The following is a 50,437-nucleotide window of genomic DNA, read 5'->3' on the forward strand; positions in this document are numbered from 1 at the left end:
CTCGATCGGCTGCCAATCAATCACCTGATCCAACTTCAATAGTGGGAAGCGGTCGATGTGTTTGGCAATCATGGCTTGTGCGGTTTGCCGGAAGAAGGTGCTCATGGAAAATCCCCTAAATGTCTTGGTGGGAATTTAGGGGATTTTGGGGAATTTTGCAAAGGTCTCATTCTATAGTGGATTAACTTTAAACCAGTACGGCGTTGCCTCGCCTTGCCGTACTATCTGTACTGTCTGCGGCTTCGTCGCCTTGTCCTGATTTAAAGTTAATCCACTATAAATTTGTGAAAACCATCCCATCCAAAACAAACCGGCCTGCCTGCAAAACAAAGCTTGTTTTACAGGCAGACCGGTTATTTACCGCGTCAATTAAGCAGCAATTTTTTCGCATTCTTTGATGCAGGCAAGGCAAGACTCATAACATTGTTTGCATTCTGCGTGGTGGCTTGCGTGTTGTTTGCACGCTGCGGCACATTGTTTGCACGCTTCGACGCAGACTTTTGCCAAAGAAGGGGTCAGCGGAGAGTTTTGGGCGGCAAGGTTTTGCAGCGCGCCGCACAAAGCCAGCATTTGGTTGACGCCTGTTGCGCAGTCTTTCATAGAAGTATCGCCTTGGCTCAGCAGTCGGATGCAGTGTGCCAAGCAGATTTGACCTGCTTCAACGCAGTGGACAGCCGCTTTTCTGGCTGCTTCATAGGTTTTGGACGCAGCAGCAGGAGCAGCGTGGGAATGGCCTTTATGGCTATGATTTCCGTGAGCGCGGGCGAATGAGGTGGCGGCTGCCAAAGAAACGGCTGTACCACCCAAGAATTGACGACGGTTCATACTGTATTTCCTTATATAATCATTGATATGCAGTTAAACATAACGAATCGCCAAAATCGAAGACAGTGGCTTTCTGCGCATCATTGATGTCGTCTGAAATCAGCCGCTTATTCGGGTTTTGAGCGATTACACTACACTTACCGGCGCAATCGTATCATTCAGCCGTTCGGCAGACAATAGGTCGAAAGTTGATAAATAATCAATGAAGTTATTTTATTTCTTGTGTTGTTTACGCAGCTGGAGGTCGGCTTTATTCAAATTTGCTCTGGCAAATCATTAAACTTCATTATTTTGCGAAAGTCTGGTTTATCTGATTTTGAAGCGGTGGAAATCAAGCAGTAAAAGGGGTAAACGAAGATTTAATATTGGCTCCAGAGGCAGCTTTTTATATAAATTTATGATTGCGGCACTTTAAAATGCTTTGAACGCTACCACTTATCCCTAAACGGCGACGTAGGCATATTTTTATGCCCAAGCCAATAATTTGCTGATAGAATCAGAATTCTTTTTGTTTCCACACACTTTTTTCAGGAGCAAACGCCATGCGAAACGACGTTTACGACTATCCTCTTGCAGGACAAGTTTCCCAAAACATTGTCTTGCAAAAAACTTACCGCCTGCTGGGTTTGTCTTTCATTCCCGCTATTGCCGGCGCATTCGCCAGCAGCGCTTTGAACCTAAACCTGTACGCTATGTTCGGCGCACGCTGGATGGGTTTTGTAGCTGTATTGGCATTCTTCTACGGTATGATTTTCCTTATCGAGAAAAACCGTTACAGCAATACAGGCGTTGTCTTGTTGATGATTTTTACCTTCGGCATGGGCGTGTTGATCAGCCCGCTGCTGCAATATGCGCTTGCTATTCGTAATGGTACTCAAATCGTAGGTGTAGCCGCAGCCATGACCGCCGGTGTATTCTTTACGATGGCAGCGATGGCACGCCGCACAACGATGAACATGAACTCGCTCGGTCGATTCTTGGCAATCGGCGGTGTGGTTCTGATGGTTGCTGTGGTTGCTAACTTCATGCTGCAAATTCCGGCGCTGAGCCTGGCTATTTCCGGCGCGTTCGTTGTGTTCAGTTCGCTGGTCATTATGTGGCAGGTGCGTACCGTGATTGACGGTGGCGAAGACAGCCATATCAGCGCGGCTCTGACTATTTTCATCTCTATTTACAATATTTTCAGCAGCCTGTTGCGCATCTTGTTGGCATTCACCAACGACGATTAATGGCTTGGGTTCTGATATCGAGGTCGTCTGAAATCTGAAAAGGTTTCAGACGACCTTTTTTATAGTGGATTAACTTTAAACCAGTACGGCGTTGCCTCGCCTTGCCGTACTATCTGTACTGTCTGCGGCTTCGTCGCCTTGTCCTGATTTAAAGTTAATCCACTATATATGCTTAGGTTTTTGTGTGGATTCGTTTTGAATCAGGTGGGGATAATGCGGCGGGTGGTTAGGGCGTATGGGTATAAAGCTGATTTGCTTGGTGACGGGTGGGGGCATTCAACATTGCTGAGAGGCAAACTTGATGGGCTGTATTTGAGAAAGTCAAAGGTTGTGCTGGAGCCTTGGTGTTTTAGAAAAGAGTATCCATCAAACTTGTGCGACGTAATGTTGTATTGGTTGAAGTTAGCTTGTTGAAGGCGCATCATCGAGTTTTGCTCTGGTAAAAAAAACGCGGTTTCTGTTGATGAGAAGCGTTTCATCATAAACGGTGTCGTTTTCAGACGACCTTTTCAGGACTTTTGTGACCAAGATACCAAGATAAAAAAACGTCGTCTGAAATTTTCAGACGACGTTGTGTTGCTGGCAATCTATCAATATTTATTGATGTTGCTGTGGATATTGTATTGGTTGTGTTCCGTATCGTGGGAATCTTGCGGCTCGTTGCGGACGTGCGGTTTGTCGTCAGACATATTGTCCAGGTCGCGGCCGGGTTCGGATACGGTGTCGCCGATGTTGATGCTGGTCAGGTTTTCCAAAATGATGGCGGACGAGAGATGTTCGCCGGTGCGGTATACCATGGCCAATGCGGTTTCTTCGGCAGGGATGGAAACATATTTAACGATGTTCTTACGGCCTTTTTTGCCTTCTTCCAAATCGACTTTCACTTGGCGGTCGCGTTTGTAAATGCTCAAGACCGTGCCTTTGTCCAAGCCGTCGGCGGAACCTTTGTTCAGGGTAACGGTTTGGAATTGTCCGGCTTCGTGTACGCCGTCGAGGATGGAGATGACTTTACCGTCGATGTGTTGCGTCGGCGCGTGCGGCATGATTTGGAAAGGCTCGGTTTCGCCGTCCATTTTCAGCAGGAAATCGCCTTTGCGGATTTCGGAAACGGCTTCTTCCACAATCATAGGCTGCGCGGTTTGGGTCGGCACTTTCGCCAGCGGGTGCAGGCGGGTGTAGTATTCGCCGTCTTTCAGGTATTTGCGGTCTTCGTCGGAAGCGGAGTCCAGCGCGCTGTTGGTGTAGGGCAGGGTGCTGACGATGCCGCTGAAGACGACTTCTTGTCCGAGGTATTTGCGGGTATCGGGATCGGTCAGGTCTTTGACGGCGCGGTAAACCAGATAGCGGCCGGGTTCGGTAACTCCGTAGGCGTACACGCGTTCGCCTTTGCTGTACATGATGCGGTTGTCAGGGCCGTCGATCAGGCGCGGTGCGTCTTGGGTCTTCATTTGGTCGATGAACTGCGGATGTTGCATGAACATGCGGTAGAAGTTCACGTTGACGGTTTGGATGCCGTAGCCTGAAGAGGTTTCGCGGACGCGCGGGCTGAGTTTGATGACCGGAATGCCGTCATTGCCTGCGGAGCCGTTTTCGAAGCCCAGTTGCGGGCGGCCGTTGACGTAGCGCAAAACCAACACCTGCCCCGGATAAATCAGATGCGGATTGCGGATTTCGCCGCGGTTTGCGCCCCAAAGGCGGTTCCACTGCCACGGGCTGTACAGATATTTGCCGGAGATGCCCCAGAGTGTGTCGCCGTTTTTCACGACGTAGCGTTGCGGCGCATCGGGGCGCACTTTTAATGAAGCTGCTTGAGCGTGGGCGGAAATTGCCATGCCCGCGACACAAAGCAGGGTTATAATACGTTGTTGCATAACCGTTCCCCTTGAAATTGATTCGGTTTGTCTTTAAATGATAAACGGAGAAAATGAAATGGCCGGGAGTTTGCAAAAACCGCCGTCCCCCTTTAAAAAACGTCAATAGGCGTTTCGTGCGCATTGAACAGAAATTCATTGACGCATATTTTATCATTGAATGTTAGTGTCATCACGGGAATTGTGAAGACACGCGCAAAATTTGTATGAAAACACACACAATCTGCTGCCGGACGCGTTTGAATGCGCGTCCCAAGTATTGAAAAACGAAGAGAAAATTATGGCTTTACTGAATATCCTGCAATATCCCGACGAGCGTCTGCACACCGTGGCGAAGCCTGTCGAGCAAGTCGATGAGCGCATCCAAAAGCTGGTTGCCGATATGTTTGAAACCATGTACGAAGCGCGCGGCATCGGGCTGGCAGCGACGCAGGTCGATGTGCATGAGCGCGTCGTCGTAATGGATTTGACCGAAGACCGCAGCGAGCCGCGCGTGTTCATCAACCCCGTCATTGTTGAGAAAGACGGCGAAACCACTTATGAAGAAGGCTGCCTGTCTGTGCCGGGCATTTACGACACCGTTACCCGCGCCGAGCGCGTCAAGGTCGAGGCTTTGAACGAAAAAGGCGAGAAATTCACGCTGGAGGCGGACGGGCTGTTGGCGATTTGCGTGCAGCACGAGTTGGATCACCTGATGGGCATCGTTTTTGTCGAACGCCTGTCGCAGCTTAAGCAGGGTCGGATTAAGACCAAACTGAAAAAACGTCAGAAACACACCATCTAAAAAGCCGAATGATACGGTCGAACAGGTCGTCTGAAAGAGGAAAACGGCAGCAAGCCGTTGTTTTTCAAACTTTCAGACGACCTGTCGCAATGTTTGCCGTTGCGCTATATAGGTTATCTGAAACCCATTTCCAAGGAGTTTCCCATGAAAGTCATCTTTGCCGGTACGCCCGATTTTGCCGCTGCCGCCTTAAAAGCCATTGCCGCCGCCGGTTTTGAAATCCCGCTGGTGTTGACCCAGCCCGACCGCCCCAAAGGGCGCGGGATGCAGCTTGCTCCGTCTCCTGTGAAGCAGGCCGCGTTGGAATTGGGTTTGCGCGTGGCGCAGCCTGAAAAACTGCGCAACAACGCCGAAGCCCTGCAAATGCTCAAAGAGGTCGAGGCCGACGTAATGGTCGTTGCCGCCTACGGACTGATTCTGCCGCAAGACGTGTTAGATACGCCGAAACACGGCTGCCTCAACATCCACGCCTCGCTGCTGCCCCGTTGGCGTGGTGCGGCGCCGATTCAGCGCGCGATTGAAGCGGGCGATGCCGAGACGGGCGTGTGCATCATGCAGATGGACATCGGTTTGGACACCGGCGATGTGGTCAGCGAACACCGTTACGCCATTCAACCGACTGATACCGCCAACGAAGTACACGACGCGCTGATGAATCTCGGTGCGGAAGCGATTGTTGCTGATTTGCAACAATTAAAGGCGGAGGGTCGTCTGAAAAGCGTCAAACAGCCCGAAGAAGGTGTGACTTATGCACAAAAATTAAGCAAAGAAGAAGCGCGTGTCGATTGGAACGAAAGCGCGGCAGTGATTGAACGCAAAATCCGCGCCTTCAACCCCGTTCCCGCTGCGTGGGTCGAGTATCAGGGCAAACCGATGAAAATCTGGCGGGCGGAAGTAGTAGCGCAACAAGGCAGGGCGGGCGAAGTGTTGTCTTGCTCGGCTGACGGCTTGGTTGTCGCCTGTGGCGAGAATGCGCTGAAGATTACCGAATTGCAGCCTTCGGGCAGCAAACGGATGCCGATTGCGGCGTTTGCGGCAGGGCATAAGATTGAGGTTGGGACGGTTTTGTAGAAGCCGTTTGCAGACTGATTAATTTTCAGACGACCTTTCTTCGGATAGCTCAGAGGTCGTCTGAAAATATCGGCAGGGAAACGTTTGGTTTTGTTGAACTGACGACAAGATTCCCCACGTTTAGGAGCAGATCATGGCAGTGTTTGAAGTAGTCGAAGGCGATATTACGAAACTTGAAGTCGATGCCATCGTGAACGCCGCCAATTCCTCGTTGTTGGGCGGCGGCGGAGTGGACGGCGCGATTCACCGCGCGGCGGGGCGGGAATTGCTGGAAGAGTGCAGGCAGTTGAACGGCTGCCGCACGGGCGAAGCGAAAATCACCCAAGGCTATCGGCTGCCGGCGAAATTTGTGATTCACACCGTCGGGCCGGTTTGGTTCGGCGGACATCGCAGCGAAGCGGTCAAGCTGGCGGAAGCGTATCAAAATTCCCTACTGTTGGCGCAAGAACACGGCATCCGCAGTATCGCCTTCCCCTGTATCAGCACGGGCGTGTACCGTTTCCCCGCCGACTTGGCTGCCGAGACCGCTTTGACGATTTTGAAAAAAAACTTGCCGCAGTGTCCGTCTGTCGAAAAAATCGTTTTCTGTTGCTATTCGCCGCAGGATGCCGAACGCTATCGGACATTGTTGGAACGGGACGGAGAGGTCGTCTGAAAGTCCCGAATCAGGCAAAACGGCAGATAAAATGTTTTCAGACGACCTTAGGCAAGCTTGGGGTCGTCTGAAAACAGAAAAGCCGGACAGGCAGTCCGGCTTCCTATAAGAATCCATTAACCAAGAATCCATTAATCGTCGCAGTGGTTGTCGGTGTCCACTTTGATGACGCGGCCGCTTTGTGAGGAAACGTCCACATCGTATTCGGTGCAGCCTCTGCGGATTTCGATTTCCCAGCGTCCGTCGCTGTGGTCGATGTCGGTAACGCGGCCGCCGCCGACGCGTTTCTTGGCGATTTTGACGGCTTGCGCTTGGGAGATGGCGCGGGAATGTTTGTGCGGTGCCGCTGCGGCGGTCAGACTGCCGGAAACGAGTGCGGCGGAAACGGCAAGCAGGGAAAGGAAGCGTAAATTCATGATGAATCCTTATGTGTGTTGAAAAGAACGGACTATATGGATATTGTCATGAGCGGGCAATCGGATTAACACAATTTGAATCTTGCCCCGAACACCGCCCGAACCGCTTGTGCGGCGTTTACATTTTTAACGAACAAATCGAACCGAAGCAGTCATTTAAGGAATTGAATTTATGAGTATGTCCCTCGCCCAAAAACTCGCCGCCGACAGCATTGCGGCGGTCGCCGAAGGGCGCAACCTTCAGGATGTGTTGGCGCAAATCCGCGCAGCGCATCCCGAGCTGACGGCGCAGGAAAAAGGCGCGTTGCAGGATATTGCCTACGGCTGCCAGCGTTATTTGGGCAGTTTGAAACATATGCTCGCGCAGATGCTGAAAAAGCCGATTGACAATCCGCAGCTCGAAAGCCTGCTTTTGGCGGCGATGTACCAACTGCATTACACGCGCAACGCGCCTCATGCGGTGGTCAACGAGGCAGTCGAGAGCATTGCGAAAATCGGGCGCGGGCAGTTCCGCTCGTTTGCCAACGCGATTTTGCGGCGTTTTTTGCGCGAGCGTCAGAAGCTGGAGGCTTCGTGCAAAAAAGACGATGTGGCGAAACACAACCTGCCGCTGTGGTGGGTGGCATACCTGAAAAACCATTATCCGAAACACTGGCACAACATCACCACCGCGCTGCAATCGCATCCGCCGATGACGCTGCGGGTCAACCGCCGCCACGGCAATGCCGAATCGTATTTGGAAAAGCTGGCGGCAGAAGGTATTGCGGCTAAGGCGTTGGACGAATATGCGGTTACGCTGGACGAGGCGGTTCCCGTCAGCCGACTGCCCAGTTTTGCCGAAGGGCTGGTGTCGGTGCAGGATTTCGGCGCGCAGCAGGCGGCGTATCTGTTAAACCCTAAAGACGGCGAACGGATTTTGGATGCGTGCGCCGCGCCGGGGGGAAAGACGGGGCATATGTTGGAACTGGCGGATTGTCATGTGACCGCTTTAGATATAGACGAGGGTCGTCTGAAAAGAGTGAAGGACAATATTGACCGTTTGGGGTTTCAGACGACCGCTCTGACTTGCGCCGATGCGCAGGACTTGGCGGCGTGGTATGATGGAAAGCCTTTCGACGCCATCCTTGCCGACGTGCCGTGTACCGCTTCGGGTGTGGCGCGGCGCAATCCCGACGTAAAATGGCTGCGCCGTCCGACCGATGCCACCAAAACCGCCCGTCAGCAGGAGGCATTGCTGGACGCGCTTTGGCAAACCCTGACGAAAAACGGCAGAATGCTGCTTGCCACCTGCTCGGTGTTTGTCGAAGAAAACGACGTTCAGTTGCAAAAATTCCTCAACCGCCACGCCGATGCCGAGCTGATCGAATCGCGTGTGCTTTTACCGAACAAACATCAAGATGGCTTTTATTACGCGCTTATCAAAAAGCAGTAAACGGCTGTTTGGAACGCTGTTGCTCGCCCTGTCGCTGAATGCGGCGGCGGAGGGCATCAGCGTGACCCGCTCCGAGGCGAAGCTGACCGAAACCGGACAGCTTTCCGTCAGCAGCCGTTTCCGCACCGATTTGCCCGACCAGCTCAAACAGGCGCTCCGGCAGGGCGTGCCGTTGAATTTCACTTTGAGCTGGCAGCTTTCTGCGCCTTCCATGCCGTCTTACCGCTTCAAGTTTGACCAGTTGCTCAACAGCGACAACACCATCCACTACAAACTTTCCTTCCATCCGCTGACCAACCGCTACCGCATAACCGTCGGCACGTTTTCCACCGAATACGACACGCTTGAGACCGCCTTGCGCGGCGTAGGGGCGGTCGCCAACTGGAAAGTGCTGTCCAAAGGTGCGTTAAGCGGCGTTGCAGCGAAAGACACGCAAGCCGAAATCCGCCTGCTGCTTTCAACAGCAAAGCTGCCCAAACCCTTCCAAATCAACGCATTGACTTCTAAAAACTGGCACTTGGATTCCGGCTGGAAGTCTCTGACCATCTCTCAGGAGTAAACCATGCGCCGCTTTCTCCTGATTGCCGTGTTGGCGGCGGTGGGACTGCTCTACGGACTGACCATAGCAACGGGCAGTACCAGCCCGCTGGCGGAATATTTCTGGTGGATTATTGCCCTGTGTGCGCTGCTGATGCTGGTGTTGGCATCGGTTTTGACGCGCTACGTCCTGCTCCTCATGCGCGACAAAAGCAAGGGCGTGTTCGGCTCGCAGATTGCGCGGCGGCTGTCGGGGATGTTTACGCTGGTGGCGGTATTGCCGGGCGTGTTCCTGTTCGGCATTTCCGCGCAGTTCATCAACGGCACGATTAATTCGTGGTTCGGCAACGATACCCACGAAGCCCTCGAACGCAGCCTGAACTTGAGTAAATCCGCGCTGAATCTGGCGGTGGACAACGCTGTTAGCAACGCCACGCCGGTGCAAATCGACCTGATCAGCACCGCGTCTGTGGACGGCGATTTGGGCAAGGCGCTGAAAAATGCCGCCAAATCGGGCGGCTTTACCCAGCTTTCGCTCTACGACGTCAAAACCCGTAAAACCGAGAAAAGTGTCAATCCGCTGAAACTAAACCAGCCCGAACTCGACAAAGAAGGATGGGATACTCTGGAGCAGACCGGCTCGATACGCAGTTTGGAAAACATAGAAAATGTCTTGTACGCGCAAGGCTGGATGCTCATCGGCGCGCACAACGGACGCGATTACGCCTTGTTTTTCCGCCAGCCCATCCCGCAGGATGTGGCGCAGGACGCTACGCTGATTGAAGCGGCGCGGGCGAAATACGCCGAATTGAGTTACACCAAACAAGGCCTGCAAACCTTCTTCTTGGCGACTTTGCTGGTTGCCGCGCTGTTGGCGATTTTCCTTGCCTTGGTGATGGCTCTGTATTTCGCCCGCCGCTTCGTCGAGCCGGTGTTGTCGTTGGCAGAAGGTGCAAGGGCGGTGGCACAGGGCGATTTCAGCCAGAAACGCCCCGTGTTCCGCAACGACGAATTCGGCAGGTTGACCCAGTTGTTCAACCACATGACCGAACAGCTTGCCATCGCCAAAGAAGCCGACGAACACAACCGCCTGCGCGAAGAAGCGGCGCGCCACTATCTCGAATGCGTGTTGGAAAGTTTGACCACGGGCGTGATTACTTTGGATGCCGAAGGTCGTCTGAAAACTTTCAACAAAGCCGCCGAACGGATTTTGGGCATTGAATTGGTGCCGCTGTGGGGCAGCAACTGGCATGACTGGCGCGGACAATCGCCGCAGCAGACCCTGCTTGCCGAAGTGTTTGCCGCGATTGAAGAAACCGCCAATGCCGCCAAACCCGTCCAAGTCGAATACGCCGCCCCCGACGATGCACGCATTCTCTTGGGTAAAGCCACCATCCTGCCCGACGACAACGACAACGGCGTGGTGATGGTGATTGACGATATTACCGTCCTTATCCGCGCGCAGAAAGAAGCCGCATGGGGCGAAGTGGCGAAGCGGTTGGCACACGAAATCCGCAATCCGCTCACGCCTATCCAACTTTCCGCCGAGAGATTGGCATGGAAATTGCATGACAAATTGGACGAACAACACGCCCAAATACTCAGCCGTTCGACCGACACCATCGTCAAGCAGGTGGCGGCATTGAAAGAAATGGTCGAAGCCTTCCGCAATTACGCCCGCGCCCCGTCGCTGAATTTTGAAAAACACGATTTGAACCGCTTGGTTGAAGAAGTGTTGCTGCTGTACGAAGGCGGGGCGTGCCGCTTCGTTTCGGACTTGTCCGATAAGCCGCAGCCGATTTCCGCCGATACCACCGCCATGCGGCAGGTATTGCACAATATCTTTAAAAACGCGGCGGAAGCGGCGGAAGAGGCGGAAGCCCCTCAAGTGAATGTCAGCGTCGGCGAAGATAACGACGGACAGGTTTTACTGACCGTGTGTAACAACGGCAAAGGTTTCAGCAAGGAAATGCTGCATAATGCCTTCGAGCCGTATGTAACCGACAAACCGACAGGTACGGGACTGGGATTGCCCGTTGTGAAGAAAATCATCGAAGAGCACGGCGGCCGCATCAGCCTGAGCAATCAGAACGAAGGCGGCGCGTGTGTGAAAATAGCCTTACCCCGATTGGTAGAAACTTATGCGTAGCAGTGATATTTTAATTGTAGATGACGAAGTAGGTATCCGCGACTTGCTCTCGGAAATCCTCCAAGACGAAGGTTATTCCGTGGCTTTGGCGGAGAACGCCGAAGAGGCGCGCCAACTGCGCCACCAGACCCGTCCCGCCATGGTGTTGTTGGACATCTGGATGCCCGACTGCGACGGGATTACCCTGCTCAAAGAGTGGGCGAAAAATGGGCAGCTCAACATGCCCGTGGTGATGATGAGCGGACACGCCAGCATCGATACCGCCGTCGAAGCCACCAAAATCGGCGCGCTCGATTTTCTGGAAAAACCGATTGCCCTGCAAAAGCTGCTCTCTACCGTCGACCGCGCCCTCAAACACGGCGAAATGCAGATGGCGGCGGGCTTGTCCTTCGACAAACTCGGCAACAGCCCCGCCATTCAGGAATTCAAACAGCAGCTTGAGCCTGCCGTGAAAAAAAGCGGCCCCGTGCTGCTCAGCGGCGAAACCGGTTCGCCGTTTGAAATCGTTGCCCGCTATTTCCACAAAAGCGGCACGCCTTGGGTCGGACTCAGCCGCGTCGAACTCATTGCCGACGCGCCTTTAGAGCTGCTGCAAAAAGCATCGGGCGGCACGCTCTATCTCGGTGATGCAGCGCAGTACAGCAAAAACATCCAAAACGGCATCAGTTTCATCCTCGGTAAGGCAGACCGTTACAACGTACGCGTTATCGTCGCCGGCAGCCACGCCGCCGATGAAAGCCCGGCTGATGCCATCGCCGATGCCAAGTTGTCCGAACTGCTTTCCGGCAATGTTATCAGCATCCCACCTTTGCGCAGCCAATCCGAAGACATCGCTTTCTTGGTTAACCAAGTCATGACCGAATTGGCGGACAGCGAAAAAATCCAGCCCGTCAAATTCAGCAACGGCTCGTTGACCGTCCTCTGCCAATACAATTGGCCGGGCAATTTCGACCAGCTCCGCAGCGTCGTGAAAAACCTGATGCTGGAGGCGGACGGACAGGAAGTCCACGAGCAGGCGGTCGTTGCCGCATTGGGACAAAAACGGGCAACGGTCGCCACCGAAATCGTCGGCGGTTTCAACTTCAATATGCCTTTGCGCGAACTGCGTGAAGAGCTGGAACGCCGCTATTTCGAATACCACATCGCCCAAGAAGGGCAAAACATGAGCCGCGTCGCCCAAAAAGTCGGCTTGGAGCGTACGCACCTCTACCGTAAACTCAAACAATTAGGCATCAGCGTTTCCCGCCGCAGCGCAGCGGAAAAAGCAGAAGAGTAGGGCGGTAGTAGGACAAAAGGTCGTCTGAAAGCATACGGTACGCCGCGGTATGTTTTCAGACGACCTTGTTTGCCATTAATTTATTCGTTTTTGCTGTATCCAACCCACTGATGCAAATTCGGTTCATTTATAGTGGATTAAATTTAAATCAGGACAAGGCGACGAAACCGCAAACAGTACAAATAGTACGGCAAGGCGAGGCAACGCCGTACTGGTTTAAATTTAATCCATTATATTGAATGCGCCATTTCCGTGCAGGGTGAGAAGGAATCACGGCTGCGTGCGACAATCATTTGAATAACAGATATTTCTACCGTATCGTGTAGAATATAAAAATATTACAAAAGTTACTAACGGGCTGCCGGCTGTTTGGCAGCATCCGCATGACGGTGAGCAGACACGAAACCGGAATCAGATGCGGGAACGCTGTATCGGCTTAAAGCTTGCCGGCTTTATCTTTAAATACTGACATTTATTTGTTTTCAGACGACCTCCCGAACAAAGGTCGTCTGAAAACAACAAGGGGACACAATTGATGACGGAAAACGACCGCCTTGCCTGGCTGCAACTGGCGTTTATGCCTTATGTCGGCGCGGAGGGCTTCTTGCTCCTGCTGCAACGTTTCGGCAGCGCGAAAGCCGCGCTGGACGCTCCGGCGGAGCAAATCGCCGCGGTGGTGCGCCACAAGCAGGCAGTCGAATCTTGGCGCAACGCTGAAAAACAGGCGTTGGCGCAAAAGGCTGCGGAAGCGGCGTTGCAATGGGAAACGCAGGACGGCTGCCGTTTGTTGCTGCTGCAAGATGAGGATTTTCCTGAAATGCTGACGCAGGGCATTACCGCGCCGCCGGTTTTGTTTTTGCGCGGCAACGTGCAACTGCTGCACAAACCTTCCGCCGCCATTGTCGGCAGCCGCCATGCCACGCCGCAGGCGATGCGGATTGCCAAAGATTTTGGCAGGGCGTTGAGCGAAAAGGATATTCCCGTCGTGTCGGGCATGGCTTCGGGTATCGACACCGCCGCCCATCAAGGCGCGTTGCAGGCGGGCGGCGGCACCATCGCCGTCTGGGGAACGGGCATAGACCGCATTTACCCGCCCTCCAATAAAAACCTTGCCTATGAAATCGCCGAAAAAGGGTTGATCGTCAGCGAGTTTCCTTTGGATACGCGGCCTTTTGCGGGCAACTTCCCGCGCCGAAACCGCCTGATCGCCGCGTTGTCGCAGGTTACCCTGGTGGTTGAAGCCGCGTTGGAATCCGGTTCGCTGATTACCGCCAAGCTGGCGGCGGAGATGGGGCGGGAGGTGATGGCGGTGCCCGGTTCGATAGACAATCCGCACAGCAAAGGCTGCCACAAGCTGATTAAAGACGGCGCGAAATTGGTGGAATGTTTGGACGACATCCTTCACGAATGTCCGGGGCTATTGCAAAATGCGGCAGTTCCATCATATTCTATAAATAAGGTAAACAAAAAAACGGAAAAACGCACTGCCGTCGGAGAGACGTCGTCTGAACCTGTTTTGCCGTTTTCAGACGACCTTGATGTCCGAAAACAGCCGGCCCCAGCCAATACGGTTGCCGCGCCGACAGCGGAAGACGAACTGCTGAACGCCATGGGTTACGACCCCGTGCATCCCGATATATTGGCGCAGCAAACCGCATGGGCGGCGGCAGACGTTTACGCCCGACTGCTGGAATACGAACTCGACGGCATCGTCGCCGCCTTGCCGGGCGGACGCTATCAGCGCATAAAAGCATAATCGATTCATTCATTAAGGAACCAGCATGACAGAAGTCATCGCCTATCTCATCGAACACTTCCAAGATTTTGACAACTGCCCGCCGCCGGAGGATTTGGGCCGCCTGTTGGAAGATGCAGGTTTTGACGTAACGGAAATCGGCAATACACTGATGATGATGGAAGTGTTGTTCAACACGTCCGAATTTGCCGCTGCGCCGTTCGACAGCCATGCCCTGCGCGTGTATTGCAACGAGGAAGTGGAAAACCTGCCGCAGGAAGTCATGGGGCTGATGCAGTATCTGGTTGCCGAACGCGCCATCACTTACGAGCAGCGCGAAATCGTCATCCACGCCCTGATGCACATCCCGCCCGAAGAAATCACGCTCGATACGGCGAAAGTGCTGGTGTTGCTCTTATTGTGGGCGCACAAAAGCGAATTGCCCGTCTTAATCGGCGACGACCTGATGGGCGCGCTCAACGGCAAAGCGACCATGCATTAAACCTTTTCAGACGACCTTTTGACGCAGCTTGTTCAGAAAGGTCGTCTGAAACGCATCATCCAATACATTAAAAGAGAACAAACAATGGCGAAAAACCTCTTAATCGTCGAATCACCGTCCAAAGCCAAAACCCTGAAAAAATATCTTGGCGGCGATTTCGAAATTCTGGCCTCCTACGGCCACGTCCGCGACCTCGTCCCCAAAAATGGTGCCGTCGATCCCGAACACGACTTCGCCATGAAATACGAGCTGATCAAACGCAACGCCAAACACGTCGATGCGATTGTTGCCGGAGCCAAAGAAGCCGAAAACATCTACCTCGCAACCGACCCGGATAGGGAAGGCGAAGCGATTTCCTGGCATCTTTTTGAAATCCTCAAATCCAAACGCGGCCTGAAAAACATCAAGCCGCAACGTGTCGTGTTCCACGAAATCACCAAAAACGCAGTCCTCGACGCCGTCGCCAACCCGCGCGAAATCGAAATGGACTTGGTCGATGCGCAACAAGCCCGCCGCGCGCTGGACTATCTGGTCGGTTTCAACCTCTCGCCGTTGTTGTGGAAAAAAATCCGCCGCGGTTTGAGCGCAGGCCGTGTGCAAAGCCCCGCCCTGCGCCTGATTTGCGAACGCGAAAACGAAATCCGCGCGTTTGAAGCGCAGGAATATTGGACAGTGCATCTCGACAGCCACAAAGGCCGCAGCAAGTTCACCGCCAAACTCGCCCAATACAACGGCGCGAAACTCGAACAATTCGACCTGCCGAACGAAGCCGCGCAAGCCGACGTGTTGAAAGAACTCGAAGGCAAAGAGGCGGTCGTTACCGCCATCGAAAAGAAAAAGCGCAGCCGCAATCCAGCCGCGCCGTTCACCACATCCACCATGCAGCAGGACGCCGTGCGCAAACTCGGCTTCACAACCGACCGCACCATGCGTACCGCCCAGCAGCTTTACGAAGGTATAGACGTAGGGCAAGGCGCCATCGGTCTGATTACCTATATGCGTACCGACAGCGTGAATTTGGCAGATGAAGCATTAACCGAAATCCGCCATTACATCGAAAACAAAATCGGCAAAGAATATCTGCCGAGTGCTGCCAAACAATACAAAACCAAATCCAAAAACGCCCAAGAAGCGCACGAAGCGATCCGTCCGACTTCCGTGTACCGCACGCCCGAAAGCGTCAACCCCTTCCTGAGCGCAGACCAGTTCAAACTCTATCAAATGATTTGGCAACGCACCGTCGCCTGTCAGATGACGCCCGCCAAATTTGACCAAACCACCGTCGATATTACCGTCGGCAAAGGCGTATTCCGCGTAACCGGACAAGTGCAAACCTTCGCAGGCTTCCTCAGCGTTTACGAAGAAAGCAGCGACGATGAAGAAGGCGAAGACAGCAAAAAACTGCCCGAAATGAGCGAAGGCGACAAACTACCCGTGGACAAACTCTACGGCGAACAACACTTCACCACCCCGCCGCCGCGCTACAACGAAGCCACGCTGGTTAAAGCCCTTGAAGAATACGGCATCGGCCGCCCCTCGACCTACGCCAGCATCATCTCCACGCTCAAAGACCGCGAATACGTTACCCTTGAGCAAAAACGCTTCATGCCCACCGACACAGGCGACATCGTTAACAAATTCCTGACCGAACACTTCGCCCAATACGTCGACTACCACTTCACCGCCAAACTCGAAGACCAGCTCGACGAAATCGCCGACGGCAAACGCCGCTGGATTCCCGTGATGGACAAATTCTGGAAACCGTTCATCAAACAAGTGGAAGAAAAAGAAGGCATCGAACGCGCCAAATTCACCACGCAGGAACTCGATGAAACCTGCCCGAAATGCGGCGAACACAAACTGCAAATCAAGTTCGGCAAAATGGGCCGCTTCGTCGCCTGCGCCGGCTATCCCGAGTGCAGTTACACGCGCAACGTCAATGAAACCGCCGAAGAAGCCGCCGAGCGCATCGCCAAAGCCGAAGCCGAGCAAGCCGAACTCGACGGGCGCGAGTGCCCCAAATGCGGCGGACGGCTGGTGTACAAATACAGCCGCACCGGCAGCAAATTTATCGGCTGCGCCAACTACCCCAAATGCAAACACGTCGAGCCGTTGGAAAAACCGAAAGATACCGGCGTCCAATGCCCGCAATGCAAAAAAGGCAACCTCGTCGAGCGCAAATCCCGCTACGGCAAACTGTTTTACAGTTGCAGCACCTATCCCGACTGCAACTACGCCACTTGGAATCCGCCCGTAGCCGAAACCTGTCCAAAATGCGCATGGCCGGTTTTGACCATCAAAACCACCAAACGCTGGGGCGTCGAAAAAGTCTGCCCGCAAAAAGAATGCGGCTGGAAAGAACAGATTGAACCGCCTGCACCGAAAGAGTGATGAAGGTAGGTTGGTTTAGAAGAAAAAAGGTCGTCTGAAAAATTTTCAGACGACCTTTTCAGTCTTATTAAGAAAGGACTCAACGTCTCGCAAAAACCAATGTAGCAAGAAAGAACAAACTGACAATCAAAGCAACGGTTTTGCCAATCAAAGGCAGACAAAAGACGAACCAAATTAGACCGCGCCCCAAGTTCGGTATCAATCCTAAGTGGCGGTAATATTCATCAAAAAAATGAGCGTGGGCGGTGAAGGCAATCACACCACTGATATAAACACCCAAAATAATTTTCCAAAGCGGCATTGTCAGCCATCCATATTTTCATTAAGTATTATGGCAAATAGACTGAAAAAGCGGTGGGAAAGTTCTAATGGCAAACGTAAGCGACCTTTTTATTTGAGAAAATATTTTATAATTTATAAAATTTTGTAAGTTTACCATCATAAAAAATAAATTTTTGCGATGGTCGATTTGTTTTCATGCTGCCTTAAATGAAAAAACGCTGCGGTATAATGGCTGCTTTGTCATTCTTTAAAGGTCGTCTGAAACTGTAAGACGATTCGTTTTCCCAATCATGAACAAACACAGCAAACATTCAAATCAAGTCCGCATCATCGGCGGACAATGCAGGGGAAGGAAACTGGTTTTTGCAGATGCGGACGGTCTGCGTCCGACACCTGATAGTGTCCGCGAAAAACTTTTCAATTGGCTCGGTCAGGATTTGACCGGTATGAACGTGTTGGACCTGTTTGCAGGAAGCGGTGCGCTAGGATTTGAAGCCGCGTCCCGTAACGCGAAAAGGGTAGTGCTGGCAGACAATAACCGTAAAACTGCCGATATGCTGTGGCAAAACGCCAGAGTATTGGGTTTGGATAAGCTAGAAATCCTCAATACCGATGGCCTTGCGTATTTGCAGAGGTCGTCTGAAAAGTTTGATGTGGTCTTTTTGGATCCGCCATTTGCGTGGCAGGGCTGGGAAAATTTGTTTGCTTCTTTGAAAAATAGCTTGAAAAACGGGGCAATGGTCTATATTGAAGCAGGGGAGCTGCCCGATTTTCCCGAGTGGTTGGAGCCTTATCGCGAAGGGCGGGCGGGTAAGAGTGGTTTTGTGCTCTTGCAGTTTGTCCAAGTGGCTGAATAGTAAGAGATTTGAGAATCATTACCAGGGTGTAAACATTCGCCTAAACAGATTGTTTTTGACGCGTTTGTGCTATAATCCGCGCCCAATCGGTTTTGATAATTTAAATGAAAAAGGAAAAGAAATGTCGCTCTTTATTACAGATGAGTGCATTAACTGTGACGTTTGCGAGCCGGAGTGCCCCAATGACGCCATCTCGCAAGGTGAAGAAATCTACGAAATTAATCCTAATTTGTGTACGCAATGTGTAGGCCACTACGATGAGCCGCAATGTCAACAGGTATGTCCGGTGGACTGCATCCTGATTGATGAAGAGCATCCGGAAACGCACGAAGAGCTGATGGCAAAATACGAAAAAATCATTCAGTTCAAATAAATTCTTTTTTAAAGCAATAAATTGAGTGATTTTTAAAAAACAAAATTAAAAAAGAGCTTGACGAAAATCTGAGGCACGAATAAACTTGCGTTCTCTTTTGGTGGGATTCCCGAGCGGTCAAAGGGGGCAGACTGTAAATCTGTTGCGAGAGCTTCGAAGGTTCGAATCCTTCTCCCACCACCAAATTCCAATGTGTTGGAGCATTGATGCAGTAAGTCTGCGGGTGTAGCTCAATGGTAGAGCAGAAGCCTTCCAAGCTTACGGTGAGGGTTCGATTCCCTTCACCCGCTCCAATAGTCTATTGGCCCATGTAGCTCAGGGGTAGAGCACTCCCTTGGTAAGGGAGAGGCCGGCAGTTCAAATCTGCCCATGGGCACCAAATACCATTTTCTCAGTATTTTAAAGATAGGAAATTTGCCATGGCAAAGGAAAAATTTGAACGTAGCAAACCGCACGTAAACGTTGGCACCATCGGTCACGTTGACCATGGTAAAACCACCCTGACTGCTGCTTTGACTACTATTTTGGCTAAAAAATTCGGTGGTGCTGCAAAAGCTTACGACCAAATCGACAACGCTCCCGAAGAAAAAGCCCGCGGTATTACCATTAATACCTCACACGTAGAATACGAAACCGAAACCCGCCACTACGCACACGTAGACTGCCCGGGACACGCCGACTACGTTAAAAACATGATTACCGGTGCCGCACAAATGGACGGCGCAATCTTGGTATGTTCCGCTGCCGACGGTCCTATGCCGCAAACCCGCGAACACATCCTGTTGGCCCGCCAAGTAGGCGTACCTTACATCATCGTGTTCATGAATAAATGCGACATGGTTGACGATGCCGAACTGCTGGAACTGGTTGAAATGGAAATCCGTGACTTGCTGTCAAGCTACGACTTCCCAGGCGACGACTGCCCGATCGTACAAGGTTCTGCACTGAAAGCCTTGGAAGGCGACGCCGCTTACGAAGAAAAAATCTTCGAACTGGCTGCCGCATTGGACAGCTACATCCCGACTCCAGAGCGTGCCGTGGACAAACCGTTCCTGTTGCCTATCGAAGACGTATTCTCCATCTCCGGTCGCGGTACAGTAGTAACCGGCCGTGTAGAGCGCGGTGTCATCCACGTTGGTGACGAGATCGAAATCGTAGGTCTGAAAGAAACCCAAAAAACCACTTGTACCGGTGTTGAAATGTTCCGCAAACTGCTGGACGAAGGTCAAGCCGGTGACAACGTAGGCGTATTGCTGCGCGGTACCAAACGTGAAGAAGTGGAACGCGGTCAAGTATTGGCTAAACCGGGTACCATCACTCCGCACACCAAATTCAAAGCAGAAGTGTACGTATTGAGCAAAGAAGAGGGTGGTCGTCATACTCCGTTCTTCGCCAACTACCGTCCTCAATTCTACTTCCGTACTACCGACGTAACCGGCGCGGTTACTTTGGAAGAAGGTGTAGAAATGGTTATGCCTGGTGAGAACGTAGCCATCACTGTAGAACTGATTGCACCTATCGCTATGGAAGAAGGTCTGCGCTTTGCGATTCGCGAAGGTGGCCGTACCGTAGGTGCAGGTGTGGTTTCTTCTATCATCGCTTAAGTTTAGAGGCCAATAGCTCAATTGGTAGAGTATCGGTCTCCAAAACCGAGGGTTGGGGGTTCGAGACCCTCTTGGCCTGCCAAATAAAAAATTAACCGGCCCTGTGCCGGTTAATTTTTTTGCATTTCTTTTTTAGTAATCAATTTAAACCATTGCATGAGTGAGATAGTGCGACTTTGATGCTGTGGTGAGTGAGTAAAGATGACTGAACATACATCTGAACATAAAGCAGAAAAGTCGGGTCAGCTTGTAACATCCGGCAATCATTCTACGCCGCCTAAGCGAGAAGGGCTGCTTTCCTATTTTAAAAACTCATGGTCTGAGTTTAAAAAAGTTGTTTGGCCTACGCGGGATGATGCAGTTAAGATGACGATCTTCGTCGTTATATTTGTAGCAATCTTGGCGGTATTTATTTACGCGACAGACAGTGCTATTTCTTGGCTGTTTTTTGATGTGTTGTTGAAGAGGGGGTAAAAATGTCAAAACGTTGGTATGTTGTGCAGGCTTATTCCGGCTTTGAGAAAAATGTCCAGAAGACCCTAAAAGAGCGTATCGCTCGCGAAGGCATGGAAGGTTATTTCGGTCAGATTCTTGTTCCGGTTGAAGAAGTGGTCGATATTAAAAATGGTCGCAAAACCATTAGCGAGCGTAAGTTCTATCCTGGCTATGTTTTGGTCGAAATGGAAATGACCGATGATTCATGGCATTTGGTGAAAAGTACCCCTCGAGTTTCAGGTTTTATTGGTGGTACGGCAAATAAGCCTACTCCGATTTCTCAAAGAGAGGCTGATGCAATCTTGCAACAGGTTCGTTCTGGGGTTGAGAAGCCTAAACCTAAAGTTGAATTTGAAGTGGGGCAGCAAGTTCGTGTAAACGAAGGACCTTTTGCTGACTTCAACGGTATTGTAGATGAAGTGAATTATGAGCGTAATAAATTGAGGGTTTCAGTTCAGATTTTTGGTCGTGAAACCCCGGTTGAGCTGGAGTTTGGTCAAGTAGAAAAGATTTAAGTTTTTAAATCCCTTGAAAAAAAATCTCTAAGTAAATATAATACTAAATTCTTTTTTGGGAAGCGGAAATGGTTCCGCGCTATACCCGTTTTTAGGAGTCCTATAAGTGGCAAAGAAAATTATCGGCTACATCAAACTGCAAATTCCTGCAGGTAAAGCCAATCCATCTCCCCCAGTTGGTCCTGCTTTGGGTCAACGTGGTTTGAATATTATGGAATTCTGTAAGGCATTTAATGCTGCAACTCAAGGCATGGAGCCTGGTTTGCCGATTCCAGTTGTAATTACTGCATTTGCGGATAAGTCATTCACTTTTGTGATGAAAACTCCTCCGGCCTCTATTCTGTTGAAAAAAGCCGCCGGTTTGCAAAAAGGTAGTTCTAATCCTCTGACAAACAAAGTGGGTAAATTGACCCGTGCTCAGTTGGAAGAAATTGCCAAAACTAAAGAACCTGATTTGACTGCTGCTGATTTGGATGCCGCTGTTCGCACTATTGCTGGTTCTGCTCGCTCAATGGGTTTAGATGTGGAGGGTGTTGTATAATGGCTAAAGTATCTAAACGCTTGAAAGCTTTGCGCTCTTCTATTGAAGCCAATAAATTATATGCAATTGATGAAGCAATTGCTTTGGTAAAAAAAGCAGCGACTGCTAAATTTGACGAGTCTGTTGACGTATCTTTCAACTTGGGTGTTGATCCGCGTAAATCTGACCAAGTTATCCGTGGTTCAGTTGTTCTGCCTAAAGGTACTGGTAAAACAACCCGCGTGGCAGTATTTACTCAAGGTGCAAATGCTGAAGCAGCTAGAGAAGCTGGTGCTGATGTTGTCGGCTTTGAAGATTTGGCTGCTGAAATCAAAGCAGGTAATCTGAACTTTGACGTCGTTATTGCTTCTCCTGATGCAATGCGCATCGTTGGTCAGTTGGGTACTATCTTGGGTCCGCGTGGTTTGATGCCGAACCCTAAAGTGGGTACTGTTACTCCTAATGTGGCTGAAGCAGTTAAAAATGCAAAAGCAGGTCAAGTGCAATATCGTACAGATAAAGCTGGTATCGTTCATGCAACTATCGGTCGTGCTTCATTTGCTGAGGCTGATTTGAAAGAGAACTTTGATGCGTTGCTGGACGCTATCGTTAAAGCCAAGCCCGCTGCTGCTAAAGGTCAGTACCTGAAAAAAGTTGCTGTATCCAGCACTATGGGTTTAGGTGTTCGCGTTGATACATCAAGCGTGAATAACTAATCTAAGAAATTTTCAAGCAACTCTATTTTTGAGTTGCTTGAATTTGGGCTACTTAGAATTAAGTAGATGTCCAAGACCGTAGGGATCGCAAGATTTAATCGTAACTGCCCTACGCAGACGGTAGTCCTGAAACACATTGCAAGATTGCTTGTAAGATGTCTTTTTAGGTTACCGCGCTGGTGGGATATCATTCCGATATCCTGTTTATAAACAGTGGGAGGTAGACCTTGAGTCTCAATATTGAAACCAAGAAAGTAGCCGTAGAGGAAATCAGCGCAGCAATTGCTAACGCTCAAACTCTCGTGGTTGCTGAATATCGCGGTATCAGTGTTTCCAGTATGACTGAGCTTCGCGCTAATGCGCGTAAAGAAGGCGTTTACTTGCGCGTTCTGAAAAACACATTGGCTCGTCGTGCAGTAGAGGGTACTTCATTCGCAGCTTTGGCTGATCAAATGGTTGGTCCATTGGTTTATGCTGCTTCTGAAGATGCTGTTGCTGCTGCTAAAGTGCTGCACCAATTCGCGAAAAAAGATGACAAGATTGTAGTTAAAGCCGGTTCTTACAATGGTGAAGTAATGAATGCTGCTCAGGTTGCTGAGTTGGCTTCTATTCCGAGCCGCGAAGAGCTGTTGTCCAAACTGTTGTTCGTTATGCAAGCTCCTGTATCAGGCTTTGCGCGCGGTTTGGCTGCTTTGGCAGAGAAAAAAGCAGGCGAAGAAGCCGCTTAATCAATTTTGTTTCTGTTAATCAATTATTTTTAATACAATATTTGGAGTATAAATAGCATGGCTATTACTAAAGAAGACATTTTGGAAGCAGTTGGTTCTTTGACCGTAATGGAATTGAACGACTTGGTTAAAGCTTTTGAAGAAAAATTCGGCGTTTCCGCTGCTGCTGTTGCAGTTGCAGGTCCTGCTGGTGCTGGTGCTGCTGCCGCTGAAGAAAAAACTGAATTTGACGTAGTATTGGCTTCTGCCGGTGACCAAAAAGTTGGCGTGATTAAAGTAGTCCGCGCAATTACCGGTCTGGGTCTGAAAGAAGCTAAAGACATCGTTGATGGTGCACCTAAAACTCTTAAAGAAGGTGTTTCTAAAGCTGAAGCTGAAGACATCCAAAAACAATTGGAAGAAGCCGGCGCTAAAGTCGAAATCAAATAATTTGATGCTTCCTGTGAAGGCTGGCAGTTTTCTGCCAGCCTTATTTTGCTTGTTGTTATTAGGTTAATCGGTTATTTACATTTATTTGCAATTTATTCGCAAGTTAAGTTTAAATAAATGTAAATAACACACAAACAATTGGCGTTATTTCAGACGACCTCTTTCTTTAAAATTGCTTTTCGGAGTGTATATGAACTATTCGTTTACCGAGAAAAAACGTATCCGTAAGAGTTTTGCAAAACGAGAGAACGTATTGGACGTTCCCTTTTTGTTGGCAACACAAATTGATTCTTATGCGAAATTTCTGCAATTAGAAAATGCTTTTGATCAGCGTACTGACGATGGTCTGCAGGCTGCATTTAATTCTATTTTCCCTATCGTAAGCCACAATGGTTATGCGCGTTTGGAGTTTGTGCATTACACGTTGGGTGAGCCTTTGTTCGATATTCCTGAATGTCAATTGCGCGGAATCACTTATGCAGCCCCCCTGCGCGCGCGTATCCGACTGGTTATTTTAGACAAGGAAGCGTCTAAACCGACAGTCAAAGAAGTTCGTGAAAATGAAGTATACATGGGCGAAATCCCATTGATGACTCCAAGCGGTTCGTTTGTCATTAACGGTACCGAACGTGTAATTGTTTCTCAGTTGCACCGTTCTCCCGGTGTGTTCTTTGAGCATGACCGTGGTAAAACCCATTCCTCCGGTAAATTGTTGTTCTCTGCCCGAATCATTCCTTACCGTGGTTCGTGGTTGGATTTCGAATTTGACCCGAAAGATTTGCTGTATTTCCGCATCGACCGTCGCCGTAAAATGCCGGTTACGATTTTGTTGAAGGCTTTGGGCTACAACAATGAGCAGATCTTGGATATTTTCTACGATAAAGAAACGTTCTATCTGTCTGAAAATGGTGCTCAAACCGATTTGGTTGTAGGTCGTCTGAAAGGTGAAACTGCCAAAGTTGATATCTTGGATAAAGAAGGCAACGTATTGGTTGCTAAAGGTAAACGCATTACCGCAAAAAATATCCGTGATATTAGCAATGCGGGATTAACCCGTTTGGATGTGGAGCCGGAAAGCTTGATTGGCAAAGCTTTGGCCGCGGATTTGATTGATCCTGAAACGGGTGAAGTATTGGCTGTGGCCAATGATGAAATCACTGAAGAGTTGTTGGCAAAATTTGATATCCATGGTGTAAAACAGCTTACTACGCTTTACATTAATGAATTGGATCAGGGTGGCTATATTTCCAATACTCTGCGCACTGATGAGACTGCTGATCAGCAAGCAGCGCGTGTTGCGATTTACCGCATGATGCGCCCGGGCGAGCCGCCTACCGAGGAAGCTGTCGAGCAATTGTTTAACCGCTTGTTCTTCAGTGAGGACAGCTACGATTTGTCTCGCGTAGGCCGTATGAAATTCAATACGCGTACTTATGAACAAAAATTGTCTGAAGCACAACAGCAGTCTTGGTATGGCCGTTTGTTGAATGAAACTTTTGCAGGCGCTGCCGAAAAAGGCGGTTATGTTCTGAGCGTCGAAGATATTGTTGCCTCAATTGCTACTTTGGTTGAATTGCGTAACGGTCATGGCGAAGTGGACGATATTGACCACTTGGGCAACCGTCGTGTGCGTTCGGTAGGTGAGTTGACTGAAAACCAATTCCGCAGTGGTTTGGCTCGCGTGGAACGTGCTGTAAAAGAACGCCTGAATCAAGCGGAATCAGAAAACTTAATGCCGCATGATTTGATTAATGCGAAACCTGTTTCTGCTGCCATCAAAGAATTCTTCGGCTCAAGCCAATTGAGTCAGTTTATGGATCAGACCAACCCCTTGTCTGAAGTAACTCATAAACGCCGTGTATCTGCGTTGGGCCCGGGTGGTTTGACCCGTGAACGTGCGGGTTTCGAGGTGCGAGACGTGCATCCGACCCACTATGGCCGCGTATGTCCGATTGAAACGCCTGAAGGTCCGAACATCGGTTTGATTAACTCATTGTCCGTTTATGCGCGTACCAATGATTATGGTTTCTTGGAAACTCCTTACCGCCGCGTTATCGACGGCAAAGTAACCGAGGAAATCGATTACTTGTCTGCCATTGAAGAAGGCCGCTATGTGATTGCACAGGCGAATGCTGATTTGGACAAAGATGGTAATTTGATTGGTGACTTGGTCACTTGTCGTGAAAAAGGTGAAACCATTATGGCAACGCCTGACCGTGTGCAATATATGGACGTGGCAACCGGTCAAGTGGTATCCGTAGCGGCATCCCTGATTCCGTTCTTGGAACACGATGATGCGAACCGTGCATTGATGGGTGCCAACATGCAACGTCAGGCCGTACCGTGCCTGCGTCCTGAAAAACCGATGGTTGGTACCGGTATCGAGCGTTCTGTTGCCGTTGACTCTGCTACCGCAATCGTTGCCCGTCGCGGCGGTGTGGTTGAGTATGTTGATGCCAACCGTGTTGTGATTCGTGTTCATGACGATGAAGCGACTGCCGGTGAAGTGGGTGTCGATATTTACAACTTGGTTAAATTCACCCGTTCTAACCAGTCTACCAATATCAACCAACGTCCTGCCGTTAAAGCCGGCGACGTTTTGCAACGCGGCGATTTGATTGCTGACGGCGCATCCACCGATTTGGGCGAATTGGCTCTGGGTCAAAACATGACCATCGCCTTCATGCCGTGGAACGGTTATAACTATGAAGACTCGATTCTGATTTCCGAAAAAGTGGCTGCGGACGACCGCTATACTTCGATTCACATTGAGGAATTGAATGTCGTTGCCCGCGATACCAAGCTGGGTGCAGAAGATATCACCCGCGATATTCCGAACTTGTCCGAGCGTATGCAAAACCGTTTGGACGAATCCGGTATCGTTTATATTGGTGCGGAAGTGGAAGCAGGCGATGTGTTGGTAGGTAAAGTAACGCCTAAAGGCGAAACCCAACTCACTCCTGAAGAGAAACTGCTGCGCGCCATCTTTGGCGAAAAAGCATCCGACGTAAAAGACACCTCGTTGCGTATGCCTACTGGCATGAGCGGTACGGTTATCGACGTTCAAGTCTTTACTCGCGAAGGTATCCAACGCGACAAACGTGCTCAATCCATTATTGATTCCGAGCTGAAACGTTACCGTCAAGACTTGGGCGACCAGTTGCGTATTTTTGATAACGATGCATTCGACCGTATTGAGCGCATGATCGTCGGTCAAAAAGCCAACGGCGGTCCAATGAAGCTGGCTAAAGGCAGTGAAATCACTACCGAATATCTGGCGGGTTTGCCTAGCAAACACGATTGGTTCGATATCCGTTTGGCTGATGAAGATTTGGCCAAACAATTAGAACTGATTAAATTGAGTCTGCAACAAAAACGCGAAGAAGCGGACGAGTTGTACGAAATCAAGAAGAAAAAACTGACTCAAGGCGACGAATTGCAGCCTGGCGTACAAAAAATGGTGAAAGTCTTTATCGCCATCAAACGCCGTCTGCAAGCCGGTGACAAAATGGCGGGCCGCCACGGTAACAAAGGTGTGGTATCGCGCATTCTGCCTGTAGAAGACATGCCTTATATGGCGGACGGTCGTCCTGTGGACATCGTATTGAACCCGTTGGGCGTACCTTCCCGTATGAACATCGGTCAGATTTTGGAAGTTCACTTGGGTTGGGCGGCAAAAGGTATCGGCGAGCGTATCGACCGTATGCTGAAAGAGCAACGTAAAGCCAGCGAGCTGCGCGAGTTCTTGAACAAACTCTACAACGGCAGCGGTAAGAAAGAAGATTTGGACGCTCTGACTGATGAAGAAATTATCGAACTGGCTTCCAACCTGCGTAAAGGCGCATCTTTTGCATCGCCGGTGTTTGACGGTGCGAAAGAATCCGAAATCCGCGAAATGCTGAATTTGGCTTATCCAAGCGATGATCCTGAAGTCGAAAAACTGGGCTTTAACGACAGCAAAACCCAAATCACGCTGTATGACGGACGCTCTGGCGAACCGTTTGACCGCAAGGTAACAGTAGGTGTGATGCACTATCTGAAACTGCACCACTTGGTTGACGAAAAAATGCACGCGCGCTCTACCGGTCCGTACAGTCTGGTTACTCAACAGCCTCTGGGCGGTAAAGCTCAGTTCGGTGGCCAACGTTTCGGTGAGATGGAGGTTTGGGCGCTGGAAGCATACGGCGCAGCCTACACACTGCAAGAGATGTTGACCGTGAAGTCCGACGACGTAACAGGTCGTACCAAAATGTACGAGAACATCGTCAAAGGCGAACACAAAATCGATGCCGGTATGCCTGAGTCCTTCAACGTATTGGTTAAAGAGATTCGCTCACTGGGCTTGGATATCGATTTGGAACGTTACTAAACAGAAGTTTTCAGACGATCTCTCTGGGTCGTTTGAAAAAGCGGTTGCAGAATAAGAATGAATGAATCGAAATCTGAAAATATCAGGTCGTCTGAAACCGCAACGTACCGTTTCCAATATCGAAAATCCGCCACGCGGTAAAAATACTTCCTTCAAGGAGCAAAAATGAATTTGTTGAACTTATTTAATCCGTTGCAAACTGCCGGCATGGAAGAAGAGTTTGATGCCATCAAAATCGGCATTGCTTCTCCCGAAACCATCCGCTCATGGTCTTACGGCGAAGTTAAAAAGCCCGAAACCATCAACTATCGTACGTTCAAACCTGAGCGTGACGGTCTGTTCTGCGCCAAAATCTTTGGTCCGGTCAAAGACTACGAATGCTTGTGCGGAAAATATAAACGCTTGAAATTTAAAGGTGTAACCTGTGAAAAATGTGGCGTTGAAGTGACTTTGTCCAAAGTACGCCGCGAACGCATGGGTCATATCGAATTGGCCGCACCTGTGGCACACATTTGGTTCTTGAAATCTCTGCCTTCTCGTTTGGGCATGGTGTTGGACATGACTTTGCGCGACATCGAGCGCGTATTGTACTTTGAAGCTTTTGTTGTGACCGACCCCGGCATGACTCCGCTGCAACGCCGTCAATTGCTGACTGAAGATGACTACTACAACAAACTGGACGAATACGGCGACGATTTCGATGCCAAAATGGGTGCGGAAGGTATCCGCGAATTGTTGCGCACTTTGGATGTAGCAGGCGAAATCGAAATCCTGCGCCAAGAGCTTGAGTCGACCGGTTCAGATACCAAAATCAAAAAAATCGCCAAACGCTTGAAAGTGTTGGAAGCCTTCCATCGTTCCGGCATGAAACTGGAGTGGATGATTATGGACGTGCTGCCGGTATTGCCGCCTGATTTGCGTCCTCTGGTTCCGTTGGACGGTGGTCGTTTTGCCACTTCCGATTTGAACGATTTATACCGTCGCGTCATCAATCGTAACAATCGTCTGAAACGCCTGCTGGAACTGCACGCTCCTGACATCATTGTTCGCAATGAAAAACGTATGTTGCAAGAAGCGGTTGACTCGCTGTTGGATAACGGCCGTCGCGGTAAAGCCATGACCGGCGCCAACAAACGTCCGCTGAAATCGTTGGCCGACATGATTAAAGGTAAGGGCGGTCGTTTCCGTCAAAACCTGCTGGGTAAACGTGTGGACTATTCAGGTCGTTCCGTGATTACCGTAGGTCCATACCTGCGTCTGCACCAATGCGGTCTGCCGAAAAAAATGGCTTTGGAACTGTTCAAACCGTTCATTTTCCATAAACTGGAAAAACAAGGTCTGGCTTCTACCGTTAAAGCAGCGAAAAAATTGGTAGAGCAAGAAGTACCTGAAGTATGGGATATCTTGGAAGAAGTCATTCGTGAACATCCGATTATGCTGAACCGTGCGCCGACCCTGCACCGTTTGGGTATTCAAGCGTTTGAACCCATCCTGATTGAAGGTAAAGCCATTCAGTTGCATCCGTTGGTATGTGCCGCGTTTAACGCCGACTTTGACGGTGACCAAATGGCGGTACACGTTCCATTGAGCTTGGAAGCGCAAATGGAAGCGCGTACCCTGATGCTGGCTTCAAACAACGTATTGTCTCCTGCCAACGGCGAACCGATTATCGTACCTTCCCAAGACATCGTATTGGGCCTGTACTACATGACCCGCGACCGCATCAATGCCAAAGGTGAGGGCAGTCTGTTTGCTGATGTGAAAGAAGTGCATCGTGCATACCATACCAAACAAGTTGAGCTGGGTACGAAAATCACCGTACGTCTGCGTGAATGGGTGAAAAATGAAGCCGGCGAATTCGAGCCTGTCGTTACCCGCTACGAAACGACTGTCGGTCGTGCATTGTTGAGCGAAATCCTGCCTAAAGGCCTGCCGTTTGAATACATCAATAAGGCGTTGAAGAAAAAAGAAATTTCCAAGCTGATTAACGCATCGTTCCGCCTGTGCGGCTTGCGCGATACGGTTATTTTCGCCGACCACTTGATGTATACCGGTTTCGGATTCGCAGCCAAAGGCGGTATTTCCATTGCTGTTGACGACATGGAAATTCCGAAAGAAAAAGCAGCCTTGTTGGCTGAAGCCAATGCCGAGGTTAAAGAAATCGAAGACCAATACCGCCAAGGTTTGGTCACCAATGGCGAACGCTACAACAAAGTGGTGGATATTTGGGGTCGTGCCGGCGATAAAATCGCTAAAGCGATGATGGACAACTTGTCCAAACAAAAAGTTATCGACCGTGACGGCAACGAAGTCGATCAAGAGTCATTCAACTCCATCTATATGATGGCAGACTCTGGTGCCCGTGGTTCTGCGGCTCAGATTAAACAGTTGTCCGGTATGCGTGGTTTGATGGCTAAACCTGACGGCTCGATTATTGAAACGCCGATTACCTCAAACTTCCGCGAAGGTTTGACCGTATTGCAATACTTTATTGCGACCCACGGTGCGCGTAAGGGTTTGGCGGATACCGCATTGAAAACCGCGAACTCCGGTTACCTGACCCGTCGTCTGGTGGACGTAACTCAAGACTTGGTCGTTGTTGAAGACGATTGTGGCACTTCAGACGGCTTTGTCATGAAGGCAGTCGTACAAGGCGGTGATGTGATTGAAGCATTGCGTGATCGTATTTTGGGTCGTGTTACAGCGTCTGACGTTGTCGATCCGTCAAGCGGCGAGACCTTGGTTGAAGCCGGTACGTTGTTGACTGAAAAACTGGTGGATATGATTGACCAATCCGGTGTTGATGAAGTCAAAGTACGTACTCCGATTACCTGTAAAACCCGTCATGGCTTGTGCGCACACTGTTACGGTCGTGACTTGGCACGCGGCAAACTGGTTAATGCCGGTGAAGCAGTCGGCGTGATTGCAGCTCAGTCTATCGGTGAACCGGGTACCCAGTTGACCATGCGTACGTTCCACATCGGTGGTGCGGCATCCCGTGCGGCAGCAGCCAGCCAAGTTGAAGCCAAATCCAACGGTACGGCACGATTCAGCAGCCAAATGCGTTATGTTGCCAACAACAAAGGCGAATTGGTTGTCATCGGCCGCTCTTGCGAAGTCGTTATCCATGATGACATCGGTCGTGAGCGCGAACGCCACAAAGTGCCTTACGGTGCGATTTTGATGGTTCAAGATGGTGAAGCCATTAAAGCAGGTCAAACGTTGGCAACCTGGGATCCGCATACCCGTCCGATGATTACCGAACACGCAGGTTGGGTGAAATTCGAGAACGTGGAAGAGGGCGTAACCGTTGCCAAACAAACTGACGATGTAACTGGTTTGTCCACTTTGGTAGTTATTGACGGCAAACGCCGCTCCGGCAGCGCATCCAAACTGCTGCGTCCGACAGTGAAACTGTTGGATGAAAACGGTCTGGAAATCTGCATTCCGGGTACCTCCACCCCGGTATCTATGGCATTCCCTGTGGGTGCAGTGATTACCGTGCGCGAAGGTCAGGAAGTCGGTAAAGGTGACGTATTGGCGCGTATCCCGCAAGCCTCTTCCAAAACCCGCGATATTACCGGTGGTCTGCCGCGCGTTGCCGAGTTGTTTGAAGCACGTGTACCGAAAGATGCGGGTATGTTGGCAGAAATCACCGGTACAGTTTCATTCGGTAAAGAGACCAAAGGCAAACAGCGTCTGATTATCACTGATGTAGACGGCGTAGCATACGAGACTTTGATTTCTAAAGAGAAACAAATTCTGGTGCATGACGGTCAAGTGGTAAACCGCGGTGAAACCATCGTGGACGGAGCTGTTGATCCGCATGATATTCTGCGTTTGCAAGGTATCGAAGCACTGGCGCGTTATATCGTTCAAGAAGTGCAAGAGGTTTACCGTCTGCAAGGTGTGAAGATTTCCGATAAACACATCGAAGTCATCATCCGTCAGATGCTGCGTCGTGTGAATATTGTCGATTCAGGTGAAACCGAATTCATTACCGGTGAGCAAGTCGAACGCGGTGATGTCATGACAGCCAATGAAAAAGCTTTGGAAGAAGGCAAAGAACCGGCACGTTACGAAAACGTATTGTTGGGTATTACCAAAGCCTCCTTGTCAACCGACAGCTTCATTTCTGCCGCATCGTTCCAAGAGACGACCCGCGTTCTGACTGAAGCCGCCATCATGGGCAAACAAGACGAGTTGCGCGGCCTGAAAGAGAACGTAATTGTAGGTCGTCTGATTCCTGCCGGTACCGGTTTGACCTACCACCGCAGCCGCCGCCAGCAATGGCAAGAAGCGGAGCAAGAAACTTCCGAAATCGAAGCAGCAGATGAATAATCCGTAGGATATTTGTTTGAAAGAAAACCGCAAGCCAACACAGCTTGCGGTTTTCTTTTTCAGACGACCTGTGTGGCTTGTCAGGGTTGTTGTGAAAAGTGCGGTAGGAAGGGTGGCTCCAAAGAGTTGCGAACCGACTCATTTTTGATAAAGGTCGTTTGAAATAGGGAGCGCAGAGTTTGAGAACTCTTTATCCATTTCAGACGACCTTAGTTGCTAAATAGTTCTTAGTAAATACAAAATACCAACTTTTCTCTACCGTTTGCTTGACTAAACTCTTGCAATAAAAATATAATTCCACTCTTGCCGACATGGTGTCGGCAAGTATTTAACTCAACAGGACGAGAAAATATGCCAACTATCAACCAATTGGTACGCAAAGGCCGTCAAAAGCCTGTGTACGTAAATAAAGTGCCTGCACTGGAAGCTTGCCCGCAAAAACGCGGCGTGTGCACCCGTGTATACACGACTACCCCTAAAAAACCTAACTCTGCATTGCGCAAAGTATGTAAAGTTCGCCTGACCAACGGTTTTGAAGTGATTTCATACATCGGCGGTGAAGGCCACAACCTGCAAGAGCACAGCGTCGTACTGATTCGCGGCGGTCGTGTAAAAGACTTGCCGGGTGTGCGTTACCACACTGTACGCGGTTCTTTGGATACTGCAGGTGTTAAAGACCGTAAACAAGCCCGTTCTAAATACGGTGCTAAGCGTCCTAAATAATTACAGGGGCTTAAATAGGCACGTCGGCCACCTAAGCTGAATAACGGCCGAGTAAGTGAATGCTCTTTTGGGTATTCATGGGAATTGACCCAACTGAATAGATTAAAGGAAATTAAAATGCCAAGACGTAGAGAAGTCCCCAAGCGTGATGTATTGCCTGATCCTAAATTCGGCAGCGTCGAGCTGACTAAATTCATGAACGTATTGATGATTGACGGTAAGAAATCCGTTGCCGAACGTATCGTTTACGGTGCGCTGGAGCAAATCGAGAAAAAAACCGGCAAAGCAGCAATCGAAGTATTCAACGAAGCCATTGCAAACGCCAAACCTATCGTGGAAGTGAAAAGCCGCCGTGTAGGTGGTGCAAACTACCAAGTTCCTGTTGAGGTTCGTCCTTCACGCCGTCTGGCTCTTGCAATGCGCTGGGTTCGCGATGCGGCCCGCAAACGTGGTGAGAAATCCATGGACCTGCGTTTGGCAGGCGAGTTGATTGATGCATCCGAAGGTCGCGGTGGTGCGTTGAAAAAACGTGAAGAAGTACACCGCATGGCTGAAGCCAACAAAGCATTCTCTCACTTCCGTTTCTAATTTTGAAAGGCTAATAAAATGGCTCGTAAGACCCCGATCAGCCTGTACCGCAACATCGGTATTTCCGCTCATATCGACGCGGGTAAAACCACTACTACAGAACGTATTTTGTTCTATACCGGTTTGACCCACAAATTGGGCGAGGTGCATGACGGTGCGGCTACTACCGACTACATGGAACAAGAGCAAGAGCGTGGTATTACCATTACTTCTGCTGCCGTGACTTCCTACTGGTCCGGTATGGCGAAACAATTCCCAGAACACCGTTTCAACATCATCGACACCCCGGGACACGTTGACTTTACCGTAGAGGTAGAGCGTTCTATGCGTGTATTGGACGGTGCGGTAATGGTTTACTGCGCGGTGGGTGGTGTTCAGCCGCAATCTGAAACCGTATGGCGTCAAGCTAACAAATACCAAGTACCACGCTTGGCGTTTGTAAATAAAATGGACCGTCAAGGTGCCAACTTCTTCCGCGTTGTTGAGCAAATGAAAACCCGTTTGCGCGCAAACCCTGTACCTATCGTCATTCCGGTAGGTGCAGAAGACAGCTTCAGCGGCGTTGTTGATCTGTTGAAAATGAAATCTATCATTTGGAACGAAGCTGACAAAGGTACAACCTTTACCTATGGCGATATTCCTGCCGAATTGGTTGAAACTGCTGAAGAATGGCGTCAAAACATGATTGAAGCCGCGGCAGAAGCCAGCGAAGAATTGATGGATAAATACTTGGGCGGCGACGAGCTGACTGAGGAAGAAATCGTAGGCGGTTTGCGTCAACGTACTCTGGCAGGCGAAATCCAACCTATGTTGTGTGGTTCTGCATTTAAAAACAAAGGTGTTCAACGTATGTTGGACGCAGTTGTAGAATTGCTGCCTGCTCCTACCGATATTCCTCCTGTTCAAGGTGTTAACCCTAACACTGAAGAAGCCGACAGCCGTCAAGCCAGCGATGAAGAGAAATTCTCTGCATTGGCGTTCAAAATGTTGAACGACAAATACGTTGGTCAATTGACCTTTATCCGCGTTTACTCTGGCGTCGTGAAATCCGGTGATACCGTATTGAACTCAGTAAAAGGTACTCGTGAACGTATCGGCCGTTTGGTACAAATGACTGCTGCGGACCGTACTGAAATCGAAGAAGTACGCGCTGGTGATATTGCAGCCGCTATCGGTCTGAAAGACGTTACTACCGGTGAAACCTTGTGTGCAGAAAGCGCACCTATTATCTTGGAACGCATGGAATTCCCTGAGCCGGTAATCCATATTGCCGTTGAGCCGAAAACCAAAGCCGACCAAGAGAAAATGGGTATCGCCCTGAACCGTCTGGCTAAAGAAGACCCTTCTTTCCGCGTTCGTACAGACGAAGAGTCCGGTCAAACCATTATTTCCGGTATGGGTGAGCTGCACTTGGAAATTATTGTTGACCGTATGAAACGCGAATTCGGCGTGGAAGCGAATATCGGTGCGCCTCAAGTGGCTTACCGCGAAACCATCCGCAAAGAAGTTGAAGCCGAATACAAACACGCTAAACAATCCGGTGGTAAAGGTCAATACGGTCACGTTGTGATCAAAATGGAACCTATGGAGCCGGGTGGTGCAGGTTACGAATTTATCGACGAAATTAAAGGTGGTGTGATTCCTCGCGAATTCATTCCGTCTGTGGATAAAGGTATCCGCGATACCCTGCCTAACGGTATCGTTGCAGGCTACCCTGTAGTTGACGTACGCGTACGTTTGATCTTCGGTTCTTCACACGATGTCGACTCCTCTCAACTGGCCTTCGAATTGGCTGCTTCCCAAGCCTTCAAAGAAGGTATGCGTAAAGCCAATCCTGCTCTGCTTGAGCCAATCATGGCAGTTGAAGTGGAAACCCCTGAAGAATACATGGGTGACGTAATGGGCGACTTGAACCGTCGTCGCGGCGTCGTATTGGGTATGGATGATGACGGTATCGGCGGTAAAAAAGTCCGTGCCGAAGTACCTCTGGCAGAAATGTTCGGTTATTCGACCGACCTGCGTTCTGCAACCCAAGGCCGCGCTACTTACTCTATGGAGTTCAAGAAATATTCTGAAGCTCCTGCCCACATAGCTGCTGCTGTAACTGAAGCCCGTAAAGGCTAATCAGGCAAATAGGTCGTCTGAAAGGCTGAAATGATTTTTCAGACGGCCTCTGTTCTTTAATCGATCTTTAATGTAAAGGAATTAGCTCATGGCTAAGGAAAAATTTGAACGTAGCAAACCGCACGTAAACGTTGGCACCATCGGTCACGTTGACCATGGTAAAACCACCCTGACTGCTGCTTTGACTACTATTTTGGCTAAAAAATTCGGTGGTGCTGCAAAAGCTTACGACCAAATCGACAACGCTCCCGAAGAAAAAGCCCGCGGTATTACCATTAATACCTCACACGTAGAATACGAAACCGAAACCCGCCACTACGCACACGTAGACTGCCCGGGACACGCCGACTACGTTAAAAACATGATTACCGGTGCCGCACAAATGGACGGCGCAATCTTGGTATGTTCCGCTGCCGACGGTCCTATGCCGCAAACCCGCGAACACATCCTGTTGGCCCGCCAAGTAGGCGTACCTTACATCATCGTGTTCATGAATAAATGCGACATGGTTGACGATGCCGAACTGCTGGAACTGGTTGAAATGGAAATCCGTGACTTGCTGTCAAGCTACGACTTCCCAGGCGACGACTGCCCGATCGTACAAGGTTCTGCACTGAAAGCCTTGGAAGGCGACGCCGCTTACGAAGAAAAAATCTTCGAACTGGCTGCCGCATTGGACAGCTACATCCCGACTCCAGAGCGTGCCGTGGACAAACCGTTCCTGTTGCCTATCGAAGACGTATTCTCCATCTCCGGTCGCGGTACAGTAGTAACCGGCCGTGTAGAGCGCGGTGTCATCCACGTTGGTGACGAGATCGAAATCGTAGGTCTGAAAGAAACCCAAAAAACCACTTGTACCGGTGTTGAAATGTTCCGCAAACTGCTGGACGAAGGTCAAGCCGGTGACAACGTAGGCGTATTGCTGCGCGGTACCAAACGTGAAGAAGTGGAACGCGGTCAAGTATTGGCTAAACCGGGTACCATCACTCCGCACACCAAATTCAAAGCAGAAGTGTACGTATTGAGCAAAGAAGAGGGTGGTCGTCATACTCCGTTCTTCGCCAACTACCGTCCTCAATTCTACTTCCGTACTACCGACGTAACCGGCGCGGTTACTTTGGAAGAAGGTGTAGAAATGGTTATGCCTGGTGAGAACGTAGCCATCACTGTAGAACTGATTGCGCCTATCGCTATGGAAGAAGGTTTGCGCTTTGCGATTCGCGAAGGTGGACGTACCGTAGGTGCAGGTGTGGTTTCTTCTATCATCGCTTAATTGAAGGATATCGATAAATGGCAAACCAAAAAATCCGTATCCGCCTGAAAGCTTATGATTACAGCCTGATCGACCGTTCTGCTCAAGAAATCGTTGAAACTGCAAAACGTACCGGTGCCGTTGTAAAAGGTCCGATTCCGTTGCCGACTAAAATCGAACGTTTCAACATTCTGCGTTCTCCACACGTGAACAAAACTTCTCGTGAACAATTGGAAATCCGCACTCACTTGCGCCTGATGGACATCGTGGACTGGACTGACAAAACTACCGATGCACTGATGAAACTGGACTTGCCAGCCGGTGTTGATGTAGAAATTAAAGTTCAATAATCGCTGCTTTTGATAGAAAGCCGAATGGTTTATCCGTTCGGCTTTTTATTTTTTAACCCATTGAAGCATTTATGGTGGATTCAAATAGAAATAGGGCATTCTGTTGATTGGTATTTTGCACAATCGAGACTTCATGGATGGAATTGAGTTTTTGAATTTTATTAGGTCTTGCTTACTGTTAAAGACCGATATGTGCATCATTGGAAATCGGTTTGTATTTGTATGGGGAGCCGGTGTTCCGGTGTTAGATAAATAATTCTTTGAACACTTTCCGTGGGTAAAGCCTACGCGACGTTTTCTCCCTTTATTCAGGACAAAGGTTGTCTGAAAGCATAGGTGCAGCAGGTCAAAGAAACCATGTTGAGGTCGTCTGAAAACAGATGATTGGCGAAATTCATTTGAGCTTTTGCGAAACCTATATTGAAGTACGGCAAATTTTGATGGGTTATTGCGATTCGGCCAACTCTTGTCCAAAGGATGCAATAAGCTGGCGGTAAATTTGATAAGCTGATAAACGGTTGCGATTTTGGTATTTTTCATCCTCTTTTGCGGGGGAGAGGAATAGGGAAAATACGGAAATAGCGGAAATATAGTGGCTTAACTTTAAACCAGTACGGCGTTGCCTCGCCTTAGCTCAAAGAGAACGATTCTCTAAGGTGCTGAAGCACCAAGTGAATCGGTTCCGTACTATCTGTACTGTCTGCGGCTTCGTCGCCTTGTCCTGATTTAAAGTTAATCCACTATAAAATGAAACGGCTTTGCAGCAAGTTTATTGATACAAAAAGGTCGTCTGAAATCCGATTTTCGTTTTCAGACGACCTTTTGAGCAAATGATGGCGTTATTTGGGCTCTTGCGGCACATAACCTTGAACGGCATCTGCGCCGTCGCCGAAGAAATACTGTTCCATTTGTTGTGCCAGATATTCGCGTGCGCGTGGGTCGGCGAGGCTTAAACGGTTTTCGTTAATCAGCATGGTTTGGTGGCGTGTCCACGCATTCCAAGCTTCTTGGGATACATTTTCAAAAATACGCTTGCCTAATTCGTTGGGCAGCGGTGGGAATTTCATACCTTCGGCTTCTTTGCCGAGTTTGACGCAGTGAACCATACGGGTCATGGCGGTTTTCCTTAAAAACGGGGTTTCAGACGAGGCATATTTTAACGTATCGGCTGACGTTCGGAAAGGCAGGGCGGTTGCCTACCACATTGCTTTTCTGCGCAAAGGCTCGTTATGGTCGCCTTTGACCAGCTCCCAAATGGTCAGACCCATTTGCGGTCCGAGAAGCACATCTTGTGTCCGCACTCCCTCTCCTTCAGGAAAAATTTCGCCTTTATTGAAATGGCGGGTTTCACCGTCAAAGCTGGTGATTTTCCACATACCCGAAATCGGAACAGGCTCTTCCTCAACACCGATGATTTCCTGCGGCGCTTGGGTGTAGATCCGCTTGCCGTCCTTTTCTTCCACTTCCCAGCCGTCCCATCTTCTCGACCAATAATACATCTGTTCGCGAGTGATGCCGCCCATGTTTTCACGCGGATATTTTTCGCGTATCGGTTCTAAAGCGCGGTTTAGCGCAATGTAGTCCAAGGGTAGATCTTCGCGGATATCCCCTGTTTCGGGCAGGCTGCCGATTTTGAAAACTTTGATGCCGGCGATGTCGCGCAGAGTAATATTGGGATGATTTGCCAAAACAGGCTCTATCCTGCCTGCCGATAGCTGTCCGTAAAGTTCCCTACCGACCAGCGTGTACCAACTGATACTGCGGATATTGTAGTCATAGAAATCTGCCAAATAATCGGTCGTGACCGGAATCAGTCCTAAATTCTCGCGGCAAACCCCGTATTCATACGGCGCACCGTCGTGATAATTATGCGGTGGAATCGCTGCCAGCCCGATATAACCGTGGAAAACATCCAGTTTCTCTGAAATTTTGCCGACAAATTCATCCAGCTTTGCCAAATCTTGGGGGGAAGACAAAATTTCCAGTGGCAGGTTAAAAAGCAGAGTGCCTCTTGATATATCTGGATCGTTTGCAAAGTAGGCGGCAAAAGAGGTGATATTGAAATAATAGGATGCGCTGGTATTTGCATGATCGCTTTGCATTCCCCACATCACCTCTGGCGGATTCTCCTTCCGATTGTCCAACCACCGGTAGATTGTATCCCGTTCTTTCTGATATGATTTTTCGGTCAGTTTGACTTCCTTAATATCCCTATGACCTTTTTCGTGCCAAGCTATTGTCAGCTTGTCTTTCCCCCATTCGTAATAGAAATCCATCAAATCGGTTAAGGCATCGGCGACATCATCGCGGGTATTGAAATAGACCACGCCGCGTATGCCCAGTTGCAACAGGGTAAAGCCATGTTCGTTGTAACGTTTGGTGCGGTCGGCGGTGTAGCGGATGGCGGCGAGTTGCTTTTCGATGTCGCTCATGGAATGTCCTTATGGTGATATGACAGACGTCGTCTGAAAGAGTGTATAGTGGATTAACTTTAAACCATTACGGCGTTGCCTCGCCTTAGCTCAAAGAGAACGATTCTCTAAGGTGCTGAAGCACCAAGTGAATCGGTTCCGTACTATCTGTACTGTCTGCGGCTTCGTCGCCTTGTCCTGATTTAAATTTAATCCACTATAGCGTTTTCAGACGACCTTTACCGCAAAGTAGGATTATTCGGCATGAATGTGGGTTGAACGGACTGAGATGGCAGGGATGAGGTCGTCTGAAAACCGTGTCCGGCTTTTCAGCATAACCAATCCGCCTGTCGGTACGACCTTTCGCTTACGCCTCAAACATATCCAGCCAAATCCGCCAGCTCTTGTCGATATTGGCACAGCAAACCATAGCGCGGGTTCTATCCGCAAAGCAGATGTCAGCACAAATACCCGATTCAGACTGACGGACGGAAAATCTCGCGGGCAAAGCCCACGCTACGGGGTTCGGTTATCTCAAGTGAGTTTTGATGAATAAAGGTCGTCTGAAACCCGTGTCCGGCTTTGCAGCATCACCAGCCCGCCTGTTGATGCGACCTTCCACTTACGCTTCAAACGTATCCAGCCAAATCCGCCAGCTCTCGTCGGTATCGGCACAGCAAACCGTAGCGCGGGTTCTACCCGCGAAGCAGATGTCAGTACAAATACCCGATTCAGACTGACGGACGGCAAATCTCGCGGGCAAAGCCCACGCTACGGGGTTCGGTTATCTCAAGTGAGTTTTGATGAATAAAGGTCGTCTGAAAACCGCGTTCGGCTTTGCAGTATCACCAGCCTGCCTGTTGGCACGACTTTGCGCTTACGCCTCAAACGTATCCAGCCAAATCCGCTGGCTCTCGTCGGTATCGGTACAACAAACCGTAGCGCGGGTTCTACCCGCGAAGCAGATGTCAGTACAAATACCCGATTCAGACTGACGGACGGAAAATCCCGCGGGCAAAGCCCATGCTACGGGGTTCGGTTATCTCAAATGTGTTTTGATGAATAAAGGTCGTCTGAAAACCATGTCCGGTTTTGCAGTATAACCAGATAGCCTGTTGACGCGACTTTTCACTTACGCTTCAAACGTATCCAGCCAAATCCGCCAGCTCTCGTCGGTATCGGCACAGACGGTCAGGGTTTCGCTGTTTTCGATGCTTTGGAACGACAGGCTGCGGGCGTGGAGCATGAGGCGGGTGGTGCCGAGGTGGGCGGCGGTGGCGTGGTTTTGGCGCAGGTCGCCGTAGTTGGTGTCGCCGACGATGGGGTGGAAGATGTGTTTCATGTGGCGGCGGAGTTGGTGTTTGCGGCCTGTGTGCGGGATGAGTTCTGCCCACGAGTAGCGCGAGGTCGGGTAGCGGGCGGCGGATTGGAAGGGCAATTCGGTGCGTGCAAGGCAGCGGTATCGGGTTTGGGCTTCTTGGAGGGTGGCTTCGGTTTGGGATTCGGCGATTTTGTCGGGCTGATATTTGAGGGGGTAGTCGATGAGTCCGTCGTCGGGCAAATATCCGCGCACGATTGCCCAGTAGGTTTTGTGTGTGGTTTTTTGTTCGAACTGCTGCGTCAGCAGGCGGGCGGCTTCGGGGTCAAGGGCAAACAGGAGGACGCCGGATGTGGGGCGGTCGAGGCGGTGGGCGGGATAGACGTGTTGTCCGATTTGGTCGCGCAGGGTTTGCATGACGAACTGTGTTTCGTGGCGGTCGAGCCAGCTTCGGTGGACAAGCATTCCGGCGGGTTTGTTGACGGCGATGGTGCGGCTGTCGCGGTAGAGGATGTCGAGCATGGCGGGATGTGGGCGGAAATGGGGGATTGTAACGCAAGCGGTCGCGGCTGCAACGGCAATCTTGAGGCAGAAACGCATAATTCGTTCAAATAAGGAACACTTGCTGCCGTTCATGTTTGCGTTTTCAGACGACCTCGGGTTCTGTCGGTTACAATGTGGGGGTTCAACAAGATGAAGGAAAAACTGTGAGCCTGCTCAAAAAACTGCCCAAGCCTATGCTGACCGATGAGGCGCGCCGCGAGATTCAGGCGCGGGAGTCGTATCATGTTTTGAAGATTATTTCGGAATTTGTCGAGGCGGGCGAGGAGCTGCGGGCAATTCAACCTGCGGTCAGCATTTACGGCAGCGCGCGCACGCCGGAAAATCATCCCGATTATGAATTTACGCTGCGTCTGGCGCGCAAGCTTTCGGATGCCGGTTTTTCCGTCATTTCGGGCGGCGGGCCGGGGATTATGGAAGCAGCGAACAAGGGCGCGTTTGCGGGCGCAAGCCCTGCGGTCGGGCTGAATATCGTGTTGCCGCACGAGCAAAAAGCCAATCCGTATCAGGATTTGTCCATCAAGTTCCAACATTTCTTCCCGCGCAAAGTGATGTTTGTGAAACACGCGGTCGCGTATGTCGTCATGCCCGGCGGCTTCGGCACGCTGGACGAATTGTTTGAAAGCCTGACGCTGGTTCAGACGGGCAAAACGCCCGACCGACCGATTATCTTGGTGGGCAAGGATTTCTGGTCGGGCTTGTTGGACTGGATACGCAAAGAGCTGCTCGGGCGCGGGCTAATTTCGGAAGCGGATATGGATTTAATCCGACTGATTGACGGCGAAGACGAAATCATCGAAGAAATCTTCGCGCATTACGAAAACCGTTTGGAAGATTTTTCCGAAGGCGTCAACGCGTGGTCGCTCGGATTGTGATGGGCTGAGAGGTCGTCTGAAAACCTTCCGAATCTCGCGGGTTGCGTTGAAATCAAGACAAGCGGCAACGCCGTATCGGTTTCCAGTTAATCCACTATAGAATCGTTTCAGACGACCCCTGCCTATTTCGGTACAATATCTTTTCTCTTCGCCGCAAGGCTACCACGCCGCTGCGAATATTCCCTTTATCCAATCCACCCGACCCAACCGTTCATGACCGATACCGCTCAAATCATTACCAGCTACGGACGCCGCTACATCGTGCGCACGCCCGACGGCAAAACCTACGAAGCCAGCACGCGTAAAAAGCGGGTGGACTTCGCCTGCGGCGACCGCGTGCATATCCAAACCGTCAACGCCGAACAAGCCGTCATCGAAGACTACCTGCCGCGCGAAAGCCTGCTTTACCGCCAAGACGCTTGGAAAACCAAGCTCATCGCCGCCAACGTCAGCCAGCTCCTTATCGTTACCGCCGCCGTTCCCTCTCCCAGTGAAGCCCTGCTGCAACGCGCCCTCCTAGCCGCCGAAGCCGCGGGCATCCAAGCCGTCATCGTCCTGAACAAAGCCGACCTGCCCGAAACCGCCCTCTGGCGCGAAAAACTCAAATTCTACGAAACGCTCGGTTATCCCGTTATCGAAACCCGCGCGCTGGAAAACGCCGACATCCTGCGCCCCGTCCTGCAAGGGCATACCAACATCCTGCTCGGACAAAGCGGCATGGGCAAATCCACCCTGACCAACGCCCTCCTGGGCAACCAAACCGCCCGCACCGGCGACATCTCCACCGCGCTCGACTCCGGCAAACACACCACCACCCACGCCCAGCTTTACGATTTAAACGAAGAAACCCAATTAATCGACTCCCCGGGTTTGCAAGAATTCGGCCTGCACCACCTCCAAGCCGCCGACCTGCTGCAATATTTCCCCGACCTGCGCCACCTCGCCGGACAATGCCGCTTCCACAACTGCACCCACCGCGCCGAACCCGGCTGCGCCGTCAAAGCCGCCGCCGAAGCAGGCGGAGCCAAGCCCGAACGCATCGAGTTTTTGCAACGGATAACGGATGAGTTGTTGAGATAGGGATAGGCAATCGGAATTGTCTTTGTGGAATAAGAAATGTCGTCTGAAAACTTGGAAACCGGTTTTCAGACGACGTTTTTGTTGGCGATTGAATCATTCATTTTGGTATGGTCGAGCAGGCAGGAAGGACGGTATCAGGAGGCAGCAAGCTGTAATGCTTGCAGCGAGTTGTAGCGTGGGCTTTGCCCACGAGAAAAAAACGGTTGGGTTATGGTTCGGTTTGTGGTTTGATTGATAGATTTCATGGGCGAAGCCCACGCTACGGTTTGGAGGTGGGCTTTAGGTTTAATTTAAACCGACACGGCGTTGCCTCTCGGTTATCCGTCACACATTCTGCTGTTTTGCTCAAAAAGGTCGTCTGAAAAGAGCGAATCGTAGCGTGGGCTTTGCCCACGAAAAAACGGCTCGGATTATGGTTCGGCTTGGGGGTGATTGATAGATTTCGTGGGCAAAGCACACGCTACGGATTGGTGGTGGGTCTAGGGTTTAATTCAAATCGCTACGGTTTTGCTGTCTGTTTTTTTTAAAGGACTTGTGCCTTGAGTCAAACCTTGCCTGTCCAATCAAACGTTTCCAAGAAATCAGGCAGTTCGGAGAGGCTGTCGAGCATGGCGAGATGCGGGGCGGTGTTCAACATGGCGGCGGAGTGCGCGCCTGTAGTGAGGGCGACGGCGTGGGCTTTGGCGTTGGCTGCCATTTCCAAGTCGTGGGTCGTATCGCCGACAACCAAAGTTTCCTGCGGCGTTAGCCCTAATTCGTCGCAGAGTTTGAAAATCATGTCGGGCGCGGGTTTGGAGGCTTGCTCGCTGGCGCAGGTGGTCGCCATCCAAAAATCGGCTGTACCGGTTTGCGCGATGGAGCGGTCGAGTCCTATCCTGCCTTTACCCGTGGCGACGGCGAGCCAGTAGCCTTGGTTTTGCAGGGTGTGCAGGCAGGGCAGGGCTTCGGGGAAGAGCGTCATGTTGTGGTTGTTGGGGTTGAGATAGTGTGCGGCGTAGGTTTCCGCCAATTCTTCACGCATGTGTTCGCCGGCATGAGGGGCGAGGCGGCGGATGATTTCGGGCAGGCTGTAACCGATGAGGGCGCGGACGGCATCGTCATCGGGGATGGGCATGCCGCAGTCGGCAAAACTTTGTTGGAAGGTGCGGATAATCGGGCGCGTCGTGTCTGCCAGCGTTCCGTCCCAGTCGAAGATAATCAGTTTAGGTTTCATCGTGCGCTTTCTTTCAGACGACCTTTGGGCAAGATATAGTGGCTTAACTTTAAACCAGTACGGCGTTGCCTCGCCTTGCCGTACTATCTGTACTGTCTGCGGCTTCGTTGCCTTGTCCTGATTTAAATTTAATCCACTATAGAAAAATCATAGCAGAAAAACGGATGTCTGCCTGCTTACAGATTGATGCAAACTTTAAAAATCATGCCTGAATTCAAACGCTAAGGGCGGATGAATTTGGGCAAAGGGGTCGTCTGAAAAGTTTCAGACGACCCCTTTTTATGGGTTTTCTTATTGAAGAACATGAAGGAGGGCGGTGTCCCGATTTTCTGCTTTCCGGCTTATCTTTTCATTTTGTGAAAAATGATGGGCTGCTCCGGCGCGCGGGTCAGTTGGCGCGGCAGCGTCAACATTGCCAATATCCAAACGCTCAATGCGTAAAGAAATATCCCGCCTTGCCGCATGCCGCCCAATGCCGCGCTGCCCAGTAATGATTCCAAGATAATCACGACCAAAGCCGCCGCACACGCCGCCGCGCCGCTTAAAAACAGGGCGTAGTGGAAATGGCGGCGCATCATTTTTTTGTAGGCGAGTTTGGTCAGTCCGCCCGCGATAATCAGGTTGAAAAAGCCGAATACGCCGCAGATAAACCAAACGATGGCGTCATCCCAGCCCGCTACTTGCCGCAACTGCCCGTTTTGGAAGGTCAGCAGCAGTCCGGAATGGCGGAACAGCCCGACTGTGATGATTTCGTGCAGCAGCAATGCCAGAGGCAGAGTCAGGAAAATCAGGGCAATCAGCAGCGGGCGGTAGGGTTTTTCTTGGGTGAGGTACATGATGGATAGGGAAGGGGGTGGATGAGGTGCGGCGTCTGTGTGGGATGCTGTCGGCGTGCCTTAATTCAGTATCTGCCGCACTTGTTTCAAAACCTGCCAAGCTTTTGCTTTGAGCTGCGGTTGGCGCAGCAGGCGGGCAGGGTGGGGAAGGATGAAGCGGGGCGTGTTGCCGCAGAGGGTGTCTATTAATGGGGCAAGCTCGGGTTTTTCAAAGATTTGACCCACCAATAACACGGCCTTCGCCTGCGTATCGGCCAGCTCTCGGGCAAGCTGTGGCAGCTCGGCTTGGATTTGTTTGTCAGTAGGATGCGGACTGAAAACGGGCGCTGCTTTGACCCAACTGGTTTTATAGGCTTGTTGGGGCGTCAGGTGGATGGCGGCAAGCATATTGTCGAGCAGGACGCCGACCGCGCCGTGAAAGAGCTGTCCGTGCAGACTGTCTTCGGTTGCGGGGCAGATGCTGATGATGATGACTTCGGACGGACGCGCTTCGGTTTGCAGGCGCGGGAGGTCGTCTGAAACGGTTGCAGTGGCGGCTTTGGCGGTATCTTCGGGTGCGGAGTTGATCCGTGCAGACGGAGCCGGCGCGTCAACCGGCGCAGCAGTCGGCGGTACGGGAGGCGTTGCCGCTGCGGGGGCGGTTTTTTCGTGTTGAACTGCCGCCATCGCCGCCATACGGGCATGATGTGCCGATGCGGAAATCGTGCGGACGGCTTCGGCAACTTGGGCGGCGGCAGGTTTTTGCGGCTGGGCAACGGGTGCATCGCCTGCGGGCGGGATGACTTTGGCGTTACGGTTCAGCCACATCGGGCCTAAGCCTAATGCCTGATGCAAGTGGAGATAGCGGCTGCTTAACATGTTTTTTCCATCAATACGGCGTCTTCATGCCCGCCTTCGGGCAGGGAATAGTAATGTTTGCGGATGCCGACCTCGGTAAAGCCGTATTTGAGATACAGCGATTGGGCGGCGGTATTGCCTGCGCGGACTTCCAACAACAGGCGCGTGATACCGGCGGTTTGGGCGTGGTGGAACCAATGTTCCAAAAGCGCAGCGGCAATGCCTTGGCGGCGGTATTTGGGGGCGGTGGCAATCAAATGAAGCTCGGATTCATCCAATATATCCTGCCACACGATAAAGCCGCTGATGACGCCGTCGGTCTCGCAGACCCATAGTTTATCCGTACTCTGCGCCAATGCGGAGGCGAATTGTTTGGCAGACCAAGGCGACGGGTTGCCGACTGCATCAATGGCGGCAAGGGCAGGGCAGTCGTCTGAAAAAGCGGGGCGGATATTCATGCCTGTGCTTTCCGTTCTGCCTGCTCTTTGGCGGTCAGGGCGACTTTGTTGCGGACATAAAGCAATTCGGCGTGCGCGGCATCGGACGCGGGATAACGCCCGTTGAGTGCCAGCTTGAGATAGTCGAAAGCGGCAGGCATTTGCGGCGTACCGGCAAAGGGCGGAGCATCAGTCAGCGCAAACGCATTGCCTATGCCGCCGGTAAACGCACGGCCTTCGGGTTCGACAATTTCATCCGTTTTGCCCACCTGATAATCGCCGAGCCGTCGGTGTGCGCCCGTGTCGAACCATGCGTAAAACACTTCGCCCATACGCGCGTCGGTCGCCGCCAGTACGCAGCTTTGTTCGGGCAACAGATACGCCGCCGCATCTAGACAGGGGATGCCGATTAAGGGCGTGCCAAACGGCGTCGCCAAACCTTGCGCCACGCCTGTCCCGATACGCAAACCGGTAAACGCGCCGGGACCTTGTGCATAAACGATGACGCCCAAATCCGCCGCCGCAATACCGGTTTGTTCAAACAAAATACGAATCTGCGGCAGGATCAAATCGGATTGCTTTGTGCCGACATCTTCATGAAACGAAACAATCTGTCCATCGGTTTGCAACGCGAGGGACAGGTAGGAAGTGCTGGTGTCGATGGCAAGGACGGGTCGTCTGAAATTGGCTTGCATGGCGTGTTCTTCAAGATAAAAATTTCAGGATGGATTATAGCATTGTCGTCTTGATTCATGCCCGATAGGGTTTTCAGACGACCTCGATGACGTTTCAACACTTTAGAAAAGGACTGTCTCGAAACTTGAGCAGGGCAGGGACAGGCAAACCGCCATCAAACCGATTCCTCAGTTCAGATTCACTTTGCGCAGAATGAATGGTCAATTTGCACTCAATAGGATTGACGACAATCGGCTGACAGTTTTAAAATAAATTTAAGAATCGTTATTATTTTCACATAATCAGGAGAAAATTCATGGCAAAAAAAGTCAGCATTTTAGTAGGCAGCCTGCGTAAAGGCTCGTTCGCCCGCAAAGTGGCGCAAAACGTCATCCCCATGTTCCCCGAAGGCTACGAAGCCCAAATCGTCGAAATCGGCGGCTTGCCGCTCTACAATTTCGACTACGACGACCCCGCCGAAACCGACTTCCCCACGCCCGAAAGCTATACCGCCTTCCGCCAAACCATCAAAGCCTCCGACGGCGTATTGTTCGTTACCGCCGAAAACAACCGCACCATCCCCGCCTGCCTGAAAAACGCAGTAGACATCGGCTCCAAACCCAACGCCGACGTCGCATGGAAAAACACGCCCGCAGGCATCATCAGCCATTCCGTCGGCAAAATGGGCGGTTACAGCTCGCAAAAAAACCTGCGCCTTGCCTTGTCCTACTTCAATATGCCGCTGACCGGACAGCCCGAAGTCTTCCTCGGCAACTCCCCCACCTTATTTGACGACAACGGCAAACTCATCGAATCGGCACGTAGCTTCGTTCAAGGCTACATCGACCAACTCGTCGCCCTTATCGAGAAGAACCCCAAATAAAACCAACAGAAAAACTGTTGACTGTTAGAAAATAGCTGACTTTCTAAACATCAAAGGTTTAATGCAGAAAAGGTCGTCTGAAATCTAAAGTTTCAGACGACCTTTCTTTTAAATAAATAACATTCGAGAAGGCACACATCAAAGCTCGTCTGAAAGAAACAACGCCAACAAAACACCATTCAGACGACCCATTAGCCGGTTATCCCATTCGCTTTACCCACCACATCATTCAAGCTACTATACGAACCATGATGTCATTTAAAATGCGCTGCCATAAGCCTTATGGCAGACAAAAAGGAAAAAAATGAAAAAAATATTTAGGGTTTTGGGCTTGGTCGTTTTAGTCGCCGCTCTTCCGGTTCTATCAATCTATGCTTCTTCAATAAAAGAAATCTTCAATCAAAAGGATGATTTTTTTGTGGACACCGATCAGGAACGCTCGTTTTCATTTATGCTAAACAACTATTCCGACCGGGGTGTAACGATTTTTTATCAACAGGTCGGGCAAACATGGCATCTAGGTGGGATCAGTCCTTATGCAGAGGAAGGGGGTGGGCAGTGTTGCGTTTCCATCCCCCGCTGGCATGAGGGGATGACGCTGCCACTGACTTTGATGATAAGCACGGATACAAATGAATTTGAAGAGCGTAACGTTGATGCCAAGGTAGATAAATTTACCGATGAAGACAATGGATTATTGCAGTTTCACATTTTGCCGGATTATTCAGTGCGTGTATTAATTTCAAGTTACGGTAGGCAGAGGCCGGAAAATCCCATGCATCAGTTTCATGAAACTTTGAAAAAAGATAACGAAGCATACCGTAAGGAAAATCCGGATTTTTGAATTAAGATGGGGTGAAATGATGAGTAAAGCTAAACTGGTATTCTATACCAACGAGTCGAATACTAAATAATTTGATGGTTATATTGGCTTGAGTTCCACGTTACTTGCTTTTCAGAATAATGAATGCAGGGTGAATTAAGTCGGCCTCAAGAGAAAGGAAGCTTAATAAGAATAGAAGAAAATGGGCAAAACCATTACCAGGGCAATTATGATTAAATGATCAAGGAAGAAAGAAATGGCAAAGCTTATATATGAATTAAATCAATCTGGGAAATTTTCAGCTTTTTATTTAGATCAAGATAAATTTAGTTATTTCGGATTTTGTGACTCAACAAGATTAAGTTTAGATTTTATACCTGGATTTGAAATAGAAGCAAAAAGTACGAAATTAAAAAACCATCATATACTACTGACTAATGCAACAACCATTTTAGTAGATAAAAAGTTAGCTGATTTTTTAATAAATAAATATAATCAAGAAATTCAGATAATTCCAATTGATTTGGTATGTAAAGATACTATTCTGTCGGATAAATATTTTCTAATTAATTCGTTGCATACTGAAAATATAATTAATGAACAAGAATCAGAAAGAATTTATATCGATGAGAATACTTCGTTTTTATCATCAGATAATATGAAATTAAATGACAATTCACTGAAAATTATAGGTATTGGTAGGCATAACAACCCACTACATTCAACGAAGTTATTTTTTTCTGATGAATTAATATCTGAATTACATGAATATGGGTTTGATAGAGGATTTATATTTGCTTAGTTAATCTTAGCTTGGATCAAGATTCAATGTATTAATAAAGGTCATCAACAGACTGATTCTAAGTAAATATAGTTTGTATGACTTCTTGATTTGTATATAGGGCGAATACAAGCATATATCTAAATAGGAGACTGCTTTGTTTTACTAAAAAAGGTCGTCTGAAAACCTCCATTCAGACGACCTTTCTACCGTTTATCCCATTTGCTTTACCGTTGATGCCATTCAAGTTACCATACGAACCTCATTGTCATCTTTAAATTTAACGCCATGACTGCCCGCCAATCCTACCACCTCACCTTCGCCCGTTTCTCCCCGTCCCTCTCCGTTCGTTCTTTCACCGCCTCCGAAGCCGCCAATACAGCCTACCGCGTAGAAATCACCGCCACCTCCACCGATTCCTCCCTGCCGCTGTCTTCCTACCTCAACCAGCGCGCAGCGTTTGAAATCCGTCCGCAGGAGGCCGTATTGTCCGAAGTCGCCGCCGCTTTTTCAGCCGGTTCGGACGACGCTCCGGCGAAACAATGGCAGGGCATTATTACTTCATGCG

At 50.2% G+C, this 50,437-nt stretch carries 47 protein-coding genes, 4 tRNA genes and 4 pseudogenes; 41 read left to right on the forward strand and 14 right to left on the reverse strand.

Annotated features, from left to right (window positions below; all coding sequences use genetic code 11):
- Both AAG834_RS06480 and AAG834_RS06485 read right to left on the reverse strand, forming a co-directional pair.
- A pseudogene (locus AAG834_RS06480) lies at positions 1–105 on the reverse strand (IS5/IS1182 family transposase); the annotation flags it as partial.
- Between the two features lie 264 nt (positions 106–369).
- Entirely contained in the window at positions 370–825 is a 456-nt protein-coding gene (locus AAG834_RS06485; protein ID WP_342031630.1) for a four-helix bundle copper-binding protein, read from the reverse strand.
- 542 nt (positions 826–1,367) lie between these two features.
- Here AAG834_RS06485 and AAG834_RS06490 point away from each other — a divergent pair.
- Complete coding sequence (locus AAG834_RS06490) at positions 1,368–2,054, forward strand: Bax inhibitor-1 family protein (protein ID WP_342031631.1); 687 nt, start codon at positions 1,368–1,370, stop codon at positions 2,052–2,054.
- A gap of 200 nt (positions 2,055–2,254) precedes the next feature.
- Here the strand turns inward: AAG834_RS06490 and AAG834_RS06500 are convergent, their stop codons facing one another.
- The gene (locus AAG834_RS06500; RefSeq protein ID WP_342031632.1) at positions 2,255–2,536 is read right to left on the reverse strand and encodes a hypothetical protein; all 282 of its coding nucleotides are present in this window, start codon (positions 2,534–2,536) and stop codon (positions 2,255–2,257) included.
- Positions 2,537–2,644: 108 nt separating this feature from the next.
- A complete protein-coding gene (locus AAG834_RS06505) occupies positions 2,645–3,925 on the reverse strand; it encodes a LysM peptidoglycan-binding domain-containing protein (RefSeq protein WP_009312686.1) in 1,281 nt (426 codons plus the stop codon).
- A 280-nt stretch (positions 3,926–4,205) separates the two neighbouring features.
- Here AAG834_RS06505 and def point away from each other — a divergent pair, with 280 nt between their 5' ends.
- From def to AAG834_RS06520, 3 genes are all read left to right on the forward strand, one after another.
- Positions 4,206–4,709 carry a peptide deformylase gene (def, locus tag AAG834_RS06510; RefSeq protein ID WP_029609881.1) on the forward strand — a complete coding sequence of 168 codons (504 nt, stop codon included), beginning with the start codon at positions 4,206–4,208 and terminating at the stop codon, positions 4,707–4,709.
- A gap of 144 nt (positions 4,710–4,853) precedes the next feature.
- Complete coding sequence (fmt, locus tag AAG834_RS06515) at positions 4,854–5,780, forward strand: methionyl-tRNA formyltransferase (RefSeq protein WP_070655272.1); 927 nt, start codon at positions 4,854–4,856, stop codon at positions 5,778–5,780.
- Positions 5,781–5,913: 133 nt separating this feature from the next.
- Entirely contained in the window at positions 5,914–6,435 is a 522-nt protein-coding gene (locus AAG834_RS06520; RefSeq protein WP_342031633.1) for an O-acetyl-ADP-ribose deacetylase, read from the forward strand.
- Positions 6,436–6,566: 131 nt separating this feature from the next.
- Here AAG834_RS06520 and AAG834_RS06525 read toward each other — a convergent pair whose 3' ends face one another.
- Positions 6,567–6,851: a PepSY domain-containing protein gene (locus AAG834_RS06525; RefSeq protein WP_019271681.1), complete on the reverse strand. Its 285-nt coding sequence runs from the start codon at positions 6,849–6,851 to the stop codon at positions 6,567–6,569.
- Between the two features lie 172 nt (positions 6,852–7,023).
- Here AAG834_RS06525 and rsmB point away from each other — a divergent pair, with 172 nt between their 5' ends.
- The 9 genes and pseudogenes from rsmB to topA all read left to right on the forward strand — a co-directional run bounded on the left by rsmB (position 7,024) and on the right by topA (position 16,873).
- The gene (gene rsmB / locus AAG834_RS06530; protein WP_342031634.1) at positions 7,024–8,283 is read left to right on the forward strand and encodes a 16S rRNA (cytosine(967)-C(5))-methyltransferase RsmB; all 1,260 of its coding nucleotides are present in this window, start codon (positions 7,024–7,026) and stop codon (positions 8,281–8,283) included.
- The gene (locus AAG834_RS06535) at positions 8,249–8,842 is read left to right on the forward strand and encodes a DUF4390 domain-containing protein (protein ID WP_003742625.1); all 594 of its coding nucleotides are present in this window, start codon (positions 8,249–8,251) and stop codon (positions 8,840–8,842) included. The genes rsmB and AAG834_RS06535 overlap by 35 nt, the downstream gene beginning before the upstream one ends.
- A gap of 3 nt (positions 8,843–8,845) precedes the next feature.
- Positions 8,846–10,969, forward strand: coding sequence for a sensor histidine kinase (locus tag AAG834_RS06540; RefSeq protein WP_342031635.1), 2,124 nt, complete (start codon positions 8,846–8,848; stop codon positions 10,967–10,969).
- The gene (locus tag AAG834_RS06545) at positions 10,962–12,245 is read left to right on the forward strand and encodes a sigma-54-dependent transcriptional regulator (protein ID WP_003763191.1); all 1,284 of its coding nucleotides are present in this window, start codon (positions 10,962–10,964) and stop codon (positions 12,243–12,245) included. Before AAG834_RS06540 ends, AAG834_RS06545 begins: the two co-directional genes overlap by 8 nt.
- Before the next feature lie 128 nt (positions 12,246–12,373).
- Positions 12,374–12,481, forward strand: a pseudogene (locus tag AAG834_RS06550) (IS5/IS1182 family transposase); the annotation flags it as partial.
- Positions 12,482–12,780: 299 nt separating this feature from the next.
- Positions 12,781–13,704 (forward strand): annotated as a pseudogene (gene dprA, locus AAG834_RS06555) (DNA-processing protein DprA); the annotation flags it as partial.
- A gap of 141 nt (positions 13,705–13,845) precedes the next feature.
- Positions 13,846–14,001 (forward strand): annotated as a pseudogene (locus tag AAG834_RS13815) (DprA-like winged helix domain-containing protein); the annotation flags it as partial.
- Positions 14,002–14,026: 25 nt separating this feature from the next.
- The gene (locus tag AAG834_RS06560; RefSeq protein WP_003742632.1) at positions 14,027–14,482 is read left to right on the forward strand and encodes a DUF494 family protein; all 456 of its coding nucleotides are present in this window, start codon (positions 14,027–14,029) and stop codon (positions 14,480–14,482) included.
- Between the two features lie 84 nt (positions 14,483–14,566).
- The gene (topA, locus tag AAG834_RS06565) at positions 14,567–16,873 is read left to right on the forward strand and encodes a type I DNA topoisomerase (RefSeq protein WP_342031654.1); all 2,307 of its coding nucleotides are present in this window, start codon (positions 14,567–14,569) and stop codon (positions 16,871–16,873) included.
- 79 nt (positions 16,874–16,952) lie between these two features.
- Here the strand turns inward: topA and AAG834_RS06570 are convergent, their stop codons facing one another.
- Positions 16,953–17,174, reverse strand: a complete 222-nt coding sequence (locus AAG834_RS06570; RefSeq protein WP_083299336.1) for a hypothetical protein — start codon at positions 17,172–17,174, stop codon at positions 16,953–16,955.
- 271 nt (positions 17,175–17,445) lie between these two features.
- Here AAG834_RS06570 and rsmD point away from each other — a divergent pair, with 271 nt between their 5' ends.
- The 20 genes from rsmD to rpsJ all read left to right on the forward strand — a co-directional run bounded on the left by rsmD (position 17,446) and on the right by rpsJ (position 37,139).
- A complete protein-coding gene (gene rsmD, locus AAG834_RS06575; protein ID WP_342031637.1) occupies positions 17,446–18,012 on the forward strand; it encodes a 16S rRNA (guanine(966)-N(2))-methyltransferase RsmD in 567 nt (188 codons plus the stop codon).
- Between the two features lie 121 nt (positions 18,013–18,133).
- A complete protein-coding gene (locus AAG834_RS06580; protein ID WP_003679513.1) occupies positions 18,134–18,385 on the forward strand; it encodes a YfhL family 4Fe-4S dicluster ferredoxin in 252 nt (83 codons plus the stop codon).
- 99 nt (positions 18,386–18,484) lie between these two features.
- Positions 18,485–18,568: transfer RNA gene (locus AAG834_RS06585), tRNA-Tyr, on the forward strand.
- 36 nt (positions 18,569–18,604) lie between these two features.
- Positions 18,605–18,678: transfer RNA gene (locus AAG834_RS06590), tRNA-Gly, on the forward strand.
- A gap of 11 nt (positions 18,679–18,689) precedes the next feature.
- A tRNA-Thr gene (locus tag AAG834_RS06595) sits at positions 18,690–18,764 on the forward strand.
- A gap of 40 nt (positions 18,765–18,804) precedes the next feature.
- Positions 18,805–19,989 (forward strand): elongation factor Tu, encoded by a 1,185-nt coding sequence (gene tuf / locus AAG834_RS06600; protein WP_003742643.1) that lies wholly within the window; start codon positions 18,805–18,807, stop codon positions 19,987–19,989.
- Between the two features lie 6 nt (positions 19,990–19,995).
- Positions 19,996–20,071: transfer RNA gene (locus AAG834_RS06605), tRNA-Trp, on the forward strand.
- 119 nt (positions 20,072–20,190) lie between these two features.
- Positions 20,191–20,463: a preprotein translocase subunit SecE gene (secE, locus tag AAG834_RS06610; protein WP_342031638.1), complete on the forward strand. Its 273-nt coding sequence runs from the start codon at positions 20,191–20,193 to the stop codon at positions 20,461–20,463.
- A gap of 2 nt (positions 20,464–20,465) precedes the next feature.
- Positions 20,466–20,999 carry a transcription termination/antitermination protein NusG gene (gene nusG / locus AAG834_RS06615; RefSeq protein WP_003760509.1) on the forward strand — a complete coding sequence of 178 codons (534 nt, stop codon included), beginning with the start codon at positions 20,466–20,468 and terminating at the stop codon, positions 20,997–20,999.
- A 106-nt stretch (positions 21,000–21,105) separates the two neighbouring features.
- On the forward strand, positions 21,106–21,540 hold the full coding sequence (gene rplK / locus AAG834_RS06620) for a 50S ribosomal protein L11 (RefSeq protein WP_002220151.1): 435 nt from the start codon (positions 21,106–21,108) through the stop codon (positions 21,538–21,540).
- Positions 21,540–22,235, forward strand: a complete 696-nt coding sequence (gene rplA / locus AAG834_RS06625) for a 50S ribosomal protein L1 (RefSeq protein WP_342031639.1) — start codon at positions 21,540–21,542, stop codon at positions 22,233–22,235. Before rplK ends, rplA begins: the two co-directional genes overlap by 1 nt.
- 227 nt (positions 22,236–22,462) lie before the next feature.
- Positions 22,463–22,963 (forward strand): 50S ribosomal protein L10, encoded by a 501-nt coding sequence (gene rplJ, locus AAG834_RS06630; RefSeq protein WP_003760504.1) that lies wholly within the window; start codon positions 22,463–22,465, stop codon positions 22,961–22,963.
- A 57-nt stretch (positions 22,964–23,020) separates the two neighbouring features.
- Complete coding sequence (rplL, locus tag AAG834_RS06635; RefSeq protein ID WP_003677916.1) at positions 23,021–23,392, forward strand: 50S ribosomal protein L7/L12; 372 nt, start codon at positions 23,021–23,023, stop codon at positions 23,390–23,392.
- Positions 23,393–23,582: 190 nt separating this feature from the next.
- Positions 23,583–27,761 carry a DNA-directed RNA polymerase subunit beta gene (gene rpoB / locus AAG834_RS06640; protein ID WP_342031640.1) on the forward strand — a complete coding sequence of 1,393 codons (4,179 nt, stop codon included), beginning with the start codon at positions 23,583–23,585 and terminating at the stop codon, positions 27,759–27,761.
- Positions 27,762–27,926: 165 nt separating this feature from the next.
- Complete coding sequence (gene rpoC / locus AAG834_RS06645) at positions 27,927–32,102, forward strand: DNA-directed RNA polymerase subunit beta' (RefSeq protein WP_342031641.1); 4,176 nt, start codon at positions 27,927–27,929, stop codon at positions 32,100–32,102.
- 351 nt (positions 32,103–32,453) lie between these two features.
- Entirely contained in the window at positions 32,454–32,825 is a 372-nt protein-coding gene (gene rpsL / locus AAG834_RS06650) for a 30S ribosomal protein S12 (RefSeq protein ID WP_002218431.1), read from the forward strand.
- A gap of 117 nt (positions 32,826–32,942) precedes the next feature.
- Positions 32,943–33,413: a 30S ribosomal protein S7 gene (rpsG, locus tag AAG834_RS06655; protein WP_003745196.1), complete on the forward strand. Its 471-nt coding sequence runs from the start codon at positions 32,943–32,945 to the stop codon at positions 33,411–33,413.
- An 18-nt stretch (positions 33,414–33,431) separates the two neighbouring features.
- The gene (gene fusA / locus AAG834_RS06660) at positions 33,432–35,537 is read left to right on the forward strand and encodes an elongation factor G (RefSeq protein ID WP_074895260.1); all 2,106 of its coding nucleotides are present in this window, start codon (positions 33,432–33,434) and stop codon (positions 35,535–35,537) included.
- Between the two features lie 88 nt (positions 35,538–35,625).
- A complete protein-coding gene (tuf, locus tag AAG834_RS06665; RefSeq protein ID WP_003742643.1) occupies positions 35,626–36,810 on the forward strand; it encodes an elongation factor Tu in 1,185 nt (394 codons plus the stop codon).
- A gap of 17 nt (positions 36,811–36,827) precedes the next feature.
- The gene (gene rpsJ, locus AAG834_RS06670; RefSeq protein ID WP_002642322.1) at positions 36,828–37,139 is read left to right on the forward strand and encodes a 30S ribosomal protein S10; all 312 of its coding nucleotides are present in this window, start codon (positions 36,828–36,830) and stop codon (positions 37,137–37,139) included.
- Between the two features lie 839 nt (positions 37,140–37,978).
- Here the strand turns inward: rpsJ and AAG834_RS06675 are convergent.
- Positions 37,979–38,254: an oxidative damage protection protein gene (locus AAG834_RS06675; protein ID WP_003762149.1), complete on the reverse strand. Its 276-nt coding sequence runs from the start codon at positions 38,252–38,254 to the stop codon at positions 37,979–37,981.
- 81 nt (positions 38,255–38,335) lie between these two features.
- Positions 38,336–39,571, reverse strand: a complete 1,236-nt coding sequence (locus AAG834_RS06680) for a type VI immunity family protein (RefSeq protein ID WP_342031642.1) — start codon at positions 39,569–39,571, stop codon at positions 38,336–38,338.
- A gap of 527 nt (positions 39,572–40,098) precedes the next feature.
- On the opposite strand from AAG834_RS06680, the gene AAG834_RS06685 reads away from it, so the two are divergent.
- Both AAG834_RS06685 and AAG834_RS06690 read left to right on the forward strand, forming a co-directional pair.
- Positions 40,099–40,290 (forward strand): hypothetical protein, encoded by a 192-nt coding sequence (locus AAG834_RS06685; protein ID WP_342031643.1) that lies wholly within the window; start codon positions 40,099–40,101, stop codon positions 40,288–40,290.
- A 63-nt stretch (positions 40,291–40,353) separates the two neighbouring features.
- Positions 40,354–40,545, forward strand: a complete 192-nt coding sequence (locus AAG834_RS06690) for a hypothetical protein (RefSeq protein WP_342031644.1) — start codon at positions 40,354–40,356, stop codon at positions 40,543–40,545.
- A gap of 137 nt (positions 40,546–40,682) precedes the next feature.
- On the opposite strand, the gene truC is transcribed toward AAG834_RS06690, so the two are convergent.
- A complete protein-coding gene (gene truC, locus AAG834_RS06695) occupies positions 40,683–41,390 on the reverse strand; it encodes a tRNA pseudouridine(65) synthase TruC (protein WP_342031655.1) in 708 nt (235 codons plus the stop codon).
- 185 nt (positions 41,391–41,575) lie between these two features.
- Between truC and AAG834_RS06700 the strand changes: the two genes are divergently transcribed.
- Positions 41,576–42,304 (forward strand): LOG family protein, encoded by a 729-nt coding sequence (locus AAG834_RS06700; protein WP_039404238.1) that lies wholly within the window; start codon positions 41,576–41,578, stop codon positions 42,302–42,304.
- Between the two features lie 213 nt (positions 42,305–42,517).
- Positions 42,518–43,384, forward strand: a complete 867-nt coding sequence (gene rsgA, locus AAG834_RS06705) for a ribosome small subunit-dependent GTPase A (protein ID WP_342031645.1) — start codon at positions 42,518–42,520, stop codon at positions 43,382–43,384.
- Between the two features lie 544 nt (positions 43,385–43,928).
- Here rsgA and AAG834_RS06710 read toward each other — a convergent pair.
- The 5 genes from AAG834_RS06710 to tsaB all read right to left on the reverse strand — a co-directional run bounded on the left by AAG834_RS06710 (position 43,929) and on the right by tsaB (position 47,402).
- Complete coding sequence (locus AAG834_RS06710; RefSeq protein ID WP_342031646.1) at positions 43,929–44,597, reverse strand: HAD-IA family hydrolase; 669 nt, start codon at positions 44,595–44,597, stop codon at positions 43,929–43,931.
- A gap of 341 nt (positions 44,598–44,938) precedes the next feature.
- Positions 44,939–45,433 (reverse strand): hypothetical protein, encoded by a 495-nt coding sequence (locus AAG834_RS06720; RefSeq protein WP_003763765.1) that lies wholly within the window; start codon positions 45,431–45,433, stop codon positions 44,939–44,941.
- Positions 45,434–45,493: 60 nt separating this feature from the next.
- Positions 45,494–46,291, reverse strand: a complete 798-nt coding sequence (locus tag AAG834_RS06725; protein ID WP_342031647.1) for a uracil-DNA glycosylase family protein — start codon at positions 46,289–46,291, stop codon at positions 45,494–45,496.
- Complete coding sequence (rimI, locus tag AAG834_RS06730; protein WP_342031648.1) at positions 46,285–46,728, reverse strand: ribosomal protein S18-alanine N-acetyltransferase; 444 nt, start codon at positions 46,726–46,728, stop codon at positions 46,285–46,287. Before rimI ends, AAG834_RS06725 begins: the two co-directional genes overlap by 7 nt.
- Positions 46,725–47,402: a tRNA (adenosine(37)-N6)-threonylcarbamoyltransferase complex dimerization subunit type 1 TsaB gene (gene tsaB / locus AAG834_RS06735; protein WP_342031649.1), complete on the reverse strand. Its 678-nt coding sequence runs from the start codon at positions 47,400–47,402 to the stop codon at positions 46,725–46,727. Before tsaB ends, rimI begins: the two co-directional genes overlap by 4 nt.
- Positions 47,403–47,698: 296 nt before the next feature.
- Between tsaB and AAG834_RS06740 the strand changes: the two genes are divergently transcribed.
- The 4 genes from AAG834_RS06740 to AAG834_RS06755 all read left to right on the forward strand — a co-directional run.
- Positions 47,699–48,265, forward strand: a complete 567-nt coding sequence (locus tag AAG834_RS06740; protein ID WP_342031650.1) for an NADPH-dependent FMN reductase — start codon at positions 47,699–47,701, stop codon at positions 48,263–48,265.
- A 304-nt stretch (positions 48,266–48,569) separates the two neighbouring features.
- Positions 48,570–49,109, forward strand: coding sequence for a DUF3304 domain-containing protein (locus tag AAG834_RS06745; RefSeq protein WP_342031651.1), 540 nt, complete (start codon positions 48,570–48,572; stop codon positions 49,107–49,109).
- Between the two features lie 235 nt (positions 49,110–49,344).
- Positions 49,345–49,890 (forward strand): hypothetical protein, encoded by a 546-nt coding sequence (locus tag AAG834_RS06750; protein ID WP_342031652.1) that lies wholly within the window; start codon positions 49,345–49,347, stop codon positions 49,888–49,890.
- Between the two features lie 267 nt (positions 49,891–50,157).
- On the forward strand, positions 50,158–50,437 hold a 280-nt coding region (locus AAG834_RS06755), incomplete at its 3' end, for a hypothetical protein (protein ID WP_342031653.1).

The organism is Neisseria sp. Marseille-Q2251 (genome assembly GCF_940793045.1).
In the GTDB taxonomy this organism is placed as follows: domain Bacteria; phylum Pseudomonadota; class Gammaproteobacteria; order Burkholderiales; family Neisseriaceae; genus Neisseria.

What these genes read in the sequence shown, in the direction of transcription:
- AAG834_RS06485 (WP_342031630.1), bottom strand. Translation starts at nt 825, where the DNA reads ATGAACCGTCGTCAATTCTTGGGTGGTACAGCCGTTTCTTTGGCAGCC.
- rimI (WP_342031648.1), bottom strand. Translation starts at nt 46,728, where the DNA reads ATGAATATCCGCCCCGCTTTTTCAGACGACTGCCCTGCCCTTGCCGCC.
- AAG834_RS06535 (WP_003742625.1), top strand. Translation starts at nt 8,249, where the DNA reads ATGGCTTTTATTACGCGCTTATCAAAAAGCAGTAAACGGCTGTTTGGA.
- AAG834_RS06490 (WP_342031631.1), top strand. Translation starts at nt 1,368, where the DNA reads ATGCGAAACGACGTTTACGACTATCCTCTTGCAGGACAAGTTTCCCAA.
- rsmD (WP_342031637.1), top strand. Translation starts at nt 17,446, where the DNA reads ATGAACAAACACAGCAAACATTCAAATCAAGTCCGCATCATCGGCGGA.
- AAG834_RS06545 (WP_003763191.1), top strand. Translation starts at nt 10,962, where the DNA reads ATGCGTAGCAGTGATATTTTAATTGTAGATGACGAAGTAGGTATCCGC.
- AAG834_RS06505 (WP_009312686.1), bottom strand. Translation starts at nt 3,925, where the DNA reads ATGCAACAACGTATTATAACCCTGCTTTGTGTCGCGGGCATGGCAATT.
- AAG834_RS06570 (WP_083299336.1), bottom strand. Translation starts at nt 17,174, where the DNA reads ATGCCGCTTTGGAAAATTATTTTGGGTGTTTATATCAGTGGTGTGATT.
- rplL (WP_003677916.1), top strand. Translation starts at nt 23,021, where the DNA reads ATGGCTATTACTAAAGAAGACATTTTGGAAGCAGTTGGTTCTTTGACC.
- AAG834_RS06680 (WP_342031642.1), bottom strand. Translation starts at nt 39,571, where the DNA reads ATGAGCGACATCGAAAAGCAACTCGCCGCCATCCGCTACACCGCCGAC.
- AAG834_RS06750 (WP_342031652.1), top strand. Translation starts at nt 49,345, where the DNA reads ATGGCAAAGCTTATATATGAATTAAATCAATCTGGGAAATTTTCAGCT.
- rpsG (WP_003745196.1), top strand. Translation starts at nt 32,943, where the DNA reads ATGCCAAGACGTAGAGAAGTCCCCAAGCGTGATGTATTGCCTGATCCT.
- rpsL (WP_002218431.1), top strand. Translation starts at nt 32,454, where the DNA reads ATGCCAACTATCAACCAATTGGTACGCAAAGGCCGTCAAAAGCCTGTG.
- topA (WP_342031654.1), top strand. Translation starts at nt 14,567, where the DNA reads ATGGCGAAAAACCTCTTAATCGTCGAATCACCGTCCAAAGCCAAAACC.
- AAG834_RS06685 (WP_342031643.1), top strand. Translation starts at nt 40,099, where the DNA reads ATGAATAAAGGTCGTCTGAAACCCGTGTCCGGCTTTGCAGCATCACCA.
- AAG834_RS06560 (WP_003742632.1), top strand. Translation starts at nt 14,027, where the DNA reads ATGACAGAAGTCATCGCCTATCTCATCGAACACTTCCAAGATTTTGAC.
- AAG834_RS06580 (WP_003679513.1), top strand. Translation starts at nt 18,134, where the DNA reads ATGTCGCTCTTTATTACAGATGAGTGCATTAACTGTGACGTTTGCGAG.
- rsmB (WP_342031634.1), top strand. Translation starts at nt 7,024, where the DNA reads ATGAGTATGTCCCTCGCCCAAAAACTCGCCGCCGACAGCATTGCGGCG.
- truC (WP_342031655.1), bottom strand. Translation starts at nt 41,390, where the DNA reads ATGCTCGACATCCTCTACCGCGACAGCCGCACCATCGCCGTCAACAAA.
- tuf (WP_003742643.1), top strand. Translation starts at nt 35,626, where the DNA reads ATGGCTAAGGAAAAATTTGAACGTAGCAAACCGCACGTAAACGTTGGC.
- AAG834_RS06525 (WP_019271681.1), bottom strand. Translation starts at nt 6,851, where the DNA reads ATGAATTTACGCTTCCTTTCCCTGCTTGCCGTTTCCGCCGCACTCGTT.
- AAG834_RS06745 (WP_342031651.1), top strand. Translation starts at nt 48,570, where the DNA reads ATGAAAAAAATATTTAGGGTTTTGGGCTTGGTCGTTTTAGTCGCCGCT.
- def (WP_029609881.1), top strand. Translation starts at nt 4,206, where the DNA reads ATGGCTTTACTGAATATCCTGCAATATCCCGACGAGCGTCTGCACACC.
- AAG834_RS06675 (WP_003762149.1), bottom strand. Translation starts at nt 38,254, where the DNA reads ATGACCCGTATGGTTCACTGCGTCAAACTCGGCAAAGAAGCCGAAGGT.
- rplA (WP_342031639.1), top strand. Translation starts at nt 21,540, where the DNA reads ATGGCTAAAGTATCTAAACGCTTGAAAGCTTTGCGCTCTTCTATTGAA.
- fmt (WP_070655272.1), top strand. Translation starts at nt 4,854, where the DNA reads ATGAAAGTCATCTTTGCCGGTACGCCCGATTTTGCCGCTGCCGCCTTA.
- AAG834_RS06500 (WP_342031632.1), bottom strand. Translation starts at nt 2,536, where the DNA reads ATGATGAAACGCTTCTCATCAACAGAAACCGCGTTTTTTTTACCAGAG.
- nusG (WP_003760509.1), top strand. Translation starts at nt 20,466, where the DNA reads ATGTCAAAACGTTGGTATGTTGTGCAGGCTTATTCCGGCTTTGAGAAA.
- AAG834_RS06710 (WP_342031646.1), bottom strand. Translation starts at nt 44,597, where the DNA reads ATGAAACCTAAACTGATTATCTTCGACTGGGACGGAACGCTGGCAGAC.
- AAG834_RS06690 (WP_342031644.1), top strand. Translation starts at nt 40,354, where the DNA reads ATGAATAAAGGTCGTCTGAAAACCGCGTTCGGCTTTGCAGTATCACCA.
- AAG834_RS06740 (WP_342031650.1), top strand. Translation starts at nt 47,699, where the DNA reads ATGGCAAAAAAAGTCAGCATTTTAGTAGGCAGCCTGCGTAAAGGCTCG.
- AAG834_RS06725 (WP_342031647.1), bottom strand. Translation starts at nt 46,291, where the DNA reads ATGTTAAGCAGCCGCTATCTCCACTTGCATCAGGCATTAGGCTTAGGC.
- rpoC (WP_342031641.1), top strand. Translation starts at nt 27,927, where the DNA reads ATGAATTTGTTGAACTTATTTAATCCGTTGCAAACTGCCGGCATGGAA.
- tsaB (WP_342031649.1), bottom strand. Translation starts at nt 47,402, where the DNA reads ATGCAAGCCAATTTCAGACGACCCGTCCTTGCCATCGACACCAGCACT.
- rpsJ (WP_002642322.1), top strand. Translation starts at nt 36,828, where the DNA reads ATGGCAAACCAAAAAATCCGTATCCGCCTGAAAGCTTATGATTACAGC.
- AAG834_RS06520 (WP_342031633.1), top strand. Translation starts at nt 5,914, where the DNA reads ATGGCAGTGTTTGAAGTAGTCGAAGGCGATATTACGAAACTTGAAGTC.
- fusA (WP_074895260.1), top strand. Translation starts at nt 33,432, where the DNA reads ATGGCTCGTAAGACCCCGATCAGCCTGTACCGCAACATCGGTATTTCC.
- secE (WP_342031638.1), top strand. Translation starts at nt 20,191, where the DNA reads ATGACTGAACATACATCTGAACATAAAGCAGAAAAGTCGGGTCAGCTT.
- tuf (WP_003742643.1), top strand. Translation starts at nt 18,805, where the DNA reads ATGGCAAAGGAAAAATTTGAACGTAGCAAACCGCACGTAAACGTTGGC.
- AAG834_RS06720 (WP_003763765.1), bottom strand. Translation starts at nt 45,433, where the DNA reads ATGTACCTCACCCAAGAAAAACCCTACCGCCCGCTGCTGATTGCCCTG.
- AAG834_RS06540 (WP_342031635.1), top strand. Translation starts at nt 8,846, where the DNA reads ATGCGCCGCTTTCTCCTGATTGCCGTGTTGGCGGCGGTGGGACTGCTC.
- rsgA (WP_342031645.1), top strand. Translation starts at nt 42,518, where the DNA reads ATGACCGATACCGCTCAAATCATTACCAGCTACGGACGCCGCTACATC.
- rpoB (WP_342031640.1), top strand. Translation starts at nt 23,583, where the DNA reads ATGAACTATTCGTTTACCGAGAAAAAACGTATCCGTAAGAGTTTTGCA.